General features: G+C 56.2%; 54 protein-coding genes and 2 pseudogenes (2 of these 56 only partly in view). 30 read left to right on the forward strand and 26 right to left on the reverse strand.

Annotated features, from left to right (window positions below; translation table 11 throughout):
* Positions 1–33, forward strand: the 3' portion of a protein-coding gene (locus AC6I8F_RS21455; RefSeq protein WP_498028854.1) for a hypothetical protein. The gene continues 99 nt to the left of window position 1, outside the view; only the last 33 of its 132 coding nucleotides appear in the window; the start codon falls outside the window, past its left edge; its stop codon occupies positions 31–33.
* A 31-nt stretch (positions 34–64) separates the two neighbouring features.
* On the opposite strand, the gene AC6I8F_RS21460 is transcribed toward AC6I8F_RS21455, so the two are convergent.
* Positions 65–946, reverse strand: a complete 882-nt coding sequence (locus AC6I8F_RS21460; protein ID WP_498028855.1) for a LysR family transcriptional regulator — start codon at positions 944–946, stop codon at positions 65–67.
* Positions 947–1,069: 123 nt separating this feature from the next.
* On the opposite strand from AC6I8F_RS21460, the gene AC6I8F_RS21465 reads away from it, so the two are divergent.
* Positions 1,070–1,924, forward strand: coding sequence for a Vmh family MBL fold metallo-hydrolase (locus tag AC6I8F_RS21465; RefSeq protein WP_058759080.1), 855 nt, complete (start codon positions 1,070–1,072; stop codon positions 1,922–1,924).
* A 48-nt stretch (positions 1,925–1,972) separates the two neighbouring features.
* Here the strand turns inward: AC6I8F_RS21465 and AC6I8F_RS21470 are convergent, their stop codons facing one another.
* Positions 1,973–2,953 carry an alpha/beta hydrolase gene (locus tag AC6I8F_RS21470; protein WP_369974302.1) on the reverse strand — a complete coding sequence of 327 codons (981 nt, stop codon included), beginning with the start codon at positions 2,951–2,953 and terminating at the stop codon, positions 1,973–1,975.
* 342 nt (positions 2,954–3,295) lie between these two features.
* On the opposite strand from AC6I8F_RS21470, the gene yddG reads away from it, so the two are divergent.
* Positions 3,296–4,210, forward strand: a complete 915-nt coding sequence (gene yddG / locus AC6I8F_RS21475; RefSeq protein ID WP_498028856.1) for an aromatic amino acid DMT transporter YddG — start codon at positions 3,296–3,298, stop codon at positions 4,208–4,210.
* A gap of 47 nt (positions 4,211–4,257) precedes the next feature.
* Here the strand turns inward: yddG and AC6I8F_RS21480 are convergent, their stop codons facing one another.
* Positions 4,258–5,226, reverse strand: a complete 969-nt coding sequence (locus AC6I8F_RS21480) for a GlxA family transcriptional regulator (RefSeq protein ID WP_498028857.1) — start codon at positions 5,224–5,226, stop codon at positions 4,258–4,260.
* Between the two features lie 112 nt (positions 5,227–5,338).
* Between AC6I8F_RS21480 and AC6I8F_RS21485 the strand changes: the two genes are divergently transcribed.
* Both AC6I8F_RS21485 and AC6I8F_RS21490 read left to right on the forward strand, forming a co-directional pair.
* Positions 5,339–5,980 (forward strand): HD domain-containing protein, encoded by a 642-nt coding sequence (locus tag AC6I8F_RS21485; RefSeq protein WP_088517339.1) that lies wholly within the window; start codon positions 5,339–5,341, stop codon positions 5,978–5,980.
* Between the two features lie 556 nt (positions 5,981–6,536).
* Positions 6,537–8,213 (forward strand): SNIPE associated domain-containing protein, encoded by a 1,677-nt coding sequence (locus AC6I8F_RS21490; RefSeq protein ID WP_104187470.1) that lies wholly within the window; start codon positions 6,537–6,539, stop codon positions 8,211–8,213.
* Positions 8,214–8,520: 307 nt separating this feature from the next.
* Here the strand turns inward: AC6I8F_RS21490 and AC6I8F_RS21495 are convergent, their stop codons facing one another.
* The 3 genes from AC6I8F_RS21495 to AC6I8F_RS21505 form a co-directional block, all read right to left on the reverse strand.
* Positions 8,521–9,588, reverse strand: coding sequence for a mechanosensitive ion channel family protein (locus AC6I8F_RS21495; protein WP_498028858.1), 1,068 nt, complete (start codon positions 9,586–9,588; stop codon positions 8,521–8,523).
* 417 nt (positions 9,589–10,005) lie between these two features.
* Positions 10,006–10,584 (reverse strand): YceI family protein, encoded by a 579-nt coding sequence (locus AC6I8F_RS21500; RefSeq protein ID WP_058759072.1) that lies wholly within the window; start codon positions 10,582–10,584, stop codon positions 10,006–10,008.
* A 281-nt stretch (positions 10,585–10,865) separates the two neighbouring features.
* A complete protein-coding gene (locus AC6I8F_RS21505) occupies positions 10,866–11,243 on the reverse strand; it encodes a winged helix-turn-helix transcriptional regulator (protein ID WP_104187472.1) in 378 nt (125 codons plus the stop codon).
* 101 nt (positions 11,244–11,344) lie between these two features.
* Between AC6I8F_RS21505 and AC6I8F_RS21510 the strand changes: the two genes are divergently transcribed.
* Positions 11,345–12,073 (forward strand): SDR family NAD(P)-dependent oxidoreductase, encoded by a 729-nt coding sequence (locus AC6I8F_RS21510; RefSeq protein WP_058775974.1) that lies wholly within the window; start codon positions 11,345–11,347, stop codon positions 12,071–12,073.
* Positions 12,074–12,131: 58 nt separating this feature from the next.
* On the opposite strand, the gene AC6I8F_RS21515 is transcribed toward AC6I8F_RS21510, so the two are convergent.
* Positions 12,132–12,911 carry a MipA/OmpV family protein gene (locus tag AC6I8F_RS21515; RefSeq protein ID WP_058775957.1) on the reverse strand — a complete coding sequence of 260 codons (780 nt, stop codon included), beginning with the start codon at positions 12,909–12,911 and terminating at the stop codon, positions 12,132–12,134.
* Between the two features lie 125 nt (positions 12,912–13,036).
* Here AC6I8F_RS21515 and AC6I8F_RS21520 point away from each other — a divergent pair, with 125 nt between their 5' ends.
* The 4 genes from AC6I8F_RS21520 to AC6I8F_RS21535 all read left to right on the forward strand — a co-directional run bounded on the left by AC6I8F_RS21520 (position 13,037) and on the right by AC6I8F_RS21535 (position 19,232).
* Complete coding sequence (locus tag AC6I8F_RS21520; RefSeq protein ID WP_152390941.1) at positions 13,037–13,732, forward strand: response regulator transcription factor; 696 nt, start codon at positions 13,037–13,039, stop codon at positions 13,730–13,732.
* Positions 13,729–14,901 (forward strand): sensor histidine kinase, encoded by a 1,173-nt coding sequence (locus AC6I8F_RS21525; protein WP_238562107.1) that lies wholly within the window; start codon positions 13,729–13,731, stop codon positions 14,899–14,901. Before AC6I8F_RS21520 ends, AC6I8F_RS21525 begins: the two co-directional genes overlap by 4 nt.
* A gap of 97 nt (positions 14,902–14,998) precedes the next feature.
* Positions 14,999–16,168, forward strand: a complete 1,170-nt coding sequence (locus AC6I8F_RS21530; protein WP_264251822.1) for an efflux RND transporter periplasmic adaptor subunit — start codon at positions 14,999–15,001, stop codon at positions 16,166–16,168.
* Positions 16,152–19,232: an efflux RND transporter permease subunit gene (locus AC6I8F_RS21535; RefSeq protein WP_498028859.1), complete on the forward strand. Its 3,081-nt coding sequence runs from the start codon at positions 16,152–16,154 to the stop codon at positions 19,230–19,232. The genes AC6I8F_RS21530 and AC6I8F_RS21535 overlap by 17 nt, the downstream gene beginning before the upstream one ends.
* Positions 19,233–19,363: 131 nt before the next feature.
* On the opposite strand, the gene AC6I8F_RS21540 is transcribed toward AC6I8F_RS21535, so the two are convergent.
* The 3 genes from AC6I8F_RS21540 to AC6I8F_RS21550 all read right to left on the reverse strand — a co-directional run bounded on the left by AC6I8F_RS21540 (position 19,364) and on the right by AC6I8F_RS21550 (position 23,229).
* Positions 19,364–20,560: a cupin domain-containing protein gene (locus tag AC6I8F_RS21540; RefSeq protein WP_238562356.1), complete on the reverse strand. Its 1,197-nt coding sequence runs from the start codon at positions 20,558–20,560 to the stop codon at positions 19,364–19,366.
* A 344-nt stretch (positions 20,561–20,904) separates the two neighbouring features.
* Positions 20,905–22,104 (reverse strand): FAD-dependent oxidoreductase, encoded by a 1,200-nt coding sequence (locus AC6I8F_RS21545; RefSeq protein WP_215481240.1) that lies wholly within the window; start codon positions 22,102–22,104, stop codon positions 20,905–20,907.
* 90 nt (positions 22,105–22,194) lie between these two features.
* Positions 22,195–23,229 (reverse strand): SDR family oxidoreductase, encoded by a 1,035-nt coding sequence (locus AC6I8F_RS21550; RefSeq protein ID WP_127834965.1) that lies wholly within the window; start codon positions 23,227–23,229, stop codon positions 22,195–22,197.
* A gap of 69 nt (positions 23,230–23,298) precedes the next feature.
* Here AC6I8F_RS21550 and AC6I8F_RS21555 point away from each other — a divergent pair, with 69 nt between their 5' ends.
* Positions 23,299–24,270 carry an AraC family transcriptional regulator gene (locus tag AC6I8F_RS21555; RefSeq protein WP_498028860.1) on the forward strand — a complete coding sequence of 324 codons (972 nt, stop codon included), beginning with the start codon at positions 23,299–23,301 and terminating at the stop codon, positions 24,268–24,270.
* A gap of 27 nt (positions 24,271–24,297) precedes the next feature.
* On the opposite strand, the gene mgrA is transcribed toward AC6I8F_RS21555, so the two are convergent.
* A complete protein-coding gene (gene mgrA / locus AC6I8F_RS21560; protein WP_058770277.1) occupies positions 24,298–25,332 on the reverse strand; it encodes an L-glyceraldehyde 3-phosphate reductase in 1,035 nt (344 codons plus the stop codon).
* A gap of 169 nt (positions 25,333–25,501) precedes the next feature.
* Between mgrA and AC6I8F_RS21565 the strand changes: the two genes are divergently transcribed.
* Together AC6I8F_RS21565 and AC6I8F_RS21570 are read left to right on the forward strand one after the other, a co-directional pair.
* Positions 25,502–26,401: a LysR family transcriptional regulator gene (locus AC6I8F_RS21565; protein ID WP_058770278.1), complete on the forward strand. Its 900-nt coding sequence runs from the start codon at positions 25,502–25,504 to the stop codon at positions 26,399–26,401.
* A 392-nt stretch (positions 26,402–26,793) separates the two neighbouring features.
* Positions 26,794–27,084, forward strand: a complete 291-nt coding sequence (locus AC6I8F_RS21570; RefSeq protein ID WP_021508990.1) for a hypothetical protein — start codon at positions 26,794–26,796, stop codon at positions 27,082–27,084.
* Positions 27,085–27,108: 24 nt separating this feature from the next.
* Here the strand turns inward: AC6I8F_RS21570 and AC6I8F_RS21575 are convergent, their stop codons facing one another.
* Together AC6I8F_RS21575 and AC6I8F_RS21580 are read right to left on the reverse strand one after the other, a co-directional pair.
* Positions 27,109–28,536, reverse strand: a complete 1,428-nt coding sequence (locus AC6I8F_RS21575) for an alpha,alpha-trehalose-phosphate synthase (UDP-forming) (RefSeq protein ID WP_421039559.1) — start codon at positions 28,534–28,536, stop codon at positions 27,109–27,111.
* Positions 28,537–28,709: 173 nt separating this feature from the next.
* Complete coding sequence (locus AC6I8F_RS21580) at positions 28,710–29,573, reverse strand: substrate-binding domain-containing protein (RefSeq protein ID WP_498028861.1); 864 nt, start codon at positions 29,571–29,573, stop codon at positions 28,710–28,712.
* A 234-nt stretch (positions 29,574–29,807) separates the two neighbouring features.
* On the opposite strand from AC6I8F_RS21580, the gene AC6I8F_RS21585 reads away from it, so the two are divergent.
* From AC6I8F_RS21585 to AC6I8F_RS21615, 7 genes and pseudogenes are all read left to right on the forward strand, one after another.
* The gene (locus AC6I8F_RS21585; protein WP_498028862.1) at positions 29,808–30,503 is read left to right on the forward strand and encodes a RipA family octameric membrane protein; all 696 of its coding nucleotides are present in this window, start codon (positions 29,808–29,810) and stop codon (positions 30,501–30,503) included.
* Positions 30,504–30,601: 98 nt separating this feature from the next.
* Positions 30,602–31,132, forward strand: a complete 531-nt coding sequence (gene blc, locus AC6I8F_RS21590) for an outer membrane lipoprotein Blc (protein ID WP_021508986.1) — start codon at positions 30,602–30,604, stop codon at positions 31,130–31,132.
* A gap of 232 nt (positions 31,133–31,364) precedes the next feature.
* Positions 31,365–31,661, forward strand: a complete 297-nt coding sequence (locus AC6I8F_RS21595; RefSeq protein WP_071813630.1) for a hypothetical protein — start codon at positions 31,365–31,367, stop codon at positions 31,659–31,661.
* Positions 31,662–32,142: 481 nt separating this feature from the next.
* Complete coding sequence (locus AC6I8F_RS21600) at positions 32,143–32,991, forward strand: hypothetical protein (protein ID WP_498028863.1); 849 nt, start codon at positions 32,143–32,145, stop codon at positions 32,989–32,991.
* A 542-nt stretch (positions 32,992–33,533) separates the two neighbouring features.
* Positions 33,534–33,734 (forward strand): hypothetical protein, encoded by a 201-nt coding sequence (locus tag AC6I8F_RS21605; protein ID WP_498028864.1) that lies wholly within the window; start codon positions 33,534–33,536, stop codon positions 33,732–33,734.
* Between the two features lie 616 nt (positions 33,735–34,350).
* A pseudogene (locus tag AC6I8F_RS21610) lies at positions 34,351–34,954 on the forward strand (tyrosine-type recombinase/integrase).
* A gap of 126 nt (positions 34,955–35,080) precedes the next feature.
* Positions 35,081–36,228, forward strand: a protein-coding gene (locus AC6I8F_RS21615; protein WP_117111563.1) for an IS3 family transposase whose coding sequence is annotated in 2 segments (ribosomal slippage) — positions 35,081–35,318 and positions 35,318–36,228 — 1,149 coding nt in all. Because the reading frame shifts where the segments join, the coding sequence is not laid out codon by codon here.
* A gap of 18 nt (positions 36,229–36,246) precedes the next feature.
* Here the strand turns inward: AC6I8F_RS21615 and AC6I8F_RS21620 are convergent.
* Both AC6I8F_RS21620 and AC6I8F_RS21625 read right to left on the reverse strand, forming a co-directional pair.
* Positions 36,247–36,438: pseudogene (locus tag AC6I8F_RS21620) on the reverse strand (GNAT family N-acetyltransferase); the annotation flags it as partial.
* Between the two features lie 161 nt (positions 36,439–36,599).
* Complete coding sequence (locus tag AC6I8F_RS21625) at positions 36,600–36,818, reverse strand: DUF7661 family protein (protein ID WP_058770285.1); 219 nt, start codon at positions 36,816–36,818, stop codon at positions 36,600–36,602.
* A gap of 331 nt (positions 36,819–37,149) precedes the next feature.
* Here AC6I8F_RS21625 and AC6I8F_RS21630 point away from each other — a divergent pair, with 331 nt between their 5' ends.
* From AC6I8F_RS21630 to AC6I8F_RS21645, 4 genes are all read left to right on the forward strand, one after another.
* Positions 37,150–38,862, forward strand: coding sequence for an ABC-F family ATP-binding cassette domain-containing protein (locus tag AC6I8F_RS21630; RefSeq protein WP_498028865.1), 1,713 nt, complete (start codon positions 37,150–37,152; stop codon positions 38,860–38,862).
* A gap of 143 nt (positions 38,863–39,005) precedes the next feature.
* Positions 39,006–40,181 carry an efflux RND transporter periplasmic adaptor subunit gene (locus AC6I8F_RS21635; RefSeq protein WP_498029022.1) on the forward strand — a complete coding sequence of 392 codons (1,176 nt, stop codon included), beginning with the start codon at positions 39,006–39,008 and terminating at the stop codon, positions 40,179–40,181.
* A complete protein-coding gene (locus AC6I8F_RS21640) occupies positions 40,178–42,115 on the forward strand; it encodes a MacB family efflux pump subunit (RefSeq protein WP_127834973.1) in 1,938 nt (645 codons plus the stop codon). The genes AC6I8F_RS21635 and AC6I8F_RS21640 overlap by 4 nt, the downstream gene beginning before the upstream one ends.
* Positions 42,116–42,291: 176 nt before the next feature.
* Positions 42,292–42,570, forward strand: coding sequence for a hypothetical protein (locus AC6I8F_RS21645; protein WP_021508976.1), 279 nt, complete (start codon positions 42,292–42,294; stop codon positions 42,568–42,570).
* Between the two features lie 352 nt (positions 42,571–42,922).
* Here AC6I8F_RS21645 and AC6I8F_RS21650 read toward each other — a convergent pair whose 3' ends face one another.
* The 5 genes from AC6I8F_RS21650 to AC6I8F_RS21670 form a co-directional block, all read right to left on the reverse strand.
* Positions 42,923–43,138, reverse strand: coding sequence for a YdgH/BhsA/McbA-like domain containing protein (locus AC6I8F_RS21650; RefSeq protein WP_021508975.1), 216 nt, complete (start codon positions 43,136–43,138; stop codon positions 42,923–42,925).
* A gap of 114 nt (positions 43,139–43,252) precedes the next feature.
* A complete protein-coding gene (locus AC6I8F_RS21655; protein ID WP_164861079.1) occupies positions 43,253–43,411 on the reverse strand; it encodes a hypothetical protein in 159 nt (52 codons plus the stop codon).
* Between the two features lie 141 nt (positions 43,412–43,552).
* Entirely contained in the window at positions 43,553–43,768 is a 216-nt protein-coding gene (locus AC6I8F_RS21660; RefSeq protein WP_058759052.1) for a YdgH/BhsA/McbA-like domain containing protein, read from the reverse strand.
* Between the two features lie 320 nt (positions 43,769–44,088).
* On the reverse strand, positions 44,089–44,640 hold the full coding sequence (locus AC6I8F_RS21665) for a C40 family peptidase (protein ID WP_021508972.1): 552 nt from the start codon (positions 44,638–44,640) through the stop codon (positions 44,089–44,091).
* A gap of 259 nt (positions 44,641–44,899) precedes the next feature.
* Positions 44,900–46,417 (reverse strand): MDR family MFS transporter, encoded by a 1,518-nt coding sequence (locus AC6I8F_RS21670; protein ID WP_498028866.1) that lies wholly within the window; start codon positions 46,415–46,417, stop codon positions 44,900–44,902.
* 78 nt (positions 46,418–46,495) lie between these two features.
* On the opposite strand from AC6I8F_RS21670, the gene AC6I8F_RS21675 reads away from it, so the two are divergent.
* Positions 46,496–47,158 carry a TetR/AcrR family transcriptional regulator gene (locus AC6I8F_RS21675; RefSeq protein WP_058781097.1) on the forward strand — a complete coding sequence of 221 codons (663 nt, stop codon included), beginning with the start codon at positions 46,496–46,498 and terminating at the stop codon, positions 47,156–47,158.
* A 1-nt stretch (position 47,159) separates the two neighbouring features.
* Here the strand turns inward: AC6I8F_RS21675 and AC6I8F_RS21680 are convergent, their stop codons facing one another.
* Positions 47,160–47,315, reverse strand: coding sequence for a hypothetical protein (locus AC6I8F_RS21680; protein ID WP_021508969.1), 156 nt, complete (start codon positions 47,313–47,315; stop codon positions 47,160–47,162).
* Between the two features lie 183 nt (positions 47,316–47,498).
* Here AC6I8F_RS21680 and AC6I8F_RS21685 point away from each other — a divergent pair, with 183 nt between their 5' ends.
* Genes AC6I8F_RS21685 through AC6I8F_RS21700 form a run of 4 tightly spaced genes read left to right on the forward strand, consistent with a single transcriptional unit; the run spans position 47,499 to position 50,500 of the window.
* Positions 47,499–48,065 (forward strand): peroxiredoxin, encoded by a 567-nt coding sequence (locus AC6I8F_RS21685; RefSeq protein WP_125310836.1) that lies wholly within the window; start codon positions 47,499–47,501, stop codon positions 48,063–48,065.
* Positions 48,066–48,079: 14 nt separating this feature from the next.
* Positions 48,080–49,309, forward strand: coding sequence for a protein-disulfide reductase DsbD family protein (locus tag AC6I8F_RS21690; RefSeq protein WP_104187502.1), 1,230 nt, complete (start codon positions 48,080–48,082; stop codon positions 49,307–49,309).
* A 17-nt stretch (positions 49,310–49,326) separates the two neighbouring features.
* Entirely contained in the window at positions 49,327–49,878 is a 552-nt protein-coding gene (locus AC6I8F_RS21695) for a sigma-70 family RNA polymerase sigma factor (RefSeq protein WP_215481225.1), read from the forward strand.
* A complete protein-coding gene (locus tag AC6I8F_RS21700; protein WP_498028867.1) occupies positions 49,871–50,500 on the forward strand; it encodes an NrsF family protein in 630 nt (209 codons plus the stop codon). The genes AC6I8F_RS21695 and AC6I8F_RS21700 overlap by 8 nt, the downstream gene beginning before the upstream one ends.
* A gap of 21 nt (positions 50,501–50,521) precedes the next feature.
* Here the strand turns inward: AC6I8F_RS21700 and AC6I8F_RS21705 are convergent, their stop codons facing one another.
* Positions 50,522–51,586, reverse strand: coding sequence for an SDR family oxidoreductase (locus tag AC6I8F_RS21705; RefSeq protein ID WP_336699178.1), 1,065 nt, complete (start codon positions 51,584–51,586; stop codon positions 50,522–50,524).
* 100 nt (positions 51,587–51,686) lie between these two features.
* Here AC6I8F_RS21705 and AC6I8F_RS21710 point away from each other — a divergent pair, with 100 nt between their 5' ends.
* Positions 51,687–52,589 carry a LysR family transcriptional regulator gene (locus tag AC6I8F_RS21710; protein ID WP_152390925.1) on the forward strand — a complete coding sequence of 301 codons (903 nt, stop codon included), beginning with the start codon at positions 51,687–51,689 and terminating at the stop codon, positions 52,587–52,589.
* A 7-nt stretch (positions 52,590–52,596) separates the two neighbouring features.
* On the opposite strand, the gene AC6I8F_RS21715 is transcribed toward AC6I8F_RS21710, so the two are convergent.
* The 4 genes in view from AC6I8F_RS21715 to AC6I8F_RS21730 are tightly spaced (at most 20 nt apart) and all read right to left on the reverse strand, a layout consistent with a single transcriptional unit that may run on beyond the window.
* Positions 52,597–53,247: a methionine ABC transporter permease gene (locus AC6I8F_RS21715; RefSeq protein ID WP_021508962.1), complete on the reverse strand. Its 651-nt coding sequence runs from the start codon at positions 53,245–53,247 to the stop codon at positions 52,597–52,599.
* Positions 53,231–54,328, reverse strand: a complete 1,098-nt coding sequence (locus AC6I8F_RS21720; protein ID WP_394517610.1) for a methionine ABC transporter ATP-binding protein — start codon at positions 54,326–54,328, stop codon at positions 53,231–53,233. The genes AC6I8F_RS21715 and AC6I8F_RS21720 overlap by 17 nt, the downstream gene beginning before the upstream one ends.
* Positions 54,329–54,330: 2 nt before the next feature.
* The gene (locus AC6I8F_RS21725; RefSeq protein ID WP_152390923.1) at positions 54,331–55,131 is read right to left on the reverse strand and encodes a MetQ/NlpA family ABC transporter substrate-binding protein; all 801 of its coding nucleotides are present in this window, start codon (positions 55,129–55,131) and stop codon (positions 54,331–54,333) included.
* 20 nt (positions 55,132–55,151) lie between these two features.
* Positions 55,152–55,977: the 3' portion of an LLM class flavin-dependent oxidoreductase gene (locus AC6I8F_RS21730; RefSeq protein ID WP_498028868.1), read on the reverse strand. It continues 536 nt past the right edge of the window; the window shows 826 of its 1,362 coding nt (coding positions 537–1,362); its start codon lies off the right edge, out of view; it ends in the stop codon at positions 55,152–55,154.

Genomic DNA, 55,977 nt, shown 5'->3' on the forward strand with positions numbered 1-55,977 from the left:
GAAACGGTGTTACGTAACACATACAGCGCGTGACAGGCACCAGTGACGTTGTCACAGTGATGATTCAGAGGTTTCGCAACTGCTGCATCACCGCATCCAGAAATACCCGTAATACCGCAGGCTGGCGTTCGCGCGACATATACAGGCCATAAATGCCTAAGGTGCGCGGTTGAAAACCGGGCAGTACGCAACGTAACTGACCGCTGGCCAGTGCAGCCTGCGCCTCCATTGCCGGCACCATGGCAACACCACAGCCGGCGATAGCGGCATCACATAACACGGATGAAATACCAGCGCTGAAATTGCCGCTCACCACCACGGAAACCGCCTCGCCTTGCGCATCGTGAAACTGCCAGCGCTGCCCGGCAAAGCGGCTGTAGTGCAGGCAATTATGTTGTGCCAGATCCGCTGGCGTCTGCGGTTCGCCCCGTTGCGTTAAATAGGCCGGCGCGGCGCAGACTACCGAGGCACATTCACCCAGCCTGCGGGCAATCGCGCCGGGCTCCGGATCGTCGGTAATGCGAATGGCCACGTTGATGCGCTCACCCACCAGGCTGACCGGCTGATTATTGATCTCCAGCTCAATACGTACCGCCGGGTAACGCGCGAGGAACGCCGGAATCATCGGTCCAAGAATGTGGGTGGCGGTTGAATGTGCACAGGCCACGCGCAACGTGCCCTGGGGTTTGCCCTCATCGCCCTGCTGTTCAATCTCGTCGGCCAGCCGGGCCAGCGCGCGTGTCTTATGCAAAATCTGTTCACCCGCAGGGGTAATGGTCAGCCGCCTAGAAGAACGGTGTAGCAGGCGAGCGCCCGCCCACTTCTCCATTTCATCAAGATAGCGACTGACCATCGGGCGCGAAATATCCAGCGCGCGCGCCGCCGCGCTCAGGCTTCCCAGTTCACAAATCCGGTTAAACACCCGCGCTGCCGTCACTCTGTCCATGCAGGCTCCATCTGATCGTTTTATGCAACTGATCATATCTGATTGCGGGAATTCTGCCAGCTGGCGATTTGCTTACAATAGCGTCTTTCAGTGACGGCACGTTGCCGTAAAAAGGAAGATGCCATGAAGATGAAATCACTCGCGCTGCTGGTCACCTTAGCCGCCGCGCCGGCTTTTGCCGCCCCGTTGCAGTTAGACGTGTATAACCCACAGGAACAGGGAATTTTTCCGGTCTCGTCGACGCTGGTCTCCGGTCCGCATGAAGCGATTCTGTTTGATGCGCAGTTCAGCCCCAAAGATGGCGAGAAGCTGGTAGAACTGATTAAAGCGCGCGGCAAGCAGCTGACCCACATCGTGATCACCTCAGGCGATCCGGATTTCTACTTCGGTCTTGAGCCGCTGGTGCAGGCTTTCCCGCAGGCCAAAATTGTCGCCTCGCCGCTGGTAGTGGAACATATCGAAGCGACCAAAGATGCCAAGCTGCAGTACTGGGGACCGCAGATGAACGGCGCTGCGCCGCACCAGCTGTATGTGCCGCAGATTACCCACCAGACGCGGTTTAGCGTCGATGGTGAGCGCATCGAACTGCGCCACGCGGCAGAAAAATCAGCCTACGTGTGGATTCCCTCCAGTAAGGCAATACTCGGTGGCACAGTGGTGGATTCCGGCATTCACGTCTGGACCGCGGACACCCAGACCGCAGCCAGCCGCGCAGAGTGGCGTCAGGTATTGCGAGAAATGCAGCAGTTGAAGCCGCAGGTGGTGATCCCCGGCCACTATCTGGGTGCGCGTCCGGCAGGCGATAAGGCGGTCACCTTTACGCTGGATTATCTGCAAAGTTTTGAGCGGGCGCTGCAACAGCACAAAGGCTCCGCGGCGGTGATTCAGGCGATGAAACAGGCGTGGCCAACCTTAGCAGATGTCAGCTCGCTGGAGCTGAGCGCGAAGGTGAATACCGGTGAGATGAAGTGGAAGTGACGCGAGGATAAATGAACGGGCCAGACGCCGCCGCGCCTGGCCTGAAGCTTACTGCAGATGGGTTTTCAGCTCTTCCGCCGCCTGGCGAATCGCAGTGCGGACTGCCGGCACCTCGCTCAGCGGATTGAGCAGGCCGTAGTCATGAATCAGACCGTTATAGCGCGTCACGGTGACATCCACTCCAGCAGCATCCAGTTTGCGACCAAAGGCTTCACCCTCATCACGCAGCACATCCAGTTCTGCCGTCTGAATCAGCGTCGGTGGTAAGCCCTGCAGCTGCTCTTTCGTGGCGCGCAGCGGCGAAGCGAGGATATTGTCGCGTTCGCTCTGTTTGGTGGTGTAGGCGTCCCAGAACCATTTCATCATGTTCCGTGACAGGAAATATCCGTTGGCAAACTGGTGATACGAAGCGGTATCAAAGCGCGCATCGGTTACCGGCCACAGCATGATGTCATAACGAATCGCTGGTGTTTGCTGCTGTTTAGCCTGCAGCGCGACCGCCGCCACCATGTTACCGCCGACGCTGTTACCAACCAGCGCCAGGCGCTTGCCATCGACACCAATTTCACTACCGTGTTCCGCCACCCAGCGTGTCGCCGCATAAGCCTGATTGATGGCCAGCGGATAATGCGCTTCGGGTGACGGCGTATAGTTCACAAACACGGCCGCAGCGCCAGATTCCACCACCAGATCGCGCACCAGACGTTCGTGGGTCGGGAAATCACCGAGGATCCAGCCGCCGCCGTGGAAGAACATAAATACCGGCAGCGTACCCTGTGCGCCCTGCGGTTTTACGATGTTCAGCTTAATGGGCTGGCCGTTTACCTGAATGGTTTTTTCAGTGACGTCGGCCGGCGGCAGCGTTACGCCCTTCTGCGCATCAATCAGCACCTGACGCGCTGCCTGCGGTGACAGTTGCTCAATCGGTTTGCCGCCGCTGCTGTTCAGCGCCTGTAAAAACTGCTGCACGTGACGTTCAGGTTGTGGTGCGTCAGCAAAGCTATTAACAGATGCAGTAGCCATCGCCATGGCAAGCAGAGAGTGTTGTAATTTCATGGTGTTACTCCTTTAATATTTTTTGCGATTATATCGCACGCTATTTAAATGATAATGACTCGATGGTCGTGTTCTGAACTGAGACTGAATTTATATAGTGCACTATTTAATAGCAAGTTATTTTTTAGCGAAGATTTACATCACTGCTCTATTACACTGATTTTAATCAGAATATTATTTCAACTTTTTGTCTGCCGACGGGTGCGCTTTCCGGCCAGTCACATCGGCAACCTGCAGATTCATCTTGTCTGCGTCCCCGCCAGCAGCCACACTGGCGAGCACGCCGCGATTTTTCACACATTGAGGTAACGGGTAATGCCGCAGAGTAAAGCTACCCTGACTGGTCTGCTGGCCATTCTGCTGTGGAGCACGATTGTAGGATTAATAAAAAGCGTCAGTGAAAGTTTTGGTCCGGTAACCGGTGCCGCGCTGATTTATAGCGCCAGCGCCCTGCTGTTGCTGTTCACCGTGGGTTTTCCTGAACTGCGCCAGTTTCCCCGCCGCTATTTGCTGATCGGCAGCCTGCTGTTTGTCTGCTATGAGCTCTGCCTGTCGCTGTCGCTGGGTTTTACTCATAGCGGCCATCAGGCGATTGAAGTCGGCATGGTTAATTACCTGTGGCCGGCGATGACCATCGTTTTAACGGTGATGGTTAACCGGCAAAAGACCAGCCCGTTGATTATTCCCGGCCTCCTGCTGGCCGTCGCCGGTATTTGTCGGGTACTGAGCGGCGATCGGGGATTTTCACTGGGCGAAATGATCGACAACGTGATGGATAATCCGCTCAGTTATGGTCTGGCATTTGGCGGTGCGATGATTTGGGCGGTTTATTGCGTGGTGACAAAAAATAGCGCTAAAGGCAGTAACGGCATCACGCTGTTTTTCATCTTAACTGCGCTGACGCTGTGGCTGAAATCGCTGCTATCACCGCAGCCACCCGTGGTGTTTTCGCTGCAGGCGTGCATCAGCCTGGCGCTGGCAGCGATGGCGATGGGGCTTGGCTATGCGGCGTGGAACGTCGGCATTTTGCACGGCAATGTCACGCTGTTAGCCGCAGCATCCTACTTTATCCCTATCATTTCATCGCTGATAGCCGCTTTTATCCTTAACTCCAGCCTGACCTTCTCCTTCTGGCAAGGCACGGCGATGGTTTGCCTCGGTTCGCTGCTCTGCTGGTGGTCAACGCGCGGGACTGCAACGCGTAAGCTGGAAAGCAATACGCTGGAATAACCGGCTGGATGGCGCAGCCGGACGAGGATACGGACAGTGGTGCAGACTCAGCGCGGCGGCGGGAACATTTTGCGATACAGCGACGGCGTCATGCCGGTCACTTTGACAAACGCGCGGCGCATCACATCGGCACTGTGATAACCGCAGGCCGCCGGGATCGCTTTGAGCGGCAGCTCACCGGCATCCAGCAAAGCCCGCGCGTGGCTGATGCGTGCCTGCTCCAGCCATGCGCCAGGCTGGATCTGCATCTCCTGCTGAAACAGACGCGCTAAATGCCGCGTACTGAGGTGCATGTGCGCCGCCAGGTCTTCCAGCCCGCGAATCTGTGCCAGATGCGCGATTGCCCAGCGCTGCATCTCCTGAAAGGCGCTGCGTCCGGCCAGGGACACCTGCTGTTTACGCACAAAATGTCCCTGTGTGACCGGGCGCTGGAAGAACATCACCAGGCTGGCGGCCACCTCCTGCGCCAGCTCGCGTCCGAGATCCTCTTCCACCAGCCGCAGCGCCAGATCCAGTCCCGACGTCACGCCCGCTGCCGTGCGTAATGCACCATCCGCCACATACAGCGCATCGGCTTCGACCTGTGCATCGGGTAGCAGTAATGCCAGCCGTTCCGCACACGCCCAGTGAGTAGTCACTTTCCTGCCGTTCAGCAAACCCGTTTGCGCCAGCAGCAGCGCCCCGGTACACACCGAGCCGTAACGCTGGCTGCGCTGACAGAGCGCGATAATCTGCTGGCGCTCACTGGCGGAAAGCTGCATCTGGCTGGCGTCAGGTGCTCCGGCGACCAGAAAGGTATCGGCGCGATGCTGTGTCGCCGCAGTTAGCGCAATGTCGGCTTCCAGCCGGACACCAGACGAGCAGCGGATGCTGGTGTGCTGCAGCGACATCACGCTGAGCTGATACACCTGACGATGCAGCAGCCGATTTGCCTCGGCAAACACATCCAGCGGCCCGGAAATATCCAGCAACTGGGCGCCGGGAACGGCCAAAAGGGTAATGTGATGGTGAGTCATTGTCTGGCTGTCCGCTTAAATCGCAATGTCAGAAATCATCGTTAAACAGAGATTCATGACATTGTCGCGCGGCTTTATGCTGAACGCAACTTCACTAAGCGGAGACATCACCATGAGTTTTACTATTAACGGCATTCGTATTCCGGACAGCAAAATGGCGCGCGATGCTACCGCGCTGGTACGTGACATCGAATCGGATCTGTTATTTCATCACTCCAGCCGCGTTTTTTACTGGGGCGCTTTGGCAGGTCAGCGACTGGGGGTCAAAGTGGATGCCGAGCTGCTTTACGTTGGCTGCATGTTTCATGATGTGGGTTTGACGCAACAGCATTGCAGTTGCGATAAGCGCTTTGAAGTCGATGGCGCCAATGCGGCGCGCGATTTTCTGCAACATTATGGGGTTGCCCAGGCGGATATTGATAAAGTGTGGACGGCGATTGCCCTGCACACGACGCCCGGCATTCCGCAATTTATGGCCGGGGAAATCGCCCTGGTGACGGCCGGCGTTGAGATGGATGTGCTGGGTATTGACTATGACCACTTCAGCGATGAGCAACGTGAAGCCGTGGTGCAGCAGCATCCCCGTCCGGCACAGTTTAAAGAAGAAATTATCCAGGCATTTTATGAAGGCATTCAACATAAACCGGCGACGACATTCGGCAACGTGAAAGCTGATGTCATCGCTGATAAGCAACCGGCATTTCGCCCGATGAATTTTTGCCGGATTATCCGTCAGTCGCGCTGGGCGGGTTAACATGGACAGCGGAGATAGCTCATCGCGAACGGGAGAAATGGCGACGGAAGCGTGCGCTGTGAATCCCGGCAACAAAATTAACTCATCGAACATTGTCAGCAGGAGAGAATTTTCGTTGCTACTATAGTGACGCAACACACAGCTCAAGCGTTGCGACGAGAATTTTTCCTGTAGTTTTTTGTTATGCCCGCTCTGCGGGCATTTTTTTCCGAAAAATGCACCATCGCGCTGCTGCCAAACCTCTTACGCCGCAGGTTTCAAACGGCTTGATTCCCCTGCTTCCAGCAATGCCTTTGCGGTCGTCCTTGTACGTTCAGTCAACAGAGGGTCATGCACGGACACGGTGTTAACCAAAGCAATCAATTCATAACAATTCGACCATGCTATAGGTATTTCTTCATTACAATTTCATTAGACTCATCCCCCGGTCGCCCAGAGGCAGGTTCAAACTTTCCACTGTAAATGATATTTTTGAATGTGCTTTTTCAGATATAGAAGTGATAACATAGTTAGGAAGCACAGCTGTTACAAATTGATAGAGTAAAAGGACTTTGAAATGGAATTATTTTTAGTAGTAGTACTCTTATTAGCACTTCTGGCTCCGGTTTTATCTGTCGTACTTTTCAAAAAAAGCAAAAAATACCGAGAGGAAATAGCTCTTTTAATCTCCGGCAAAAATACGCTTGGCGAAGAATTAGGTGAAACGCAGAAAAAATTAGCTCAGGCTGTACGTGACCACGCAGAACTTGAAGGAAAAGCCACTCCTTTGTGGCAGTATCAGGAATTACACGATGCAGTATTAGATGCGGAAAAAAAGATTAAAACCGCTGACGCTATTGCCAGAGAAAAGCTGGATGACGCGCAAAAACAAGCGGCAAGAGCGGTAAACGAAGCTCACGATCAGGCTGCATTAACAATAAGCAACGCCAATAGCGAAGCTGTCGCTATCACCCAGGATGCGCGTGATGCTCGCCTGAAAGCCAAAGAACGACTCGATAACGCGAATAGTAAAGCGGATGAGCTGATCTCCAACGCAAATGATAATGCGATGAAAATAATCGCGGATGCAGAGATACGTGCAATGGAAATAGCTGGCTCCGCATATGAAGCGAAAGAGTTTGCAGAGACCTATCAGGCTGTCGCCAGGTCAATGAAAAATAAAATTGAAGGGTACGGCGATGAATGGATAGTGCCAAACCGAAGCGTTTTGGACGAACTGGCAGAGAATTATGAATTTACGGATGCAGGAAAAGAACTGCAAAAAGCCAGAGAGTTAACTAAGTCTCTTATCAAAACGAACAAAGCGGCAAGCTGTGATTACGTCGAACCAAACAGAAGAAACACCGCCATCAAATTTGTACTGGATGCTTTCAATGGAAAAGTCGACAGTACCCTCTCAAAAATTAAACACAACAATTACGGCAAATTATCCCAGGAAATAAAAGATGCCTTTGAGCTTGTTAATTTTAACGGTTCAGCCTTTAGGTCAGCCAGGATCACTGATATCTGCTTGCAAGCCCGACTCAACGAGCTTAAATGGGGAGTAGCTGTAAATGAAATTATGCTTGAAGAAAGAGAAGAGCAAAGACGAATCAAAGAACAGTTGCGTGAAGAAGAAAAGGCGCGTCGCGAGTATGAAAAAGCGATAAAAGAAGCTGAAAAAGAAGAAAAAACAATTCAGCAGGCGATTGATAAAGCGACTAAAGAACTGATGCTCGCAGGCGAAGAACAACGTATAGCCCTCGAACAAAGACTGGCTGAGCTACAAATTAAATACGAAGAAGCTGAAGCCAAAAACCAACGAGCCATTTCGATGGCACAGCAAACACGTTCAGGTCATGTGTATGTGATCAGTAATATCGGCTCGTTTGGAGAAAACGTTTATAAAATTGGGATGACACGCAGACTCGAACCGCTCGACCGGGTTCGTGAACTTGGCGATGCCAGCGTCCCGTTTTCATTCGATGTACATGCAATGATCTACAGTGATGATGCTCCTTCGCTTGAAAACCACCTTCACAAAGTGTTTAACGATAAACAGGTAAACAAAGTTAACTCGCGCAAAGAGTTCTTTAATGTCGGTATTAAAGACATCAAATCCACGATTCAGGAAATGAGCATTGATGTGCATTGGACAATTTCTGCAGAAGCTAAAGAGTACAGAGAGTCTTTAGCCATCGAAAATGAACGCAACACAGCGTTAAAAGAAAGCGAAGAGTTGATCGTTGCATAACGTTTTGTAGCCATGATATGACCTGATGATGATACGTCAGGTCATTGTGAATGTAAGAATAAGTGGCGGATCTGGTGACATTCATTCGTAACGGCTGGGGCAATCAGGCACCTGCGGTAAGCGCGGATCAGGTGGCAAAACTGCGTAAAGATCTGCCAAAGGCAGCGGAGGCAGATAAGGAAAAGAGTTAGTAAAAACTGACGGAGAAAACGCCCTGTTCAGGGCCCCGATAAGGGCCCTGATAATGACGCCGGATAGCAATGGCAACCTGAGCAATTACCGTGCAATACCCCATCGCCAGCCTTAACTATGTTTTGTCGGCTTCGGTCAGGGTGGCTCTCACCTGCGGCAAACTCTGCGGGTAATTCTGCTGAATGAATTCAATCATTTTCTCGCGGACGTAGCAGCGTAAATCCCATGCCGTCGGTGAGTTCTGCGCGGTCATCAGTAAACGGATGGTCATGGTTTTTTCCGTGGTATCGGTCACCTGCAGTACCTGAGTTTCGTGATCCCAGAGCCGCGTCTCATTGAGGATTTTTTCAAAATGCTCACGCAACGGCGCCAGCGGCATCGAGTAATCAACATAGAGAAACACAGACCCCAATATTTGCGCATTATTTCGCGTCCAGTTCTGAAATGCATTCTCGGTAAAATAGGTGATGGGCAGCACCAGACGGCGTAAATCCCAGATGCGCACCACAACATAGGTCAGATTGATTTCCTCAATCCAGCCCCACTCCTTTTCGACCACCACCGCATCGTCAATTTTTATCGGTTGGGTGAAAGCAATCTGAATGCCGGCAAACAGATTCACCAGCGACTTTTGCAAAGCGAAACCAATAATAATACCGGCGACACCGGCACCCGCGAGGATGGTGGTGCCGAATTTACGTACACCGGGGAAGTTGAGCAGAATTAAACTCAGGCAAAACAGTACCAGGATGACGATAGCCACTTTTTTAACATAGATTAATTGCGTACGAATTTTACGCGCGCGCAGGTTGTTCGACAGGTTGATATCATAGCGAATAAATAACATATCCTGCGCTACGTTAATCAGGCGAATCAAAATGGAACAGAACGATAAGATGATAAAGATATTAAGCGTGGTGGCGATAAAGCTCAGTGAGCCAGGATCAAGATGCACATAATTCATCCCCATATTGATCAGCAGTAATGGAATGAATAAAAATAACGATCCCCGCAGATGCTTTTCCAGCGATTTAAACAGCTTGCGATCGCGGCTTTGCCAGTAGCGAATAAACCTGAGAAGAATAAAGCGGGCCAGAAAACCCAGCAGTAGCGAGAGTGTGACGAGCAATACAGCAGGTACCCATGTCGGCGCACCAGATAACTCACCTAGAAGTAATGGCATGATATTCCCTTCTGTTCAGCTAACAACCGTGGTTGTCAGATAAGTCACCAAAATCAGTAACCGTTATCGTGCCGGTTATCTGCTAAACCCATGATTTCGCACTTCAGTGGGTAAAAATATAGTTCACTGGCCGCTGTTAGCAGGGGAAAAACCCTTCAGGTCATCGGGTGCTCTGCTGGCGATCATCGCAAGGTTATGAATTGGTGGTTTTTTTCGGCTTTATTGCTAAAGGTCTGAAATTTCAGGCAGGTGATGAGGCAAAGCGTCAGAGGGTGCTGACGAGAAATGCGCTGACAGGCAGTGATGCTGCGTCCGGGGAAGAAGTACAGACAACCTGTTGCGCCAGCTCGCGCTGACCACGCGCATAGCGCAGCAGTTTGATGCAGAGAAAAAGCGCGCGATTAAGCGCGCAATGCCTTATTTGGCGTACGCCTCGGTAGAGAGCGTAATCGTCACTTCGTCGCCCACGGCCGGAACATATTTATCGATTTTAAAATCCGAGCGTTTGATGACGCCGGTGGCATCAAAACCGATCGCCTGCTTTTTAACCATAGGATGCATATCCTGCTTGTTCAGCGTGGCATGCAGCACAACCGGCTTAGTGATCCCTTTGATGGTTAAATTACCCTGCACATCATATTTATTATCGCCTTTACTTTCCACATGGGTGCTGTGGAAGGTGGCCTGAGGATATTTTTTAACGTCAAAATACTCATTACCCAAAAACTCTTTGGTCAGCGCTGGCACATGCGTGTCAATCGTTTTTAACGGCAGGGTCACATTAACCTGTGACTTTTCCGGGTTTTCTTTATCAAAAGCCAGCTGACCGGAAACATCAGAAATATCAGCAGTCGGATGAGAGAAACCAAAGTGATTCCATGCGATCACCACGGAAGTATGTTGCGGGTCAAGGTTATATTCCGTCGCTGCGGCATGTGACAGGGGAACATATAATGCCACCAGAGAAAGCAGCGCCGTTTTTTTCAAAAATTTCATGGAAACATCCTCAAATAATCAAGTGCTAATACTGTAGCGCAAACCTGCTAAGGTGTTATTGAAATCATTTGTTTTACCCATTCAAAATTTTTAACCGTTTTTTCCCGCAAGCAAATAATAACGCAGCGTGAAATTTACTGAAATGACGTAATTAAATTCCGGCGAGTCGAATTTAATAAGTTCATTTTTATGTGGACTAATTTAGCGGCGAGGAGAAGAACGGCAAACCATGTTGAGCATGCGATTAACAGACCGCCTGAATAGCCGGCGGCCGCCACGCTTTATTCTTCGCTGGCACGACGTTGATCATAGACAACCTGTGCCTTTTCAATCGCGTCGCCCTGCTCTCTGGCCCACTTCACCAGCGCAACAAACGGATCCTGCAACGTCTGGCCCAGCGGCGTAATGGCATATTCCACCGCCACCGGGGACGAGGCGATCACGCGGCGGCTGATCAGGCCGTTACGCTCCAGCCGGCGCAACGCCTCCGTCAGTGCCTTGTGGGTAATCGGATCAAGACGGCGCTTGATCGCGTTAAAGCGCGCGGGTTCAGTGCACAGCACGGTCAGAATTAATACCGACCACTTATTGGCGACCTGTTCCAGGATTGGACGGGTGCTGTTGACCTCTGCCAGCAGCGCCGCGATATCAGTCGGCATGGGGTTTCCTTATGTATATCTAATGTAGATAAGGTGCGTAATTGACACTAAATATACGAAATGTATCATCAGCCGTCTACCCCTCTCATTCTGGAGCAGCCATCATGAAACTCGAAGGAAAAGTCGCGCTGGTGACCGGCGGCGGCAGTGGTATCGGCCTCGCCATCGCGCGCCGTTTTGTGCAGGAAGGTGCCCACGTTTTCATCACCGGGCGACGCGAAGCGCTGCTGGCCGAAGCCGTCACGCTGACTGGCGGCCGCATTGAGGCGATAGCAGGCGACCTCACCAGCGCAGACGATGTTGCCCGTCTGTTTGACACCGTGCAGGCCCGCGCCGGACGTCTCGATATTCTGGTGAACTCCTCTGGCGTGGCTGAACCCGCCAGCCTCGAAGAGACCAGCGCAGAGCACTTTGACCGCACGTTCGGCCTCAACGTGCGTGCCATGGTATTCACCGTACAGCATGCGGTGAAGCACATGACGGAAGGCGGTGCCATCGTGCTGGTGGGCTCGATTGCGGGCAGCATGGCCAATCCTGGCTATGGCGCTTATTCGGCCAGCAAAGCCGCGGTGCGCGCCTATGCCCGCACCTGGAGCAGCGAACTGGCACCGCGCGGCATTCGCGTCAACACGCTCAGTCCTGGCCCGACGGACACGCCGATGTTTGACCAGGTCAGCGACGAGGTACGACAGACATTCAGCGCGCAGATACCGGCCAAACGCCTCGGCCATCCTGACGAAGTTGCGGCGGCCTCCCTGTTCCTCGCATCGGACGAAAGCGTTTATGTCACCGGCAGCGAACTGGTGATTGATGGCGGTATGTCCGCGTAATGGTTGTCGTGCTGCACAGCGCGCCGGCCGGGCGTTGTGCAGCCACCGAAAACGTTTCTCAAAAGGTGTAGCTAAAGCCGACCGTGCCGGTGACCTGATCGCGCCGGGACACGATCGGGCTGTCCGCGGCGCGATCGCCCAGCCAGCTGTAACCGGCGCTGACCAGCGTGCCCCAGTGGGCATCAAACTGGTGGCTCCAGGTGAGCGTAGTCGCAACACCATAAAAGCCGCCGCCGGCATCGTAGCGTGAAAACCGGCTGCGGCTGCTCTGGACATCGCTCACGCCATACCAGGTATTCATATAACGCGCATCGCCAAACAGCGCCGCCGTCTGCAGTGCAATGGTATCGCTGTCGCGCTGGAGAGGCACCAGCGTAACGGATGCCTGATAGTTCACGCCCTGATCATCGCTGAGCGGCAGCACCGCTTTGCCCTCTGCACTCAGCCACGGCGTAAGCTGCCAGCCCAGCGCCAGTGCAGTGTTCACCGTCGCATTGATGTTTCCCATACCTTGCAGCCGGCTGGCGCCGTCCCGCCACGTTGAATCTTTATCGCTTCGGCCGAGGCCGTAACCCAGCGTGTGTTCCAGATAAAACCCGCTGTCGCTCTGCAGGTCGTACCCGATGCCTTTCTGGGCATCAGCAAAAAATGCGCCATCTCTGGCCTGGAAAATCGGTACCGGCTGCACCCGTGTTTTATTCGATCCGCTGTAGCGTGGCGCGAATTGCGCCCCCGCGCCGAGCGTCAGGCTGGTCTGTGCGTCACCATCCGCCCTGGCGGCAGCGGAAATCATGAGTAGCAGATGGGTCATGTACATCAGCGTTTTTCTGGTTATCATCGTGTCACCTCTTTATCGGTCCGTTTACCGCCCCTTGCCCGGGCAGCCGCAGCGCGCAGCCGAAGTATCCCGGGGCTGTGTCAACAAACAGCCAGGGATTTATGAAGAAACTGTCAAGGTGAGTTATGCAGACCAAAAATATCCTGATTATTGAGGACGACGCTGACGCGGCTGAGGTGCTGGAGGCGTATCTGCTACGGGAAAATTATGCGGTGCGTGTTGCCGCGGATGGCCTGAGCGGACTTGAGCTGGCCCTGCGCTGGCAGCCCGATCTGATTTTGCTTGATGTAATGCTGCCCGGCCTGAACGGCACCGAGGTGCTGGCAAAACTCCGGCGCAGCAGCGAGGTGCCGGTGATTATGGTCACGGCCATGGGCGATACGCCCGATCGCATCGGTGCGCTGCGCTACGGCGCGGATGATTATGTGGTCAAGCCTTATCATCCCGGCGAAGTGGTGGCACGCGTGCAGGCAGTGCTGCGGCGCAGCGCGGTAAAAACGCCAACGGAGGAAGTGTTGCGCTGGCAGGGGCTGGAGGTGAACAGCGGCGCGATGACGGTTACCGTCACGCAGGCCTCGGGTAACGTGCTTTGCGTTGATACCACGCCAACCGAATTCACGCTGCTGGTCACGCTGATGCGCGCACCGGTGCGTGCGCTGAGCCGCCCGTTTTTGCTGGAGCAGTGTATGCCGGACAGCGACGCGCTGGAGCGGGTGATTGATACCCACGTGTATAACCTGCGCAAAAAGCTGGAGGCGGCCGGTATGGCGGGCGTGCTGCTCAACGTGCGCGGCGTAGGCTACCGGTTCCGCCAGCCATGACAGAAAAATCTCCACAAACGCTCTGGCGCTGGCTTTGTCTGCGCATTCTGACGCTGGCTATCGGTACCGTGGTACTGATTGCTTTGTGCATGTGGCTGCGCTTCACGGTGCAATACCTGTGGATCACGCACCATATGCCGCCGGCGGTTCTGCGTGAATTTCTCGCCCTGCGTGCGCATCCGGAACGCGATCCCGCGCGCTTTCACCAGATCATCGATAGCTGGTGGGGCATACGCTACTCCGATCCGTCCATTGCTTCCTCGGACTGGATCACCGTCGGCATCCTGGTGCTGGTGACCATTCCGTTTATTGCCTATTTCGGGCTGCGCCACGCGCGCCCGCTTTCTGCACAGTTCAGCCAGCTCAGACGAGCGGCAGACCAGGTGACCGCAGGCGATTTCGGTGCGCAGGCGGCGTTAACACCGGCAGCGCCCGCCGAACTGGCGCAGTTCGCGCACAACTTCAACGCGATGACGCGCCAGCTGGCGCGTTACGACAAAGAGCTGCGTACGTCGCATGTCGCCATGGCGCATGAGCTGCGGTCGCCGCTCAACGCCGCCATGGTGCGTCTGCAGGCGCTGCTTGATGGCGTGTTCAGCGCTGACTCACGTCAGCTCGCCCTGATCATGGCGCAGCTCAGTTGTCTGCACCGGCTGATCGATGAGCTGCATCTGCTGTCACTGGCGGATGCCGGCCAGCTCACGCTGGAGAAAGTCCGCTGCAACCCGGCCGATATCCTGCGCGAGCGCCTGCAGTGGATCAAACCGCAGCTGGATGAAGCGCGCATCAGCACCGGGGTAGCGCTGGCTGAGGAGACATTACTGCCGGTCGATCCGTTCCGACTCGGACAGGTTTTCACCATCCTGCTGGAAAACGCCCTGCGCTACGCCGGAAGCGGCAGCCAGCTGCAGCTGCGCACGCGCAACACCGTTGATCATTACGAAATCATCGTGCAGGACAACGGCCCGGGCGTTCCTGCGGCGTTTCTGGCGTTGATGTTTGAGCGCTTTGCGCGCGGTGAGGCGTCACGCGCCCGCCACTCGGGCGGCAGCGGGCTGGGCCTGTCGATTGCGCGGGCGATTTGCCAGGCGCACGGCGGCACGATTAATGCCACGCTGCCGGCAACGGGAGGCTTGCAGGTACAGATTTTGTTGCCGCGCAACGCCTGACGTTGTTGCCCTTCTTGACACGCTCTTGATGGAACATCGCCGGATTCTTGATAATCGCACGGTGTAATGGCGCAAATACCGATAAAGGAATTGCGCCATGACCGACGAGCTTCCCTGCCTGATCAAACAGGGTGTGCGCCACCTGCTTAACCCGCGCCACCTGGTTTCCCTGCTGCCGCTGCTGCCCTGTCTGCTGCTGACGGCCCTGCTGCTGACCGGCTGTGACCGCAAGCGTTCACCCACGCCGCCGCCACCGCGTCCGGTAAAGTTCATCACGGTTGGCCCGCCCACGCCCGCCGGGCAGCAAACCCTGACCGGCGAGATCCGCGCGCACGATGAAACCTCGCTCAGTTTCAGGCTGGAGGGGCGGATTCTGACGCGCAGCGCCGATGTCGGCAGCCGCTTCAGGCAGGGAGAGACGCTCGCCGTGCTTGACAGTCCCGGCGCGCTGAATCAGCTGGCGAGCGCACAGGCGGAGCTGAACAGCAGCCGCGCGGCCGAAAAGGTGGCCGCCCTCAATCTGCACCGCATGCGCCTGCTGATGCCGTCCGGGGCTATTGCCCGCGCTCAGCTCGATAGCGCCAGCGCCGACTGGCAGGCTGCGCTGGCGCGGCGGCAAAGCAGTGAAGCGGCATTGAAAAATGCGCAGGATAGCCTGCGCTGGACCCACCTTACCGCGCCTGAGGATGGCGTGGTGACGGGCGTCAGCGCCGCAGCCGGTCAGGTGGTCAGCGCCGGTCAGACGGTGTTTACCGTTGCGACCGGCACAGGCCGTGACGTGGTGTTTGACGTTGCCACACCTGAAACCCTCGATCGTCGGGCCAGTGCCCGCTTCCGCGTTGCGCTATTGCAGAATCCGTCCGTGATGGCCGAAGCGCACCTGCGTGACGTCAGTCCACAGGCCGACGCCCAGACACGCAGCTGGCGGGTGCGCATCACACTGGACAATCTTCCCGCGGAGATGGTGCTGGGTGCCAGCGTCGCCGTCACCCTGCCGCTGGCCGACACGACGGCGGATGCGGTGATGGCGATTCCGGCCACCGCGCTCACCCGCCAGGCAGGCCAGCCGGCGGTGTTTATTCTCGACCCGGTGAAAAACTGCGTTATCCGGCGCACGGTGGCGATTGCCGGCTACACGGCAGATGCGGTATGGATTCGCGCCGGCATCATGCCAGGAGATCGGGTGATCACGGCGGGCGTCAGAAGCCTGCGTGACGGTGAACGCGTTGCCGGCAGCCAGGAGGATCAGCATGAAACCGGCGTTTAATCTTTCTGCCTGGGCGCTGAAACAGCAGCAGCTGATGGCCTTTCTTATGTTGCTGATCGTGGCAGCAGGGATCGTCAGCTATGAAAAGCTCTCGCGCAACGAAGATCCGGCGTTCACCATCAAAACTGCGGTAGTGTCTGCGCAGTGGCCAGGTGCCGACATCAACGATACGGTCAGACTGGTCACCGATCCGCTGGAGAAAAAGCTGCAGGAAATTCCCTGGCTGGATTATGTGCAGAGTGAAACGCACGCTGGCCGCACGGTCATTTTCGTCAATCTGCGTGACGACACCCCGCCCGCACAGGTGGCCGGCATCTGGTACCAGGTGCGTAAAAAAATGCAGGATGTGACCCCGGCTTTGCCGCAGGGCGTGCAGGGCCCGGCGGTCAACGATGAGTTTGACGATACCTTTGGCACGATTTACGGCTTCACTGCTGACGGTTTTTCCCCGCGCGAGCTGCGGGACCGGGTGGACGATATTCGCCGCGATCTGATGAGTCTGCCGGATGTGGGTAAGATCCAGCTACTGGGCGAGCAGGAAGAGCAGCTGGTGGTGGCCTTTTCCCCGCGCCAGCTATCCGCCATGGGGCTGGATTTGCAGCAGGTAGCAGAGGCGCTGCGGGCGCAGAACATCGTCGAGCCGGCGGGCAGCGTACGCATCGCCACCGATAACATCGCCCTGCGCGTGAGCGGCGCGTTCAACAGCGAGGCGAGCCTGCGGGCGGTTACGCTGCGCGTTAACGATCGCTATGTTCCGCTGACGGCGATAGCCACCATCACGCGCCGGCCCGCCGAGCCGCCCGCTCCGCTTTTTCGCGTTAACGGCCAGCCGGCCATTGGACTGGCCGTGTCGATGGCCGCCACCGGCAACATGCTGGATTTTGGTCGCGCACTGCGGGCGCGTATGGAGAGCGAAGCCAGCCAGCTGCCGCACGGCATTGAGATGACGCGCATCGCCGATCAGTCAGCGGTGGTACAACAGGCGGTGAGCGGATTTGTCGATGTGCTGGGCGAGGCAGTGATCATCGTGCTGGCAGTTTCGTTTGTCTCGCTGGGACTGCGCGCCGGACTGGTGGTCGCGGCGGCGATCCCGCTGGTGCTCGCCATGACGTTTATCGGCATGCATCTGGCCGGTATCGGCCTGCAGCGCATCTCGCTGGGCGCACTGATCGTGGCGCTGGGCCTGCTGGTGGACGATGCAATGATCACGGTGGAAACCATGGTGGCGCGGCTGGAGGCCGGCGATTCCCGCACCGGCGCAGCGACCTGGGCGTTCAGTACCACCGCCTTCCCGATGCTGACCGGTACGCTGGTGATGATTGCCGGTTTTATTCCGGTCGGCTTTGCCGCATCCAGCGCGGGCGAATATTGCTATACCCTGTTTGCGGTGGTGCTGATGGCGCTCATCAGCTCATGGCTGGTGGCGGTGCTGTTTTCACCGCTGACCGGCAGCTGGCTGTTGCCGGCCACGCTAAAGCAGCACCGCGCCGGAAACGGGCGCCTCAGCCAGTGCTATCGCCGCCTGCTGAGCAGCGTGCTGCGCCACCGCATGCTGACACTGGCGATGGCGTTGCTGGCGCTGTTGCTGGCCGGCGTCGGCACCACGTATATGCAGGGCGAGTTTTTCCCGGCCTCCGATCGGCCGGAGCTGCTGGTGAGCCTGGCGCTACCTGCCAGCGCGTCGCAGCAGGCCACCCTGCGTCAGGTGCAACGCCTTGAGCAGATTGTCTCCGCCAGCCGGGATGTTGACCACTATTCGTCTTACGTCGGCACCGGTGCGATACGCTTCTACCTGCCCATGGATGTGCTGCTGGACGATGAAAACAGCGCTCAGCTGGTGGTGGTGGCCAAAAGCCTGGCCGCCCGTGAACGACTGCAGCGCTCGCTGGATGCGGTGCTTGCCCGGGATTTCAGCGACATCACCACGCGCGTCGCGCCGCTCGAGCTCGGTCCGCCGGTAGGCTGGCCGATTCGTTATCGCATCAGCGGTCCGGATTATCGCCAGGTGCAGCAGCTGGCAGAGCGGCTGGCCGCCGCGCTCGGCAGCTCAGCGCTGACGCGTGACGTCAATCAAACCGCCGGTGAGCCCGAACGCGTTATCACCTTGCAGGTGAATCAGACGGCAGCGCGCGCAGCCGGCCTCTCTTCTGACCTGATTGCTCAGTATCTGCATACGCTCTGGTCAGGAACGCTGATCACCACGGTACGCGATCGCAACCGGCTGATTGATGTGGTGCTACAGGGCAACGCTGCAGCGCGCCATGATCTGAGCAGCCTGTCCGGACTGCTGCTAACCGCGCCGTCGGGCGCAAAAATTCCGCTGACGCAGGTCGCAACACCGCAGTGGGGGCTGGAGGATCCCGTTATCTGGCGACGCCAGCGCCTGCCGTTTATCACCGTCCAGACCGATACGGCGCCGGGTTTGCGCGCGGAAGCCGTCTCCGCCGCCCTCACGCCGCTGATTGCCAACTTCAGGGCCAGCTTGCCGGCCGGTTACCGCCTGAGCGAGGACGGGGCGGTAGCAGAGTCTGACAAGGGCAACCAGTCGGTGATCGCTATCCTGCCGGTCACGCTGCTCTGCATGCTGGTATTGCTGATGTTACAACTGCGGCGGATTTCCCGCCTGCTGCTGGCCCTGCTGATGGCGCCCTTTGGTCTGCCGGGCATTGTGCTGGCCATGCTGCCGACCGGCACACCGATGGGCTTTGTGGCGCTGCTGGGTGTTATTGCTCTGGCTGGCATGATCATCCGCAACGCGGTGATCCTGATCAGCGAGGCGGATAACAACGTTGATGCAGGTATGCCGCCGGACGCTGCCATTGCGGCTGCGGCAGAACACCGCGCACGGCCGATCGTGCTCACCGCCAGCGCAGCGATTCTCGGTATGATCCCCATCTCGCGTCAGGTTTTCTGGGGACCGATGGCGCTGGCGATTATCGGTGGGCTGTTAGTGGCGACGCTGGTGACGCTCACGGTTTTACCCGCAGCGATGAGTCTGGTGATGCAGGCAGCAGCCCGTCGGGACAAACTGAAATCGCTGCGCTGGCGGCCGTTCAGAAAATAACCGCCAGCTGGTCAGCCCAGCTGGCACGGGGCAACGAAAGGTTTATCCACAGGGTTCCGGGCGGGATATGCACGCCAGATGTGGACAGTATCAGGAAAGAACGCGCAGCACCGGCTGCGCGTGGTCACGGGCTATTTCACTACCGGATGCTTCTCCTTCTGTAGCGCCTTCATGAAGGTGTCGCTGAGATGCAGATGCTGACGCACCAGCGCCGGTGGCGTGCTGGCCAGCCACTGGTTAAGCGAAATATCCGCGTAATAATCGCTTTTAAACAGTTCCAGAAAGCGCAGCGGCTCGTCACCCGTGTTTTCGATATAGTGCCCCATGGCAAAGGGCACATAGCCGACATCACCGGCGCGGAAGTCAAACGTACGCGCCTGACCCGACGAGGCAAACACGCCCATCCGCCCCTGACCTTCCAGATAGTATTGCCATTCATCGTTATTGGGATGCCAGTGCAGTTCGCGCATTGCGCCGGGAGCCAGTTCCACCAGCGCGGCGGCGATAGTTTTCGATACCGTAAAATTACTGGAATCAGTAATGCGTACCGTGCCGCCCGGCAGCGTCAACGGCTTCTGCGCCAGCATTTTATGCGAGAAGACCTGCTTCGATTTCACCCCGCCGCTCACCGCCGAGGCCGCCGCGCCGTCCGGTGCCTGTCCGGCAAAGATGTACTCTTCTTCCGGCGAGGGCAGCGTGTTAAACACCTCAGCCGGCACGCCAAAGTTTTTTGCCAGCACTTCGGGCGGGATATGTTTGAACCAGTCGCTGAGCAGAAAGGTACTGTCTTCATCGAAATTACCGTTGTCGAAGGCCAGCAGGAATTCGCAGCCGTCCGGCCCAAGGCCCTGGATTGAGTGCGGCACGCCCGGCGGGAAATACCATAAATCGCCCACGCCAACGTCATCGACAAACCAGCCACCTGCGGTATCCAGCGCGGTGATGCGCGCATTGCCGTACAGCATGTAGGCCCACTCGCCCTCTTTGTGCCAGTGCAGTTCGCGGATGCCCCCCTTATCCAGCCGCATATCGACGCCAGCAATGGTGGTGGAAATACCCAGTTCGCGCTGCGTCACCTGGCGCGTCCAGCCGCCGCTGCCCTTACGCACGTGCGCATCGCTGAACGAGAAGCGCAGGTTGGGCAACGTGCCGCTGTCGGTTGCTGGTGGATCGACCAGATCCGGATTCAGTGCTTCGCGCACCGGATCGTGCGGTCCAGGATCGCGCGGATGGTTGGGATCATTCGCCGGATAAGTCGCCACCTTGCCGTCGTGGGCATGGACCTTGCCGGCCGCCAGCGCCACGGTGCCGCCAGCCGCGAAGGCCATAAAGCTTCTGCGAGATAAGTTTTCCAGTTTCATACCTGCTGTCTTCCTCAGTTTCTTATGGTTTGTGTCACGCCCCTTAACCATAATCAAACTGTGGCTTTCGCCAACCTTGTGTCACCGCTGAAATCAATAGAAAACCTTTATCATCGCGTAATCCCGCTCTTCACCCGCCTCACGCCATTTGCGCTTCGTTGAGATCGCGTTGACGTTCAGGTTATATCAGCCGACAAATAAGGCACAAAGTGATTAAATCTCGCCTCCGATTAAGCAATTTTTTTAATGATAGCTCGCCTTAAAAGTTAATTTAATGTTACAAAAGCATCGCAATTGCAATAATTACCCGGCTACGTTTTTTCTCCGGCGAGACGTGGCCGTTCCGGGCGGAAACCCATGCCAATCAATCGGCCAAACAGATGGCGTAAAAACGGATAGCGGCTGATGAGCTGCGGAACCTTACTGGGCGTGGTACGCGGGCGCTTGCCGCTGCTCATTTTGATCTGCAGGAATTGCGTCGCCACCGTCGGAAACTGCCGCCGCCGCTGCACGTTCTCCAAATCGCGCAGCGTGAGCGTGCCGTTTTGCAACGGCCGCGTCAGATAATTGGCGCTGGCCACCGCGTCCTGAATCGCCAGGTTCACGCCCACGCCGCCAATCGGTGACATCGCATGTGCGGCATCGCCAATGCACAGCACGCCGGGCTTCATCCATTTGTCCAGCCGATCGATACGGATGGACAACAGACTCAGCTGCTGCCAATCCTGCAGCTGCGCCATGCGCGCCACGCTGAACGGCGCAACCTCTGCCATGCGGTTTTTCAGCGCGTCGAGCCCGGCCTGCTTCAGCGCCTCGAATTCGCCTTTCTGAATGGTGAATCCACACTGCCAGTATTCGCCGCGGTCAATGACGATGAAGTTTTGCTTCGGCCCCTTGTGGCCCATCCCCAGCTCGGGGTCGTCCGGCTGTTTATCCAGCCGGAACCACACCACATCGCGTGGAGCACCGAAGCTTTTACCCACCAGCCCGGCTTTCTGCCGCACCGCCGAGCGACGGCCATCAGCGCCTATCACCAGCGGCGCGTGAATTTCGTGACCTTGTAACGTTTTCACGCCTGCGATTACGCCATCCTGATGAAGAAAATCGTCAAAACCGGTGGATTGCAGTAGCGTGAAACCGGGATAGTGCGCCGCCTGGGCGGCGAGGAAAGTGAGGAAGTCCCACTGCGGCATGAAGGCAATAAAACGGCAGCGCAACGGCAGACGGGAGAAATCGGCCATGGTGATCTCCTGCCCGCCCACTTCCGCCTGTAACTTCTCCGCGCGCTGATGCGGCAGCGCCAGCAGCGCGTCGAGCAGACCCAGCTGGTGCATGATCTCCAGGGTTGAGGGATGAATGGTGTCGCCGCGAAAATCGCGCAGAAAATCGGCGTGCTTCTCAATCACGACCGCGCGCAGGCCGGCGCGCGTCAGTAAATAGGCCAGCATTAAGCCGGCCGGACCGCCGCCGACGATACAGCAGTCGGCGTTTATCACCTGTGGAGACGGCATGATATCCTCATCAATCGCTATATATGATAATTGTTATCATTTATATAGCATCTGCGCGTCACCAAGGTGATGATAAATGCCGCAGTCAGACTAGTGGTTTGCTACCAGCCCCAGCGCAATCAGGCTGCGCGCGGTGGCAAGAATGGCCTCCTGCGGACTGCGCGGGTGCCAGTTCAGCAGCCAGCCAGCTTTAGCGGCGCTGACGTTCATATCAACGCCCAGCAGTTTTACCATTCCCGTCATCAGCGGATTTTGCGCTGCCGCCGCCCGCACCATGGCGTCACTCATTGGCTGCAGCGAAACCTTCTCTGCTTCTGCTGCCAGATGGGTTTTGAGCGTGCGCGCCACCTCAATAAGCGGCAGGCTGTGCCCCGAACTGGCGAGGAAGCGCTGCCCCTGCGCGGCGGCGTGGGTCATCGCCAGCACGTGCAGACTGGCCACGTCACGCACGTCAACAAAACATGAGTTGATGTCAGGACAGCCTGGCTGCCCCTCCAGTAGCTCCTTCACAATGCGAATCGAATGTGAATAGTCGGCACCCAGCACCGGCCCCAGCACCGACACGGGGTTCACCGTGGCCAGTTCCAGACCGTTACCCTGCTCAGCGATAAACTGCCAGGCGGCGCGTTCCGCCAGGGTTTTCGATTTCTGATACGGCCACACATCGCCGCTGACATCGCTCCAGTCGCGCTCGGTAAAGGGGCGCGGATAGTCCGCTGGATGTCCGATACCGACCGCGCCGAACGCCGAGGTCAGCACCACACGTTTAACGCCTGCATCGCGCGCGGCGCGCAATACGCGCAGATTTCCTTCAATCGCCGGATTCACCCAGTCAGCTTCGCTTACCTGGCTGCCGGTTGGGGTGGGTGAAGCGCCATGCAGCACGAAGCGACAGCCTGCCACCGCGTCTTCCCAGCCCGCGTCTGCCGTTAAATCGGCAACGACAAATTGCAGCGCCTCGCCTGCGGTCACCCCGGCCTGCAACAGATGCGCCCTGACTTCAGCTTCACGTTCGGCATCACGTAAGGTGGTTCGCACCTGATAGCCCTGCTGCAGCAGCGCAATAATGCAGTACTGGGCGATAAACCCGCTGCCGCCGGTAACCAGAACCTTTTCATTACTCATTTTACTTCCTCATCACAAGCATCGTTCATTCGACGCGCTCTACGTTAAGCGGCGGAGGGCGGATTTTGAATGCTTGTAAATGCACTTTACTTGCGTGATAGTACAGAAATGAGCCTTGATCCCTTTTCCGACATTCTGCGATTCGTTCGCGCTGAATCATTGCTGACCGGCGGTTTTACCGCAGGCGGACGCTGGGCGCTGCGTTTCCCTGCGCCCGATAAAATTAAATTCTTCGCCATTATCAAAGGCAGTTGCTGGGTCATACTGGAGGGCGAACCTGAACCATTCCACTTTGCCACCGGTGACGTCGGCTTGCTGAGCGCTAAACGCGCCTTCGTGCTGGCCAGCCATCCGGACGAGCCGCCGGTTGACGCCATGAGCGTGTTTTATGGCGCAGGAAAAGGCCATGCGCCGATTGGCAGCGGTGATGATTTTGTCCATATCGGTGGCCATGTACTGCTTGATCCTGCCAGTGGTCGTTTACTGACCCACGTATTACCTCCCTGGATTCAGGTGCCGGCAGCGTCACCGCAGGCGGCGTCATTCCGCTGGGTGCTGGATCAACTGGTGCAGGAAGGCCAGCATGTCCAGCCGGGATCGCAGCTGGCAACGGCCCAGCTGGCACAACTGCTGTTCATCCAGATTCTGCGGGCGCATTTGCAAACCAGCAGCGCACTGCCCGCCAGCTGGCTGCGGGCGCTGAGCGATGCGCGGTTGGCACCGGCGTTACAGCGGCTGCATGGCGAACCGGCACGCAACTGGCACCTGGACGAACTGGCGCGTACCTGTGCCATGTCGCGCACCCGTTTTGCCCAGTATTTTCGCCAGGTGGTGGGCATTACGCCGATAGCCTATCTGACGGCGTGGCGCATGCGGCTGGCAGAGCGTGCGTTGCAGGAGGAAAATGAGGCGGTGGCCGTGGTAGCGCAGACGCTGGGTTACGCCTCAGAGAGCGCCTTCAGCCATGCTTTTAAGCGTGAAACGGGTCAGTCACCCAATGCATTTCGCCGCGCCGTGCGGTTACAGCAGGCGCAGCGATAAAGCGCGCCGCGTTGCGCGGCGCCGGCATTATTTAAGTTGAGAAGATACGCGCCACATATCCACCCCGCCTTCGGTGGCGTAGCGATCAATGTCCGCCAGCTCCTGTGCCGTGAAGGTCAGGTTGTCCAGCGCGCGCAGGGAATCGCTTAACTGATCAACCGTGCGGGCACCAATCAGCGCAGAAGTGACCCGCTCATCACGCAGCGCCCAGGCGATCGCCATCTGCGCCAGCGTCTGACCGCGCGCTTCAGCAATCGCGTTAAGCGCACGAATTTTTGCCAGGTTCTCTTCGCTGAGCATGGCAGAAAGACGCGGATCGCTGCCGCCGGCGCGCGCGCCCTGCGGTACGCCGTTGAGATATTTATTGGTTAGCATGCCCTGTGCCAGCGGTGAAAAAGCAATGCAACCGCTGCCGAGCTCCGCCAGCGTATCGAGCAGCCCGTGCTCAATAGTGCGGTTTAGCATTGAGTAATTGGGCTGATGAATAAACAGCGGCACTTTCTCATCGGCCAGAATCGCAGCGGCCTGACGCGTCAGCTCTGGCGAATGGGAAGAGATGCCGACATACAGCGCCTTACCCTGACGATGCAGCTGTACCAGCGCGCCCATGGTTTCTTCCAGCGGTGTATTCGGATCGACGCGATGGCTGTAGAAGATATCGACATAATCCAGCCCCATGCGGCGCAGGCTGTTATCACAGCTGGCAATCAGATGCTTACGGGTGCCGGTCGGGCCACCATACGGACCCGGCCACATATCCCAGCCGGCTTTGCTGGAGATAATCAGTTCATCACGATATGGGGCAAAATCCTGCGCCAGCCAGCGGCCAAAGTTCTCTTCAGCCGATCCCGCTGGCGGACCGTAGTTATTAGCCAGGTCGAAATGGGTAATGCCGTTATCAAACGCGTGGCGCAGGATCGCTCTGCCGGTCTCAAACACGTCAACGCCGCCAAAATTCTGCCATAGCCCCAGCGAGATCAGCGGCAGCACCAGGCCACTTTTGCCGGTTTTACGGTACTGCATGTTGGTCTGATAACGCGCTGGCGATGCAACATAACTCATAACAGATTCCTCTCATTAAATGCCGCCGTACAGGTGCACAGAAGACATTGTTCTGCCTTCCTGCAAAACCGTGCGGCGAACAGGCGATTGCCGGACAAATTTTTACCGCGTATCGTTAATCTGTAAAATTCATTATTGTGATTAAATTCATCTTTTATGGAGATAACTGATGGAATTGCGCCAGATGCGGCACTTCATCGCCGTGGCGGAACATGAAAATTTCACCCGCGCCGCACAGAGTATGCATATTGTGCAATCGGCCTTGTCCACCTCGATCAAACAGCTGGAGGAGGAACTGGGCACGCCGCTTTTTATCCGCTCCACTCGCCAGGTGCGTCTGACCATGGCCGGGAAAGTGTTTCTCGATTACGCCAGAACCATCGGTGCCTTTGTCGAAAAAGCGTCGCAGGAAGTGGCGGCGATCGTGGCGCTTAAGACCGGAACCCTGTCGATTGGCACGGTGCAAAGCGTGCCGCCGTTTATCGATCTGCCGCAATTACTGGAAACCTTTATTCGTCGCTTTCCGGATTTTGACGTCAAGCTGTGTCAGGGATCATCGGCGAAGCTCAACGCAAAAGTGCACAATCAGCAGATCGATCTGGCGATTATGCCGGTGGAGGAAGTCTCCGACCGGTTGTCGTCGCGCATCATCGCCTGCGATGAAATCGTGGTAGCGTTCGCCGCCGATTATGCCGGGTTCACCGCGATGCAGCCGGACGTCACCATGGCACAACTGGCGCAGCAGTCGTTTATCGATTTCGAAGCCGGCCAGGGCACGCGCAAGGTGAATGACAACAGTTTTGCCCTGCAGGGACTGAGCCGCAAAGTGACGTTTGAAGTGAGCGATCTGGAAACTTTGCTGAGTCTGGTTGAGCGCAATATGGGCATTGCCCTGCTGCCCGAACAGGTAGTGAAAGCGCGCAGCACGACGCTGCATTATTGCCGCATCAGCGACGTTGATGTGTGCTGGGAACTGGCTGTGGCCTGGCTCAGCGATCGTCCCGGCAGTATGAACGTCTACGACCGGCCAGTGCAGGAGTTTATGGATATTCTGGGCAGCAGCGATTAGCGCCGGGGCGGGTAACGGTGCAGGATGACGGCGGCAGCGCTTGTTATGTGTTAACGAATCGACTGCCAGGCATGATACGGTCGCCATCAATGGCGACCCTACCGGGAAATTGCACCCTCAATGTAGGGTGCGCATTAATGCGCACCGCTATTAATATCTGATTCAAGCCACTGTTTGTCAGGGATTATGTGGCTAAAAACCCGTGCCACTCGCACTCCCGCCTGTACAGAAGCGCTTTTGTTGTATAAGTTTAAGGGTGCTGTCGGGGAAACATTTCGCTCAGCAGGTCACACATTTCCGACAGAGGAAGAGCGACACTATCAGTCGTTGATTAGGCTTTGGTTTACCTGCACCAGGCAATGCTAAACGCAACGCGGATACTGAGAGCTTTTATGTATAGAAGTGAAGATGAAAAACTGGCCGACATTGTCATGGGCGATGCCGTGCTGCAATTGTTAAAACAAGCCGGACCGGTAACCACTCTCGCGCTGCTGGAAAAACTGCGCGCGATGGCGGCCTCAGAAACCGATCCGGCACGCCAGCGCGCGTTTCGCTATGCGATTGCTGAAGTGCAGAACAGCAAAAGTGCGCCACAGGGCGAAGCGGTGGCGTTAAAAGGTAGCGATAACGTGACCCATATTTTTCGCAACCGTGATAATACGGGCAAAAACACCCGACATTAGCCCCGCTCTGCCCCAGTCTGCTTATCAATAACGTAACCGCCCGCTTATGCCTGCGCCCGACAGGTGACGGCTACACAGCTGCACACTCTCCGGCTGCGGCTCATCCATTAACAGGGCCAGGAAACTGTCGGCCCACCAGTGACAATCATAGCGGTGCAGATTATTCAGCAAGCGCGCATGACGGTTCTGACGGTCGCTGAGCGGCAGCCGCAACGCCGTATGGATGGCATCCGCCATTGCATCAGGATCGTAAGGATTAACGATCAGCGCGCCATCCATCTGTTCGGCCGCACCCGCGAACTGTGACAGAATCAGCACGCCGGGATTTGCGGGATCCTGCAGCGCAGCATACATTTTCGCCATCAGGCTCATGCCCGCCATCAGTGGCGTCACCAGTGCCACCCGCGCCGCGCGATACAGCCCGGCCAGTTCCTCACGGCGATAATCGTGGTTGAGATAGCTGACCGGATACCAGTTGAGCATACCGTGCACGCCATTAACCTCACCGCACAGATTTTCCAGATTGTGGCTGATCGCCTGCTGCCGGTGCGGGTGTCCGCTGGCAGCAGAAGCCAGCTGCAATAACATCATGTTGCCCGCATAGTCGGGGTGATGGCGCAGCAGCACTTCCAGCGCGCTGATGCGATACGGCAGACCTGCGCTGTCGTCGAGATGACCGCCGCTCAGCACCGTGTTGGCCGGCAAATGTTCGCGGCTCTGCTGCTCCATGTACTGGCAGCTGTTACTCTCAAGTAACGCCTGAACCTCAGCCAGATCGATCCCGACCGGAAACACGCCAGTGGTGATAATGTGACCGTGCACGCGCAGACGGTTCCTGCCTAAGCGTTCAGCGCGAAACTCGCTCTCCAGCCACAGCAGAAAGTTATTCATATCCTGCGCGGTCTGGAAGCCAATCAGGTCACAGCACAGCAGCGATTCTGCCAGGCTGCGCCAGTCAGGGATCGCTTCGAACAGCTGACCGGACGGAAACGGCTGATGTAAAAACAAACCGATGCGGTTAGTTAAGCCGGTATCACGCAGCATTTTCACCGTTGGGATGAAGTGATAATCCTGCAGCCAGATCACATCGTCCGGCATGGCATATTCAGCGATGGCGTGAGCATAAGCCGCATTCAGCTGGCGATAGGCCTGGAAGCTGGCGCTGGTGAAACGTGCCAGGTCCGGACGCTGGTGAAACACCGGCCACAACCCCTGATGTACGTAGCCGTGATAGCCCTCTTCGTATTCTGCGCGCGTCAGCGCAAACTGCAACCTGTCGTATTCATTACCCTGCTGAAAGCTAAGCGTGCGCGCCGCTTCCTGCGCAGCGACGGTACGTTGTCCATCCCAGCAGACCCAGAGGCCACCGCGTCGCGCCATCAGGCGATCGTAAATGGCTGCCAGCGTGGAAGACTGATGCTGATTATGTGTGACCAGAATAGTGCCGGGCATGATATTTCCCTTTAAGGTTAAGGCGCGCCACAGTGCCGCCTGCTGCGCTGATTTAACCGCCGGCAATATAAAAAAGGCGTAAAGAAAACCTGTGCGGATATAAAAATCCGGCAAAGATCAGCGCCAGTGTGTGGAAATCAGCCCGGCGCCCAGGGGGGAAAGGCTTGCAGCGATCAGTGACGGATGGCGCAGCCGCACTGCGACATTTCGCCAGGCACATATTTGCCGTGATGCGAATGGCGCACCTGCAACTCACCCTGCTGCCAGGCGCGGCTGTGGTCCGTACGCTGATCCAGCAGCCGGTTCAGGGCTTCCGTCACCAGTAAATCACGGCGCGGTGCCCAGCTGCTCAGGTGCCATGTGGAGCCGCGCGCCTCGTCAGCATCATCAAAGCCCACCACGGCGATATGCGCGCCCTGACCGAAGTCGCGCACGGCCTGCAGTGCGCCAAAAGCCAGCTCGTCGTATTCGCATATCAATGCATTGATGCGTTCTGCCGCACGGGTTTTCTTCAGATAAGCCATCATCGCCTGATAAGCCTGCTCACGGTAAAGGGCGCCGGCGTGCAGTGCTGCGTGCAGCGTCTTGTCCTCCGCCTGCAGGCTGGCAATAAACCCCTGCACCTGGCGCGGCGGCGTGTCACTTGCCTGCACCAGCATAGCGCCCAAACGCTGGTGCCCCTGCGATAGCAGCAGTGCGCCAAGCTGCTGCCCGGCGTGATACGCATCGGCAATCACCACATCAGCGCCCGCGCTGTCGCTCGGGCACAGATGCACCGTGCGCAGCGATGGCAGCAGGTGCGCGGCGATTTCCTGCGCATCCTGACACGGCGAGCTCAGGAACAGCAGTCCACCCAGCGGCAGCGACGCCGCGTTACGCAGCGCGGCCTGAAAATCCTCGCGCGTGGCGGCGCACAGCAGCACCGGCAGCCGATCACGCGCACTGAGCTGACGCGTGACTTCTTTGAGCATGTGCATACTGTGCGGATGGCTGACATCATCGCTGACGATGCCGATGAGCGGCGAATGGACGGACATAACTGACCTCTCCTGCTACGTAGGGTACGGGAATAATCTTGACGTATTAGTATGAAATTCCACGTTACCCGAATAATCAGATATCGCCAATTGGTGGATGCGAAGGATTGCTACTCTCCCCCATCAGCCGGTGCGTGTTGATGGCGGCCAAATGCGCAGCCGCTGCACCGGACGCCCGGTGAGCTTCGTTTTACGTTACACTGACGCCACGAATATTTTGCTAGCGGAAAACTTATGCGCATCACCCTCGATCAGGCCGATCAGCCTTTTATTCACCGCTTACTGGGCGAGGAGATCGCCAGTATTGATTCCACGTCTGACGAACAACTGCGCCTGCGACAGGCGTTGCAGGATGCGCGGTTACAGAGAAATCATGAAGCAGAGCTCGACTGGAAACGCAACGCGCTCTATCTGCTGCTGTTTGTGTTCCTGTATGGCGCACTGGGCTGCTCGCTAACGCTGGATTTGAGCGCGGTCGCACAAGCGTCGAGCCATAAAAGCATTGCCTATGCGCTGGAAGCGGTACCGGTCCTGATCGCCTTTTCTGGTCTGTTCCTTTCGCTGCTGTTTCTGTTCGCCGCGCGCGGCAGCGCACGCCGCCTGCACAACTGGGATCACACTATCGTGCTGCTGGAAAAATACAGCGGCTGCAACCTGAGTCTGCAGATTAATGAAATGGGGGCGCGTACCACGCATTACTCGCAGTCGGCGATTACCGTGGCGCTGGCGATGTTTATCTGCCTCACCTGGGTGGTGATGTACAACTACTTCACCTTCACCACCAGCGGCGTGATTGGCAGTGTGATCTCACTGTTTATCACCACCATGACCTACGTGATTCTGGATATTCAGCTGCTGAAATCCGGCAAATCGATCGCTATCGATGAGCCGCTGATTCCGCCAGAAGATGAGGTTGAGAAACGCCGTTAATCGACAGACCGGCAGCGGCGTAAGGTATTGCGCCGCGCCGGTTTCGCTATCCTTATCTATACTTCAGACAGGATTTTGAGAGATATAAAGGAGTTGCGATGAAAATCTGGCCGTTAGTCGCCATCACGGCACTGTCTGTTACCCTGGTCGCCTGTAAATCCCCGACGCCACCTAAAGGCGTGCAGCCCATCACCCACTTCAATGCCGATCGCTATCTTGGCACCTGGTATGAAATTGCCCGACTCGATCACCGTTTCGAACGCGGTAAAGATCATGTTACCGCCACCTACGGCAAACGCAGCGACGGCGGTATCAGCGTGCTGAATCGCGGTTACGATCCGGAGAAAAAAGCGTGGAGCGAGAGCGAAGGCAAAGCTTACTTCACCGGTAAACCTGACGTCGCCGCGCTGAAGGTCTCGTTCTTCGGACCTTTTTACGGTGGTTATAACGTGATCGCGCTGGATGAAGATTATCAGTATGCACTGGTCGCCGGGCCGAACCGGGGGTATCTGTGGATTCTGTCGCGTCAGCCCACCATTCCGGCTGAAGTCAAACAGCGCTATCTCGCCTATGCCCAGCGACTGGGCTTCGCAACCGATCAACTGATTTGGGTGAACCAGTCACGATAAGAGGGTGCAGCGCCAGTGACGCCCGCGCGGGCGTCAGTGATTACCCTGGCAGTAATCAGAGTAAGGCCAGCAGCAGGCACTGCGTAAATTGACGGCCTTAGTTTCTTATTGAAAAACGGGTGTTGATGATCTGTTAAGTCAGCAGAGATAAAACGGATGGTAGTGTATCTCTTCGTGAGTATTACCCGCCGCGGCAGCCTGAGCTGCCCGTTACGAATCGAGAGGCTAACCAATGAGTAAGTATTTTCTGGCCTGCTTTTTGGCACTGTTCGCATGCTCTGTCAGCGCTGGACAGGGAGGAGCCGGAGGTCAGGGAGGAAATGGCGGCTATGCGGGAGAATCCGGCGCTGACGGTGGAAACGGTTCAGATGGGGGTAATACTGATGGCTCTGCCGGCAGGCCGGGATGTCCCGGCGGCACCGATCCTGATGCGGACGGAAAATTTTATCTTCCCGGTACCACCCAGGAGTGCAATCCAGGCAAGCATGATTCGATGAAGGTACATCAGCCGACGGTAACCGGTGCTTAATTCGCTAGCCTGTTGCCAGGTTAAGTGCATGTTCGGGCCAGGGTGTCAGTTACTTCCCCGTCATGTACGGTTTAAGTCACTCTCTAAGCGTCAGCAGCAGGCTGGCGCCGCCAAAGGCCAGTAGCAAACCTATTCTCTAATGCGCCGCCGCCGGTAAGTATGCTCAACCAGAGCGTTTCGATTCATGGCAAACAATCCACTGGCTGCATACTGCCTGTTAGTGTCAAATGCCACTGGACAGCTGGAATTGCTGTGAACGTCCGCTTTGTGCCAAAAGCGGACATTACTAACATCGCTGTGTATTAATAAACGGGGATAAGGTCAAAGCCCTTTCGAATGATAGTTGCATGTGGCGATAAATGTTCAAAAAGCGATCTTCAGCAATAAGTGAGCAAAGGTGCTTCTTGAGTTCTTTTCATAAATGTACGAGTATTCAATCAGTGATATTTAATCACTATATAAAATAAAGGTGCATTAAAAAATGAAAGCATATCTGGATACAAATATACTAAGGCAGCTAAATAAAATCCCTAAAAAAAATAACATTGAACTTGTATGTTCACAGCTTGGCATCATGGAACTGATTGCAGGGATGACCTCAGAAAAAGAGTACAATATACGAAAAGCCTCTCTAATCAACATTTTAAGTCGTGATGTAAAAATCATATGGGAATCCGTAGGTACTTTACAGGCTAAGGCATTTGGAATTAGTTTAAATGATTATGACGTACCAGCCACAAAGATGTTAATGGAAGAAATTATTAGAACAGATACGCTATCTGAAGCAAAGAATATTAAAATCGATCTCGGTGGGGAAGTGTATTCTATTGAGACGCTAACTAATTATGACAATATGCTAGTAGAGGATTCCATATCAGTTTTAAAAGAAACAATGTCAACAGAAAAGGAGGATAGAGACTCGCTTCGAGTCAACCCTTACACAGAAGCAGAAATTAGAGTGCTTATGGATATGAATATAATAGGATTTCTCAATGAGTTTGGAATAAGAAAGTTCAGACCAGGAACAGAATCAGATCCAGAACGCAATTTCACTCCTGAGTATCTAAAATCCATCAATACATACTATCATAGTAAAATATTAGATGATTATTTAAAGTGCTTAACTGTTTATATTTTAGATGCAATGAAAACAGGTAATCAACCCGGTAAGAATGATAGTCACGACATCTGTCATATTGCGTACTGCCATCATGTCGATTTATTTATTTCGAATGACAGGGTTTATCAACGTTTCCCAAAGGATTTATTAAAGGTGAAAATTTTAAACTTCGATGAATTCATGAAAGAACAGCCTTTTTGTGAAGACTAAGGAAATGTTAACAGAGAGTTACCTTGTTAAGTTCTGTGGCCATCGCTGAATCTCCCTACGTGTTAGCATTAGGCAGGCCGCACTTAGAACACGCAAGTCACGCATTTTATGTCTCAGGAAAAGTAAAGCCTGCTCTCAGGGGTTATAAGGGTTTACGTAAACCACTTCATTGCTGAAAGCCTGGGTGACTTGAGGGAAATGTCAGATATAGAAGGATTTATACGACAGTATCATATTCGTCGGACGTTCGGCCCCTTTTTTAGGCGTCATTTGGCGCCTTTATGCCACAGAAGCGGTATTTACGAGGTGGCTGCATTGTTACTGCTTAAATTCTAGGGCTGACGATAATTCAGGCTCTGAATGTCGACCTTGTAAAAAAATGGGACATTTATAACTTATGAAATGAGGTAATTGATCAAGGTTAAATTTAAGCTGATCACAGCAAAAACCCTTCCTAAAGTAATTCATATACAGGCCGATAATAAAAATTGTGAACGGTAATCTTGGATTTTGATTGTTTAACTTCAATCAAGGAGGGATTAATGCCATCTAGTGCATTAGGGAAATTTGAAGGTGTAATGATGCGTGATATAGATAGAATTATTCAAAGACATTCAAGCATACAAAATGGCATCCCCGGAAATATGGGGTTGGGACATTTAACAAGAGCTGGGATTTTATTGCTTTGTGCCGCATGGGAATTATACATTGAGGAAGTTATGATCGAATCGGTTAAACACTAGATTAATAGATGCGTTTCACCGGATGATTTGCCTGATATTGTAAAAAACAATATCAGATTATGTAAAAAATTCTAAACATCAACTTAAACCTTTAACTATGGCTGGTGACGGTTGGAAGGTTATTTATATTGAGATTGTCCGGGAATGGTTTACTGGACTGAACACCCCAAAAGCAATAATATAAATGAAGGTTTTCACAAGATTTTAGGCATTCAGAATTTAGCTTCAAGTTGGACGCTCGGAGTAAAAGCAATAAATGACTTCGTAACTGCACGAGGAGATGTCGCGCATCGGGGGGCGGACGCCGGGAACATTCGCATGAACGTATTAAGCGGAACCTATAAAGTACAAGTTTGCAAATGCGCAATTGAAACTGATAACGCTTTAACAACATTCTTACGCTCAGCCTTTAGTCCTAATATACATCCATGGAATCAACGAAGCGTCTAGTTTATAGATTATAGATTATAGATTATAGATTATAGATTATAGATTATAGATTATATAAGCGATATGGTAGTTTTGTTATTACAGTTTAAAAGTGAGTGAGCCATGTCCGCTTTTCGCTCATATGGGACAACCATAATCACATCTACTAACCCTAAGGAGATTGAGCATGACAACATCCCCCTGGAAAAAGGGCCGTATTATTGGCCAGAAACGGCCTCTTCAGATCTCTCATATCTGGGGAATCCTTATCAGATTTGAGCTGGAAGGAAAATTACGCGATTTAGCTCTGTTTAACATGGCTCTGGACAGTAAACTTCGGGGCTGTGATCAGGTTAAGCTAAAACTTTCTGATGTGGCCTATGGGCACTCTGTTTCGGGCAGAGCGACAGTGCTGCAGCAAAAAACGGGAAGCCCCGCTCAGTTTGAACTGACTAAGGGAACCAGAGAGGCTGTGGCAGCGTGGATCAAAATGGCTCATCAACGTAGTAGCGACTATCTGTTCCAGTCCCGCATCGGTTCTTCACTACATATCTCAACCAGGCAATATAACCGTATTTTTCATGGATGGATTGATAAGCTGGGTCTCGACGAGACTCTGTACAGTACGCATTCTGTGCGAAGAACCAAGCCATATCTGATCTATAAAAAAAACGAAGAATCTTCGAGTGATCCAGCTACTGTTAGGTCACAAAAACCTCGAAAGTACAGTCCGTTATCTCGGTATTGAAGTGGATGATGCTCTGGAGATAGCTGAGTCTTTTGAAGTTTAATTCGTGAGGGCTGCAACAGCAGCAGCCCTGTGCCAAAAGTGGACGTTACGAATGTTGGTAGGGTGAATCGCCACGGCTTTAACAGACACCTCGGAGTCATTTAAGATGGCTTAAAGAGAGGTGCCCATGAGCGGTAAGCGTTATCCCGAAGAGTTTAAAATCGAAGCAGTCAAACAGGTTGTTGATCGCGGTCATTCTGTTTCCAGCGTTGCAACACGTCTCGATATCACCACCCACAGTCTTTACGCCTGGATAAAGAAGTACGGCCCGGACTCATCCACTAATAAAGAACAGTCAGATGCTCAGGCCGAGATCCGCCGACTCCAGAAAGAGCTGAAGCGGGTTACCGACGAGAGAGACATACTAAAAAAAGCCGCGGCGTACTTCGCAAAACTGTCCGACTGAGGTACGCCTTTATCCGCGACAACCGCCGTTGCTGGCCTGTTCGTTTGCTCTGTCGGGTTCTGGACGTCCATCCGAGTGGATTTTATGTCTGGCTTCAGCAGCCACATTCACAGCGTCACCAGGCAGACCAGATGCTGACCGGGCAGATCAAACAGTTCTGGCTTGCGTCTGGCTGCGTCTATGGTTATCGCAAGATCCATCTGGACCTGCGGGATAGCGGGCAGCAGTGCGGAGTGAACCGGGTCTGGCGGCTGATGAAGCGTGCCGGTATAAAAGCTCAGGTTGGGTACCGTAGCCCACGGGCACGTAAAGGCGAAGCCAGCATCGTGGTACCGAACAGGCTCCAGCGGCAGTTCAATCCGGACTCACCAGATGAGCGTTGGGTGACGGACATAACCTACATCCGAACTCACGAAGGCTGGCTGTATCTGGCCGTGGTGGTTGACCTGTTCTCCCGGAAAGTTGTCGGCTGGTCAATGCAACCCCGCATGACAAAAGAGATTGTCCTGAACGCATTATTAATGGCGGTGTGGAGGCGTAATCCTCAAAAACAGGTACTGGTTCATTCTGATCAGGGCAGTCAATACACGAGCCATGAGTGGCAATCGTTCCTGAAATCACACGGTCTGGAAGGCAGCATGAGTCGTCGCGGTAACTGTCACGACAACGCGGTTGCGGAAAGCTTTTTCCAGCTACTGAAACGCGAACGGATTAAGAAAAAGATCTACGGAACACGGGAAGAAGCCCGCAGTGATATTTTTGATTACATCGAAATGTTTTATAACAGTAAGCGTCGGCATGGCTCGAGCGATCAGATGCCACCAACTGAATACGAAAACAAATATTATCAACGGCTCGAAAGTGTCTAGATTATCCGTGGCGATTCACTTTGCTAAAGCCCACAAAGCTTTATCATCACCCATGGCTTCAGCGGTGAAATTGCTTTTGCCATTATCACCTGTAATAGCGGCAATTTCCGCTGATAGCAATTCGATTAGGTAATGAAATTCTGAATAAAATGGATCAGATTTCACAACTTTTATCATGGTTATACCCTGCAGGATGAATGTGACCAACATAAAACATCCTGCTAAGGAAAGCATCAGCCCAAACGGGGGATGGGACAACCCTAATTACTAGCTATCTTGAGGATGATATGTCTGCTCCTCGCTCATAACGGACATGGACTTGTGCACCGTCCGCTTTATGCCAAAGGCAAACATCTCAACACAATCAGGTTTTATTCGATGCGTTTCACATCGGGATGATGCTCAGTTGCAGCTTCATGAAAGATATCACCCAGCCAGCCTGCAATTTCGTCTTCTGGCATATCATCTGGAATAGCGATATCAAACATTCGCGAAAATTTTCTTTCTGTCACGTCGGCGCGAAATACCTGCCAGCCATCCTCCTTGCGCAGAACGCCAATGTGGCGGCCAAAAACGTCATAAATCAACATATTCACTCTCCTGTGATATCAATCAGGCTCTGGCGCCATACTATACCAACGCCGATACAAATCGCTGGAAAAAGCCGCACACCGCCACTATTATCGGCTGACTTATTCACCTGCTGATAACTAAGGAGGATCTCTATGCCGTCGTGTGAACTGTTTGTTTACTCACACTTCTATGGTGACTGGACCCGCTCAGGTTTTACCGCACTCGTGCTGCGATAATCCGCCTGAGCGAAGTTCTGACAATTTAATCCCTTCTCTCCGGCTTACCGGGTTGTCGTCAGCGAAATTCTGACGTCAGGCTTTTTTGCGCCTGCAACTTGAGAGTAAGTAGATGAGCACACTCCTTTCCGCACATGCCGTCGGCTTCGACAATGCCTTTGGCCCGCTTTTCCATTCCCTGGATTTCAGCCTGAAAAAAGGCGACCGCATCGGTCTGATTGGCGACAACGGCAGCGGTAAAAGTACCCTGCTGAAAATTCTCAGCGGTGAACTGGCCGCCAGTCACGGCAGCGTCACGCCAGCGAGCCACTGTCTGCTGGCGCGCATCGAACAACACCTGCCGGAAACGTTATTCGGGGCCTCATTGCTGGATGGCGTGATCGACCGGCTGCCCGCAGCACAGCGCAACAGCGAGCGCTGGCGTGCTGAGGCGCTGCTGCATACGCTGGGTTTCAGCACAGCGCAGCAGTCACAAACCGCGGCGACGCTGAGCGGCGGACAGCATATGCGGCTGTTGCTGGCGCGCGCGCTGATTCTGCAGCCCGATTTACTGTTGCTGGACGAACCGGGTAACCATCTCGACCTGCCGACCCTACTGTGGCTGGAGAATTTTCTGATCGGCTGGCAGGGCAGCTTTGTGCTGGTGTCCCACGACAGCGCGCTGCTGGACCGCGTCACCAACTGCAGCGCAATCCTGCGCGATCGCACGCTGCATGTTTTCCGTCTGCCCTGCACGGCCGCCCGCGAGGCGCTGGCGCAGCAGGATGAAGCCGATGCGCAGCGCCACCAGGCACAGCAGCAGGAGATCGCCCGGGTTGAGAGCAGCGCAAAACGGCTGGCGATCTGGGGTCGGACCTATGACAACGAAGGTCTGGCGCGTAAAGCAAAACAGATGGAGAAGCGCATCGACTGGCTGAAAGCCGCGCAGACCACGCTCAGCGCCGGCAGTCCGTGGCAGCTGCAGTTACAGGGCGAAGCGCTGCAGGCGGATCGCGTGCTGGCGCTGCCGCCGATGTCGATTCAGCCTGCTGCCGGGGCGCCGCCCCTTTTTTCCCTGCCGGCGCTGCAGGTGAAAAGTGGTGATCGCATCGCGATTGTCGGCCACAACGGCTGCGGCAAGTCCTCATTGCTGCGCCAGCTGTGGCACAGCTGGCAGCAAGGCGACAGCCCGCTGTTTCATCCGCGCGCCCGCGTTGGCTACTACGACCAGAGCCTGCAACAGTTGCGTGACGACCAGACATTAAGCGCGGCGCTGCACGGTTTCGCTGCGCTGAGCGATGAGCAGTGCAAAATGGCGCTGATTAGCGCAGGCTTTCCCTGGCTGCGCCACCAGCAGAAGGTTGCCTCCCTCAGCGGTGGTGAGCGCTCGCGCCTGCTGTTTGTCGGCCTGACGCTGGCACGCTACTCGCTGCTGCTGCTGGATGAACCGACCAACCATCTGGATATGACAGGCAAAGAGGAGCTGGCGCAGGCGCTGCAGCAGTTCGCCGGCGCGGTGCTGCTGGTGTCTCATGACCGCAGCCTGATCGCCAGCAGCTGCAATCGCTTCTGGCTGATTGAACAGCAGCAGCTGAGCGAGTGGCACGACTGGCCGCAGGTGACCGCCCGGCTGGCCACCGCCCATGTGCCAGTCGATTACCCGCTTGCCGCTGCCGCCGTCGATGACCGCCCGGGCGATGAAGATGCGCTGTTGCAGACGCTGCTGGTGCTGGAAGAAAAGCTGCAGCAGGACGAAGCGCGTAAGGCAAAGCATCAGAAACCGGCGCAACAGCAGCAGTGGCGCAGGGAGATTGCGCAGCTGAAGCAACAGCTGAATCTGCTCTGAACGGATTGACTGACGGGGTATCGCAAACCCATAAACTGCGCCAGGGATGGCGCACTCCCCTGCGGCTGACAAAATTCCGCAGAATTTTTCTCCAGTTTGTCCCGCTTAGTGATTATTATTCTCGCTAAATTTAAGGGACGATGATGCACACAATGACGAAAAAATGGCTGTTTGCCGCGCTAACTGCGCTGGTGATGATTCTGGTTCTCTGGACGTATTCGGCGTCACGCAGTAAACCCAATCCGCTGATGACCGCCGCGGTGCGTCAGGGCGACATCGAAAACGTGATTGCCGCTACCGGCAAAATGGACGCGATTGAGCGCGTTAACGTCGGTGCGCAGGTCTCCGGTCAGGTGAAAAAGCTGTATATCAAAGCTGGCGACAACGTGCGCAAGGGCCAGCTGATCGCGGAGATCGATGATCAGCCGCAGCGCAGCGATCTGCGTAATGCGCAGGCGGCGCTGAGCGTGGCGCAGGCGGATTTACAGACCCGTCAGGCTACGCTGGTACGCCAGCAGGCACAGTTTCAGCGCCTGCAGCAGATGGTTAAAACCAATGCCGTTTCCCGCCAGGATTTTGATACCGCCGCCGAAGCGTGGCGCATCGCCCAGGCAGAGTTGACGGCGCAGCAGGCGCGGGTGATTCAGGCGCAGATCGAAGTGGATAAAAAGCAACTCGATCTCGGCTACACGCGCATCATGGCACCCATTGACGGCACGGTAGTGGCGATCGTCACGAAGCAGGGCCAGACCGTAAACGCCGTACAGAGCGCCCCGACCATCGCCAAACTGGCGCAGCTCGGCACCATGACCATCAAAGTGCAAATCTCCGAGGCGGACATTACCAATATTCAGCCCGGCCAGCAGGCGTGGTTTACCACCTTCGCCAACCCGGATAAACGTTATAACGCCACGCTGCGCAGCATCGAACTGGCTCCTGAGTCGGTGATGAAAGATGATGCGCTGATGGGTAACAGTGAAAGCAATACCGCGAGCAGCACAAACGCGGCGGTGTATTACAACGCCCTGCTTGATGTGCCGAACCCGGATAATGCGCTGCGCATCTCCATGACGGCGCAGGTTAATCTGCTGCGTGACCAGGCAAAAAACGCGCTGCTGGTGCCGGTACAGGCCACGAAAAAGGCCAGCGATGGTCGTACTTACGTCGAAATCGCGGATCAAAATAATCAGCCTGAGAAGCGCTACATCACCACCGGCATCAGCGACAGCGTTGACATTCAGGTGCTGAGCGGGCTGCGCTTAGGGGAAAAAGTGATCCTTGCCACGCAGCAGCCGGGCGCGGACAAGGTGGTGATGTGAATATCATCGAACTGCACAACATTCAGCGCAGCTACGTCAATGGTTCCCAATCCCTGCAGGTGCTGAAAAACATTAATCTGCAGATTGCCAGCGGCGAAATGGTGGCGATCATCGGGCCCTCGGGCTCAGGCAAATCCACGCTGCTGAACATTCTTGGCTGCCTTGATGCGCCGGACAGCGGTAATTACCTGATTGGCGGTAAAAATACCGCCACGCTCTCGCCCGATGCGCTGGCGCAAGTGCGGCGCGAGCACATCGGCTTTATCTTTCAGCGCTATCACCTGATGCCAGATCTCAGCGCGCTGAGCAACGTTGAAATACCGGCGATTTACGCCAATTTATCCGGCACCGCACGCCGTCAGCGCGCCGCACAGCTGCTGGCACGGCTCGGATTACAGGGGCGCGAACAGCATAAGCCGGGCGAGCTGTCAGGCGGCCAGCAGCAGCGTGTCAGTATTGCGCGTGCACTGATCAACGGTGCCGAAATTATCCTCGCCGATGAGCCCACCGGCGCGCTCGATTCGCACTCCGGTGAAGAAGTGCTGCGCATCCTCAGCGAACTGAACCGCGAAGGTCACACGGTGATTATCGTTACCCACGATATGAAAGTGGCGCAGCACGCGGAACGCATCATTGAAATTCAGGACGGCGAGATTTTTGCCGACAGCGGCAGCGCTGCCACGGCCGCAAAAACGCGCTTTACGCCAGCGCCACGCAAGCGGCAAAGCAGATTCCGCGGTCTGCTTGACCGGCTGCGCGAATCATTACGCATGGCGCTGAATGCCATGAACGCCCACCGCCTGCGCACCGCACTGACTATGACCGGCATCATCTTTGGCATTGCCGCCGTCGTCACCGTGGTGGCGCTGGGCCAGGGCGCGCGGGAAAAAACGCTGGAGAGCATTTCCGGACTGGGTACCAATGTGGTTTCTATCTATGCCGGGGGCGATTATGTCGAGGATGATGCGCATCCGGTACAAACCCTGGTGATGGCCGATGCCGATGTGATTGCGCGCCAGCAGTTTGTCGCCGCCGTCAGTCCGGAGATCATCGCCACACAGCCCATTCGCTACCTGGCCAACGCCTCCAAAACTTCAGTTTCCGGCGTAGGCGTCGACTATTTTCGCATTCAGGGCATTAAGCTGGTGGAAGGCAGCAACTTCAGCGATGAGCGGCACGCGCGCCAGGAAGTCATTATTGATATCAACACACGCAATAAATTATTTGGCGAACAGGGCCCGAGCCCGATTGGCAAAATGATTGTGCTGGGATCGGTGCCGGTGCGGGTTATTGGCGTGGCCAACAATGAAGATGGGCTTTCGCCCAACCGTCTCAGCGTCTGGCTGCCGTGGAGCACGGTGATGTATCGCATCAGCGGTCAGACCGCGCTCACCAGCATAAGCATCAAACTTAAAGATGATGTGGTGAGCGGTGCGGCGGTGGAATCGCTCACCCAGCTGCTGACGGCGCGCCACGGCACCAAAGATTTCCTGATGTTCAACCGGGACAAGTATCGTAAAGCGATAGAAGGTGCGGCGGCCACGCTGACGCTGCTGATTTTACTGGTGGCTTCGATTGCGCTCATGATCGGCAGTATTGGCGTAATGAACATCATGCTGGTGTCGGTGACCGAACGCACCCACGAGATTGGTGTGCGCATGGCGGTGGGTGCGCGACGCGGCGACATTATGCAGCAATTTATGATTGAGGCCGTGCTGGTGTGCCTGGTGGGCGGATCGCTCGGCGTGGCGCTGTCTCTGGTGATAGGTCCGGTCATTTCACTACTGGCTGGCGGCGTGCTGACCGCCATTTACTCGTGGCAATCGGCTGGCGCAGCGTTTGCCTGCTCAACCATTATCGGCATGATATTTGGTTATCTGCCCGCGCGCAAAGCCGCACGAATGGATCCGGTCGCCGCGCTCGCCAGCGAATAAAATCAGCAACCGGACCGGCACGTTATTCATGCTGGTCCGGTCATTTCAGGTCTAATCCGAAAGTCATTAAATCAATTAGCCCCGCAGGTCATCATCGGCGTAGACTGAACGCGTCTCTAATTTAGACACATCACCGATTATCTATTCGATGGCTATCACTCGCCCGAGAGTAAGTTATGTTAGAACCGCACTATTTTTATTTATGTCACGATCCGGACGCCGGCTGGGTATTGCATAAAAAAGGCTGTTACGTACTGGAATTTGAAGAAGAAAAGCGCTTTATCGGCTCTTTGTATACCGTGCATCAGGCGCTGACGGTAGCGCGTATCCACCATCCGCAAATAGCCTGTTGCCGCGACTGCCTGCTGGACAAAGGCCGGTCGAAAAGAACGCCGGTTAATAAAGAGAAAAATCTGATTCCCTCTCGCCATTTTGACGACGACCAGAAAAAATAACGGTGCAGATTACGCAAACGTAATGTGTTTTGAAATGGTGAAATAAACTCACCCGCTTCGCGTTTATTTAGCCGCAACCGGATTCATTTCTGACAAAATAACCGACGGGTAAGTCGGGAAATCCACTCAGCGTTTATCGCCTGACGGTTTGATATTAAAGCAGTTATCCACAACTGACGTGCAAAGAGGCTGGCTTATCCTGTGGATAAACGCCTGGGCTCCGCCTGTTGCGCCCGCTGAGCAGGATTGGTCAAATTTCGAACGCCAGCCTGCTGCTTTTGATAGCTTTCAGCCGGGCCGGAAACAGCAAAGCCGCCCGAAGGCGGCCTTAACGCAGTGAACCAGTCTGAACTTAGTTATACAGTTCAGCCGTCATGTGCACGCGGTTGTTGGTGTTGGCTTCAGTAATTTTATACTGAGCGCCCTGCTGTTGCGCCTGCGCGGCGATTTTAGCTTCTGCACCGTCCAGCGTAGAGGAAGTCACGGTTACGCTCTGGGCAAAGCTGGCAGCTGACATCAGTGAAAGAGCGGCAACAGCGGCGATTGACATAGCTTTAATGGTTTTCATGGTCTTATTCCTTAATGGTTGTGGCTGAAGGCTGTGTGCCTTCGATGGAACTAATAATAACTCAGGTTACTATACTGCAATTGATAATTAGAGCGGTTATCGTGATCGTGCTAATTATTTCTGATTGCCTGGTTGCGCCAGCTCAGCGCGCACCGTCGCGATAAATTGCGGCCAGTGGGCAAAACGAATCACCGGAACGTGAGCATGGCGTTGCGTGCGTAATGCATCTGCAAAAGCCAGCGCCTGCCGGTTGATATCCACGTTGTTCAGCATATTGCGTTCTCCTGCCAGACAGTCTGCGCTGCAAATTCAGCAATATCGCCAGAATGCTTGATACGCTGCGAGCCTGACTGCACGACAAAAAAGGCCGCCCGTCAGACGACCCGTTCTGGCACATCCCTGTGCAACCATCCGTTATTTGTAGAGTTCAGCGGTCATATGCACCAGGTTGTTGGTGCTGGCTTCCAGAATTTTATATTGCGCCCCCTGCTGCTGAGCCTGAGCGGCAATTTTCGCTTCGGCACCATCCAGTGTGGTGGAGGTGGCTGAAACGGTTTGCGCGAAGCTGGCAGCAGACATCAGGGAAAGCGCGGCGGCGGCGGCAATGGTCAGTGTTTTGATAGTTTTCATGGTCATATTCCTTAGCGTTTGATGAGAAGGCGCTGCGCCTTCGATGGAGATAATAATAACCATGTTTACTATTACAAAATTGATAATTAGTGCGAATACTATGATCGCACTAATTGTTAATGCGTGATATTTAAATTATTTACTTATAATCAATAGGTTGATTGGATTTCAATACCCATAAAGCGGCACAGAGCGTTAAAGCAGCCATCATGTTGGATGCGAATTGCCACTGAAACAGGAGACGTATGGTTGACGGCAGGATGGGTCTGAGCACGGGCGCGAAAACGTCGCGCCGCGATTTTGTGGAAGGAAGTCTGACCTCAAACTTTATTTTTATAATTGAAACTGATCTGCGAATTTTGCTCGCGCGGAAGTCGTCTGGCTTCTAAATATACCGATTTCCAGTACGGATTATTCAGTGACGAGCGCATCACGCCCTGGCTGACTGAGGCATGCAGGAACTGGCGATCGGTATCGTAAAAGCCGACATGCAGCTCATGCTTAATGCGGAAGAACACTAAGTCGCCAGGCTGTAAATGCGCCTGATCGACCGGCTTACCCATGGCGATCAATTCACGCGTTGTGACGCGATCCATGGGAATATTGAAACGATCTTTTAAGGTGCGCCAGACAAATCCGGAACAGTCAACGCCGGATAATTGCGTTCCGCCCCACTGATATTTGGTGCCTTCCCACGAATGCATTTGATCGTGCAAAGCGGCTATTACCGGAATTAAATCGGGCTGTTTACCACCGTCCTGCGAGGTATCAACACTTTCCTGCTCCGGTGCTGGCGAGGAGTGAGACGAGCAGCCAGCCAGGGTTAATAACATCAGGCAGGCAATCAGGTTGCGGGCCGCAGTAGCAATCATAGGGTGACGTTTCACAGTGGATAACAGGGATAGCAGATTTATACCGTAAAGAAGTTGCAGAAATAAAGCGTCTCCGCCCGAATTCTCGCTGTCTTCACTATTTTTACCTAAGTTTACAGAAAGGTAACGCTATGTATTTAGGATAAAAATCTATATCTTTTGCTGCTTTGCGCCGACAGCGCATATTTATCCGGCAAATTGCGTTTAAATTTTATTCCGCAGCCTGACCGACGGACCTGCTGCGAAATAACCGGAAAGCTTAATTGCGCACGTTATCGCGCAGCGGCGACTCCGGCAGCAGCAGCGAAAGTATAAACGCCAGCAGCATAACGCCGGCGGCCATCTGAAATGCGGCATGCACTGCATCGCTGAACACCAGCAAATAAGCCTGACGCAGCGCTGCAGGCAAATGGTTCACGGCGACCGGATCCAGCGAAGGCGGCAGCACATTACCCTGCTCTATCAGTCGGGTCGCTCCGGATTTCAGCACGTGACTGAACACAGCGCCAAACAGCGCAACGCCGATCGAACCGCCCACCGAGCGAAACAGCGTAACCGATGAGGTCGCTACGCCGATGCGATCGGGCGTCACCGCATTTTGCACCGCCAGCACCAGCACCTGCATAGTCATGCCCATTCCCATGCCGAGCACGCTGGAGAACACATAAATGTGCCAGAGCGGCGCATCCAGCGTCAGCGTGGTCATCAGCGCCATCCCGGTTGTGGCCAGTAGCGTCCCGGCGATGGGGAACAAACGGTATTTCCCGCTGCGGCTAATCATGCGACCACTAATGATCGAGGTGACCAGCAGCCCGCCCATCAGCGGTAACAGCTGTAGTCCGGCCTCGGTGGGCGTGGCGTTTTTTACCACCTGCAGATAAAGCGGCAAAAACGTCACGCTGCCAAACAGCGCCATGCCGATAATAAACGCCATCAGACTGGCGAGGGAAAAACTGCGATTGCGGAACAGATCGAGTGGAATGATCGGTTCCCATGCGCGTCGCTCCTCATAAATAAACCCCAACACGCCAACCAGCCCCATGGCCAGAATGCACCATAGCTGGGGATCTGACCATTCGCGCAGCGTGCCGCCTTCACTGGTAAACAGCGTCACGCCCACCAGCGCCAGGCTGAGAAACACCGCACCCGGATAATCGATTTCATGGGGTTTGCGTCGGCTATCCGCTTTAAACACCGCATTAATGATCAGCAGAGCCAGCAGGCCGAGCGGCAGATTAATGTAGAAAATCCAGCGCCAGGACATGTGCTGCACGATAAAACCGCCCAGCAGCGGCCCAATCACCGTCGCCAGACCAAACACGCCGCCAAACAGGCCCTGGTACCGGCCGCGATCGGCGGGCGGAATGACATCCGCGACCGCCGCCATGCTCACCACCATCAATCCGCCGCCGCCCAGTCCCTGCAGCGCGCGGGTAAAAATCAGCTGCGGCATGTTTTGCGCCAGCCCGCACAGCGCCGAGCCCAGCAAAAACAGCACCACCGAGATTTGCAGCACCGTTCGGCGGCCAAACAGATCGCCAAATTTGCCGTACAGCGGCACAACCAGGGTTGAGGCCAGCATGTAAGCAGTGACGATCCACGACAGGCGATCCAGCCCGCCCAGTTCGCCGACGATAGTCGGCAGCGCGGTCGAGACGATGGTCTGATCAAGCGCGGACAGCAGCATCACCAGCATCAGCGCGCCCATCAGCAGGCGAATGGAAGGCGGGCGGGTTGCCCCGCTGTCGCGCTGCGATGTGATAGATTGAGGTTTCATAACGACACCGTTTGAAATTAATTAAATGCACAATTAATATGAACCAAAGTCTGACACGAAACCCGTGAGTACGTAAAGATGACCGCACAAAAAGTGATGGAGAGCGAGACAACGCCTTCTGATAAACCCCGCCGGCCGGGCCGTCCACGCGGCGGCGCAATCAATGCCCAGCAGCGCGAGCATCTGCTCGACATTACGCTCACGCTGTATGCGCAAAACGGCATCGCGGAAACCTCGCTCAACGCCATAGCCCGTAAAGCCGGCGTCAGCCCTGCCATGCTGAATTACTATTTTCAGTCGCGCGAGTCACTGCTGGATACCGTGGTCGCGGAACGTTTTGTGCCGTTACGGCAACGGCTGGAAGCGCATTTTGTCGAAGAGAGTAATGACCCTGTCGCTGCGATCAGCGGATTTATTAAAGAGTTTGCGGATATCGTGCTGAGTCATGACTGGTTCGCACCGCTGTGGCTGCAGGAAGTCGCCAGTGGTCAGGGGCTGGGCGGCACGCTGAAACAGCGTCACGGTCATGCCGGACGCGAACGGATTCGCGCGTTGCTGATTCAGTGGCAGCAGCAGGGATTACTGAATAACCAGCTGAATGTCGATGTGCTGATGACCTCAATTCTCAGCATGGTACTGGTGCCCTTTACCCGCTTTGCCCACGAGCCGGGCTTTGATACCGAAATGATTCTGCAGCACACCCTGAGCATGGTGTGCCACGGTATACAGCCGCGCAACTGAGTCAGGCGTCGTCGCCGTGGGTCAGCGTCTCTAACTGCTGCCAGAAATCTTCCGGCACCGGCTGCACCCGGGGAGGCGGCTCGGCAATGTGCTGTTCAAGGGAGGCCAGCAGCTGCTGGGTTTCACTGTTCTGTTTATCGCAAGACGTTGAAGACATATCTAAAACCTAAAAAAACATCAGGCGATTATTGTAAGGATTTCACGCAAAGAATAAATAAACGAGACGGGAAAAAGGGATCTGCCCTGCTTTTTTTTGCCCTTCGCGCAACTTTTTACCGACTGCGGCGAACTGTCTGACTGAACACCCCTAACCGGACCTCTTTCACCGCAGGAGCAGATCATGACAACTATCAGGCATCTCATCGCTACTCTCACCCTCGGCACCACGCTGAGCCTCGCCGCCTTCGCTGCTGGCGCGGCGCTGCCCGTCGGGGCCAAAGCACCTGACTTTGAACTTCAGGGCGCGCTGGCCGGTAAGCCGCTCACTTTCTCGCTGCAGCAGGCGCTGCAAAAAGGGCCGGTGGTGCTCTACTTCTTCCCGGCGGCCTTCAGCGCGGGTTGTACCATCGAGGCGCACGACTTCGCCGAAGCCACGGATGATTTCAAAAAAATGGGCGCCACGGTGATTGGCGTCACTGCCGGTAACACCGAGCAGATCAGCGATTTTTCTAAGCTGGAGTGCCGTGACAAATTCGCCGTGGCTGCCGATCCGGGCGCCAAAGTGGCCGCCGAATATAAAACGCTGATGCAGATAAAAGGCAAAACGCTGTCTGACCGCACCTCTTATGTGATTGCCCCCAACGGCAATATTCTGCTGAGCTATACCGACAGAAACCCGGATACCCACATCGAAAAAGCGCTGGCGGCGGTGAAAGAGTATGACGCTGCGCATCCGCAAGCGCAGTAAGTGAGAGGCCAGCCATGTTAACCGCGATGCTGGCCGCCTTTTTGGGCGGCATCATCCTCAACCTCATGCCGTGCGTCTTTCCGGTGATTTCGCTGAAAGCGCTTGGCCTGCTGCGCCATCAAAGCCAGGCTGCCAGCGCGCGCCGTGAAGGCCTCGGATTCCTGCTCGGCGTGCTGGTGACCATGATGGCGCTGGCTGGCATTCTGCTGGCCGCACGCGCGGGTGGCGCCGCGGTCGGCTGGGGCTTTCAGCTGCAGTCACCGCTGGTGATCGCCCTGCTGTCGCTGGTGATGCTGGCTGCCGCGCTTAACCTGCTTGGCGTCTTTGAGGTGGGGCTGACGGTGCAGCGCGTCGGGGCCATCGACATCCAGCGCGGCGCTTTTTTGCGTTCCGCGCTGACCGGGGCACTGGCGATCATCGTTGCCACACCCTGCGCCGCGCCCTTTATGGCCAGCGCCATCGGCTACGCGCTGGTGCAGCCCCCTGCGGTTGCGCTGGTTATTTTCTTTGCGCTGGCGCTCGGCTTTGCCGCGCCCTTTACCCTGCTGTCGCTGTTCCCACCGCTGGCGCGATTTTTACCGCGCCCTGGCGTCTGGATGGATATCCTTAAGCGCGGGCTGGCCTTTCCCATGCTCGGTGCCTGGGCCTGGCTGGTGTGGATTCTGGCCCAGCAGGCGGGCAGCAGCGCGCTGGCTGTTGTGCTGGCCGCCTCGGTGGTGCTGGCGTTTGCCGGCTGGCTGTATGGCATGGCGCAGCAGCGCCGCTTTGCCGGAAAAGGGCACAAAGCGCTGTTCAGCGTCACGGCGATATTGCTGATTGCGGTGATCGCGCCGCTGCCGGGGCTGATCAAGCCAGGCGCGGCGCTGCAAGGCGATATACAGGCGCAGGTCAGCAAACAGACGTGGACGCCGCAGGCGGTGGCCGCTCAGCGCGGGCATGGCAAAGCAATTTTTGTCGATTTTACCGCATCATGGTGCATCACCTGTCAGGTGAACGAGAAGACCTCGCTGTCGACCCAGGCGGTGAAAACCGCACTGGCGAAAACCGGTACGCTGTACATGGTGGCAGACTCGACTAAATTTAACCCGGACGTTGATGACGTGATGAGTGAGTTTGGTCAGGGCGGTTTACCAATGTACCTGGTGTATCCGGCTGATGGCGGACCACCGAAAGTACTGCCGCAGGTGCTGACACCCGGCATCGTAGTGGATGCGTTAAACCAGGCGGCAGCGAAGAAGACGTAACGGCAACAAGGCAGCGTATGCACACAGGCGATAGCGCACGTGAAAACTGGCCCGGACTGATGGAACGCGCGCAGGCCGGGGATCAGTGTGCCTATACCCGGCTGCTGCGGGCGCTGGTGCCGGTGATACGCGCACAGGTGCGGCGCAGGCTGAGCGATGAAGCCTTAACGGAAGATGTGATTCAGGATGTGCTGCTCACGCTGCATCGCGTACGCCATACCTACGATCCCGCTTACCCTTTTCTGCCCTGGCTGACGGCGATAGTCTCGGCGCGCGCGATTGATGCCCTGCGCCGCCGCGGCCGCCAGCAGCACTGTACGCTTGACGACGCTCAGGCCGCCGATCCCGCCAGCACGGCAGAACAGCAGCAGCTGGACACCCGGCAGGAGCTGGCGGGCTATCTCAGCCAGCTGCCGCTGCGTCAGCGTGAAATCGTTGAGCATGTTCATTTGCATGAGATGAGCCTGAACGAGGCGGCGGCACACCATAATCTGAGCGTGTCGGCGGTGAAATCGCTGCTGCACCGCGCGCTCATCAATCTGCGCCGCTTTGGAGCAAACCATGACTGATCATCATTTGCTGATTGAAAAACTGGGGCGCGATCTGCGCCCGGTGAAACGCCCGCCGGCGACCGGAAAACGCGTGCTGGGCTGGCTGGCGCTGGCGCTACCGGCCGGCATCGCGGCCAGTTTGCTGGTGCCGCGCACCCTGACCGACTGGTCGCAGGCCGGCGCAATACAGGCCGCACTGCAACTGATGCTGGCCTTTATCCTCGGGCTGCTGGCGATGCGCAGCGCCTTTGAACTCAGCATTGCAGGGCGGCGCGGCATTAGCGCAAAGCTGCTGTTGCCGCCGGGCCTGCTGTGGCTGGGATTGAGCGCCAGCAGTCTGCTGCAGACGGCCGCGCCGCTGCAGCAGCACGACACGCTGCCGTGCTTTGTTTTCCTGCTGGTGGTGAGTCTGCCGATGCTGCTGCTGACCATCCTCAGTCTGCGCCGGACGCGAACACTCTATCCGGCCCGCAGTCTGGCCATGGCGGGCCTGGGCGTCGCCTGCATGGCGGTAAGCCTGCTGGCGTTCTGTCATCCGGTGCATCTGCATGCGCTGGATTTGCTGCAGCACCTGGCGGCCATCGTGAGCATCATCGTGCTGACCGTATTGCTTGGCCGGCGCTGGGTGCAGATCGCCTGACGACGCCGGCCAGTAACGCTATCAGGGAATGATGCGCTCCGCCCGCAGCCGGTCGAACAGCTGGGTGAAGGAATCCAGCGTGGCGCGATAGCCGGTAAAGCCGGCTTTACGGCTCTTGCTCATATCGGTAAACGCCTCCATCGGCCGGCCCAAATCCGCATCGGTGTGCCACCACGACGCCAGTTTATCGATGTCCGCTTCACGCAGCTGATAGCGCGCAGCGATCTCACGCCAGGCCGCAGCGGCTTCCTGCATGCGTCCTTCCAGCGGCATCATCTGCACCGGATAGTCTGCAGCTTCAATACCGAAATAGTCTGCCAGACGCGGCCACAGCCAGTTCCAGCGGAACACATCGCCGTTCACCGCGTTGAAATCCTGATTGGCAGCCCCTTCAGCACGGGTCGCCCACAGCAGCTGTTCCGCCAGTAAACCGGCTTCGGTAACATCGGCCAGACCGTTCCACTGCTGCGGCGAGCCGGGAAAGATGAACGGCCAGCCTTTTTCACGGCACAGCGTGGCGTAAACGGCCAGCGTCTGCCCCATGTTCATGGCGTTACCCAATGCATAACCGATGATGGTGTGCGGACGGTGCACGCTCCAGCTGTAGCCATATTGCTCTGCGCCGGCAAACACTTCGTCTTCCTGCGCATAGTAAAAGTTATCGACCGGCTGACGGCCCTGCTCTTCGCGGAACGGCGTCACCGGCACCGCACCTTTGCCATATGCTTCGAACGGACCAAGATAGTGCTTCAGCCCGGTCACCAGTGCCACATGCGCGCCGTTCAGCCGCTCGCCGAGCGCGGCAATGACGTTATGCACCATGCCGCCGTTAACGCGAATGTTCTCTTTTTCATTCGCCTGGCGTGACCAGACGCTAAAGAACAGCGCATCCGGTTTTTCCTGCGCCAGCGCATTGCGCACCGCTTCTGCATCGGTCAGATCGGCCGTCAGACTGCGGCAGCCTTCCGGAATGGCACCGCGTCCGCGCGACAAACCGGTTACCTGCCAGCCCTCGCTTTGCAGCCTTTCCGCCAGCGCACGACCGATAACCCCGCTGATCCCCACGATTAACGCCTGTTTTTGCATGTCGAATCTCCTCTGTTGCAGTTATCCTTAGCGTAATAGAGAATTAAATTCTTAGCCGTGGCATTAATTCACATCATTCCTGAACTGGATTCATTAATACATGCACGATCAGCGTCTGAAAGACATCGTTCCTTTTGTCGCCAGTGTCGAATGCGGCAGTTTTGCCGCTGCCGCTGAGCGCCTGCACCTGACCGGTTCCGCCATCAGTAAAAGCGTGACGCGGCTGGAAGCGCGGCTCGGCTCACGCCTGCTGGAGCGCACCACCCGCAGCCTGACGCTCACCGACGCCGGCAGCGCCTATTACCAGACCTGCCTGCGCATTATGGAGGAGCTGGCGGAAGCCGAAGCAGTGCTGGCGGCGCAGCGCACCATTCCTTCCGGGCGATTGCGGCTGGCGGTGCCCAATACCTATGGCCGCCTCGGCGTCATGCCGCTGCTGATTCCGTTCTGTCAGCAGCATCCGGATGTGGAACTCAGCCTGACCTTCTCGGATCGCTTTATTGATCTGTTTGATGAGGGCATTGATGTCGCGGTGCGCATCGGCGGTTCGCCGGATCTGCCCGCCTCGCTCGGCTGCCGGGCGATGGGCCGCGAGCGTATGGTGTTTTGCGCCGCGCCGGACTATCTGGCGCGCGCAGGCAGACCAACCAGCGAGAGCGAGTTGCTACAGCATCGGGCGATTCTGTACGAGCGCGTTGACGGCAGCACCAAGCCGTGGCTGTTCACCACGGAGGATGGACATCCGCACTGGCGTCAGGTGCCGTCTCGCATGGCGCTGGGCGACGTGGATGCACAAATGCAGGCGCTGTGCGCTGGCCTCGGGGTGGCGCAGATGCCGTCATGGCTGGTGCGTGACGCGCTGGCGAGCGGCGCGCTGGAAGTGATTGTGCCGCAGCAGCAGCCGGACGGTCTGCCGCTGTCGGTGATTTGGCCGCGGCGCAAACAGCTGCTGCCGAAGGTCGACGCGTTGCTGGCGGCGCTTGACGGCCTGCAGATCAGGTAAAACGCCTTTAGCGATGGTTCAGCCGGCGCGACAGCCGGTCGCCACACAGCTGCAGCAGCGTGACCAGTGCCACCAGCACCACGATCACCGTGAGCATGACCTGCATATCGAAACGCTGGTAGCCGTAACGATAAGCCAGATCGCCCAGCCCGCCGGCGCCAATCGCACCGGCCATCGCCGAGGCATTAATCATCGTCACCAGCGTAATGGTAAAACCGCTAACGATGCCAGGCCGCGCTTCCGGCAGCAGCACGTGCCAGACAATATGCCAGCGCTGAAAGCCCATCGCCTGCGCCGCTTCCGTCAGCCCTTTATCCACTTCACGCAGGCTCACCTCCGCGATGCGGGCAAAAAACGGCGTCGCCGCCAGCGTCAGCGGCACCACGGCCGCCCAGACGCCGTAGGTGGTGCCGACAATCCAGCGGGTAAACGGGATCAGCGCCACCATCAGAATCAAAAATGGAATCGAGCGGAACAGGTTCACCAGCCAGCCCAGCAGCCGGTTGAGCAGCGGATTGGGGAACAGATCGCCGCGCCCGGTCACCACCAGAATCACCGCCATCGGTAAACCGATCAGCAGTGCCAGCAACGACGACACGCCGACCATCAGCAGCGTATCCAGCAACCCCTGCCATAAACGATCAATAGCCAGTGACATAACCTGCAACCTCCAGTTGGTCCGCCAGCGGATGAAGCGCGGTAAGGGCTGCCGGCGCGTCGTGCCGGGCATCCAGCAGCAGCAACAGCTGGCCGGTGGGTTTGCGATCGACCCATTCAACCGCGCTATACAGTAGCGTCAGCTCGCCGCTGACCTGTGCGCTGATCGCCGCCAGATCCGGCTGCGCGCCCTGCCCGCTGTAGCGCAGCCGCAGCAGCAAACGCGAGTCCACGTCCTGACGTTGCGGCGTCAGCAGCGGCTGGATGGCCTCCGGCAGCGCGCCGAATTGCGGATTAAGCAACTGCCGCGTCGTCTCATGCTGCGGATCGCTGTACACCTGCCACACCGGACCGCGCTCAATGATTTCACCCTGATCGATCACCGCCACCTGGTGACACAGGTCGTGCACCACGTCCATCTCATGGGTGATCAGCACAATAGTGATATGACGCTGCTGATTGATTTTTTTCAGCAGCGCGAGAATGGCGCGCGTGGTTTCCGGATCCAGCGCCGAGGTTGCCTCGTCGCACAGCAGCAGTTCCGGATCGTGCACCAGCGCGCGCGCAATGCCGACGCGCTGCTTCTGCCCGCCGGAGAGTTGCGCCGGCCAGGCATGCTGGCGCGCTTCCAGCCCAACCAGCGCCAGCAGCTCATCCACTTTTTGCCGCCGTTGCGCCGCCGGTATGCCAGCCACCTTCATCGGCAGCTCAATGTTTTGCCGCACCGTTTTAGCGGACAGTAAATTGAAGTGCTGGAAAATCATGCCGGTGCGGCGCCGCCACTGCACCAGCTGGCTGGCACTCAGTGAACTGAGATCAATACCGTCAATCACCACCGCACCCTGCGTCGGATTTTCCAGCCGGTTCAGACAGCGGATCAGCGTCGATTTGCCCGCACCGCTGCGGCCAATGATGCCAAAAATCTCGCCGCGTTTAACCTGCAGGTCGATGTGCTTCAGCGCATCCTGCGACTGGCCGTCATAGCGTTTGCTCAGCCCGCGGATCTGCACATGCGCACGGCCCGCCACCGGTGTCGTGGTGTGCAGCGCCGCCTGCTCGCCAGGAAGAGTCAGGCTGACCATGATTACTGGCTCCAGCCCGGCTGATACAGCTTGCCGTAGAACTCATCCAGCTTCGCGCGCACCACCGGCGAGTGCTGATAGATATCAACAAACTTTTTGAGACGCGGATCGTCCTGATGTCCGTCGCGAATCACGAACTGAATCACATATTCCGGATGCTCAAGGCCATCAAATAACAGGGCCTTATTGGGGTCGATGCTCTTAGACAAACGCAGATAGTGCGGATATCCCTGCGCCAGGTCGACCTCATCCAGCGAGCGCGACAACTGCACTGCTTCCACTTCGATGATTTTCAGGTGTTTGGGATTGCTGGCGATATCATCCACGGTGGATTTCAGCCCGCTGCCCGGTTTTAACGTAATCAGCTGCGCTTTTTGCAACAGCAGCAATCCGCGCGCACCGTTAATCGGGTCATTGGCAATCGCCACCGTGCCGCCGTCCGGAATCTGATCGATTGCCGTGTGCTTCTTCGAATAGAGTCCGATGTTATTGATGATGGCGGGCGCATACGGCACCAGATGGAAACCGCCCTCGCGGTTGGCATTGTCAAGAAACGGCTTGTGCTGGAACAGGTTGACGTCAATGTCGCCATTTTCCACACTCACGTTCGGCGCAGTCCAGTCGGTGAACTCCACCAGCTCCACCTGCAGTCCCTGCTTTTTCGCTTCAGCCACGGCGGTTTCCAGCGGCGGCGCGAAGGCCGCCGTGGTACCGACTTTGAGGGCGCCGCTGTAGTCACCGGCGGCAAACGCGCTGGCGGTTAATATTGCGGCGCTCAGCGCCACTAATGAGGCAAATTTCATCCTGACTCCCTGAGGTTAATTTAACGAACATCAGCCACAGGCCGCCAGCGCGCGGCCGGGTGGCGCGCGGGCAGACGATCCTGCTGCTGAAAAATTTTTTGCCGGAGCGATCCCGGCTGATAGGCGGTTTTAAAGCGGCCGCGCTGCTGAAGTTCCGGCACCACAAGCTCAATAAAATCGCGGTAGCTTTGCGGATTCAGGATGCGCGTCAGATTGAAGCCGTCGATGTCACCTTCATCAATCCAGCGGATCAACTGGTCGGCGACCTGGGACGGGTTGCCGACAATCACCGGGTAGCGGCTGCCAAACGCGTGCTGCTCCAGCAGCTGGCGACGCGTCCAGCCGTTATAGGCTTTGCTCACCGATTCAATGGCGCGCGTGTCGCCGCTGTGAATCGGTTCATCGAGGCCAAACGCGGCGAGATCGACGCCAATTGAGCTGGAGAAGTGCGCAATGCCGGCTTCGGCACTGGCGTATTCCAGATAGCTGCGGTGCTTCTCCTGCGCTTCGCGTTCGCTGGCGGCGACGATTACGCTGACGCCCATAAAGATGCGTAAGTCGTCCGCCTGACGACCCGCCGCCACCGCCGCGTGGCGCAGACGCTGCGCCTGCTCGCGCAGCGCCGCCGGCGAGCTGGCATTCACGAAACTGCACTCGGCGTGCCGCGCAGCAAACGCCACGCCGCGTGCGGATGAGCCTGCCTGGAACAGCAGCGGCGTGCGCTGCGGCGAGGGGCTGCTCAGGTGATAGCCCTGCACCTGATAAAATTCACCCTGATGATTGATCGCGTGAATCTTCTGCGCGTCGGCATACAGCCGGCGCTGTTTGTCGGCCAGCAACGCATCG

It is taken from the genome of gamma proteobacterium symbiont of Axiagastus rosmarus (assembly GCF_059730925.1).

Coding starts and splice junctions, on each gene's coding strand:
- AC6I8F_RS21460 (WP_498028855.1), bottom strand. CDS start 946: ATGGACAGAGTGACGGCAGCGCGGGTGTTTAACCGGATTTGTGAACTG.
- AC6I8F_RS21465 (WP_058759080.1), top strand. CDS start 1,070: ATGAAGATGAAATCACTCGCGCTGCTGGTCACCTTAGCCGCCGCGCCG.
- AC6I8F_RS21470 (WP_369974302.1), bottom strand. CDS start 2,953: ATGGCGATGGCTACTGCATCTGTTAATAGCTTTGCTGACGCACCACAA.
- yddG (WP_498028856.1), top strand. CDS start 3,296: ATGCCGCAGAGTAAAGCTACCCTGACTGGTCTGCTGGCCATTCTGCTG.
- AC6I8F_RS21480 (WP_498028857.1), bottom strand. CDS start 5,226: ATGACTCACCATCACATTACCCTTTTGGCCGTTCCCGGCGCCCAGTTG.
- AC6I8F_RS21485 (WP_088517339.1), top strand. CDS start 5,339: ATGAGTTTTACTATTAACGGCATTCGTATTCCGGACAGCAAAATGGCG.
- AC6I8F_RS21490 (WP_104187470.1), top strand. CDS start 6,537: ATGGAATTATTTTTAGTAGTAGTACTCTTATTAGCACTTCTGGCTCCG.
- AC6I8F_RS21495 (WP_498028858.1), bottom strand. CDS start 9,588: ATGCCATTACTTCTAGGTGAGTTATCTGGTGCGCCGACATGGGTACCT.
- AC6I8F_RS21500 (WP_058759072.1), bottom strand. CDS start 10,584: ATGAAATTTTTGAAAAAAACGGCGCTGCTTTCTCTGGTGGCATTATAT.
- AC6I8F_RS21505 (WP_104187472.1), bottom strand. CDS start 11,243: ATGCCGACTGATATCGCGGCGCTGCTGGCAGAGGTCAACAGCACCCGT.
- AC6I8F_RS21515 (WP_058775957.1), bottom strand. CDS start 12,911: ATGATAACCAGAAAAACGCTGATGTACATGACCCATCTGCTACTCATG.
- AC6I8F_RS21520 (WP_152390941.1), top strand. CDS start 13,037: ATGCAGACCAAAAATATCCTGATTATTGAGGACGACGCTGACGCGGCT.
- AC6I8F_RS21525 (WP_238562107.1), top strand. CDS start 13,729: ATGACAGAAAAATCTCCACAAACGCTCTGGCGCTGGCTTTGTCTGCGC.
- AC6I8F_RS21530 (WP_264251822.1), top strand. CDS start 14,999: ATGACCGACGAGCTTCCCTGCCTGATCAAACAGGGTGTGCGCCACCTG.
- AC6I8F_RS21535 (WP_498028859.1), top strand. CDS start 16,152: ATGAAACCGGCGTTTAATCTTTCTGCCTGGGCGCTGAAACAGCAGCAG.
- AC6I8F_RS21540 (WP_238562356.1), bottom strand. CDS start 20,560: ATGGCCTTCGCGGCTGGCGGCACCGTGGCGCTGGCGGCCGGCAAGGTC.
- AC6I8F_RS21545 (WP_215481240.1), bottom strand. CDS start 22,104: ATGCCGTCTCCACAGGTGATAAACGCCGACTGCTGTATCGTCGGCGGC.
- AC6I8F_RS21550 (WP_127834965.1), bottom strand. CDS start 23,229: ATGAGTAATGAAAAGGTTCTGGTTACCGGCGGCAGCGGGTTTATCGCC.
- AC6I8F_RS21555 (WP_498028860.1), top strand. CDS start 23,299: ATGCTTGTAAATGCACTTTACTTGCGTGATAGTACAGAAATGAGCCTT.
- mgrA (WP_058770277.1), bottom strand. CDS start 25,332: ATGAGTTATGTTGCATCGCCAGCGCGTTATCAGACCAACATGCAGTAC.
- AC6I8F_RS21565 (WP_058770278.1), top strand. CDS start 25,502: ATGGAATTGCGCCAGATGCGGCACTTCATCGCCGTGGCGGAACATGAA.
- AC6I8F_RS21570 (WP_021508990.1), top strand. CDS start 26,794: ATGTATAGAAGTGAAGATGAAAAACTGGCCGACATTGTCATGGGCGAT.
- AC6I8F_RS21575 (WP_421039559.1), bottom strand. CDS start 28,536: ATGCCCGGCACTATTCTGGTCACACATAATCAGCATCAGTCTTCCACG.
- AC6I8F_RS21580 (WP_498028861.1), bottom strand. CDS start 29,573: ATGTCCGTCCATTCGCCGCTCATCGGCATCGTCAGCGATGATGTCAGC.
- AC6I8F_RS21585 (WP_498028862.1), top strand. CDS start 29,808: ATGCGCATCACCCTCGATCAGGCCGATCAGCCTTTTATTCACCGCTTA.
- blc (WP_021508986.1), top strand. CDS start 30,602: ATGAAAATCTGGCCGTTAGTCGCCATCACGGCACTGTCTGTTACCCTG.
- AC6I8F_RS21595 (WP_071813630.1), top strand. CDS start 31,365: ATGAGTAAGTATTTTCTGGCCTGCTTTTTGGCACTGTTCGCATGCTCT.
- AC6I8F_RS21600 (WP_498028863.1), top strand. CDS start 32,143: ATGAAAGCATATCTGGATACAAATATACTAAGGCAGCTAAATAAAATC.
- AC6I8F_RS21605 (WP_498028864.1), top strand. CDS start 33,534: ATGCCATCTAGTGCATTAGGGAAATTTGAAGGTGTAATGATGCGTGAT.
- AC6I8F_RS21625 (WP_058770285.1), bottom strand. CDS start 36,818: ATGTTGATTTATGACGTTTTTGGCCGCCACATTGGCGTTCTGCGCAAG.
- AC6I8F_RS21630 (WP_498028865.1), top strand. CDS start 37,150: ATGAGCACACTCCTTTCCGCACATGCCGTCGGCTTCGACAATGCCTTT.
- AC6I8F_RS21635 (WP_498029022.1), top strand. CDS start 39,006: ATGCACACAATGACGAAAAAATGGCTGTTTGCCGCGCTAACTGCGCTG.
- AC6I8F_RS21645 (WP_021508976.1), top strand. CDS start 42,292: ATGTTAGAACCGCACTATTTTTATTTATGTCACGATCCGGACGCCGGC.
- AC6I8F_RS21650 (WP_021508975.1), bottom strand. CDS start 43,138: ATGAAAACCATTAAAGCTATGTCAATCGCCGCTGTTGCCGCTCTTTCA.
- AC6I8F_RS21655 (WP_164861079.1), bottom strand. CDS start 43,411: ATGCTGAACAACGTGGATATCAACCGGCAGGCGCTGGCTTTTGCAGAT.
- AC6I8F_RS21660 (WP_058759052.1), bottom strand. CDS start 43,768: ATGAAAACTATCAAAACACTGACCATTGCCGCCGCCGCCGCGCTTTCC.
- AC6I8F_RS21665 (WP_021508972.1), bottom strand. CDS start 44,640: ATGATTGCTACTGCGGCCCGCAACCTGATTGCCTGCCTGATGTTATTA.
- AC6I8F_RS21670 (WP_498028866.1), bottom strand. CDS start 46,417: ATGAAACCTCAATCTATCACATCGCAGCGCGACAGCGGGGCAACCCGC.
- AC6I8F_RS21675 (WP_058781097.1), top strand. CDS start 46,496: ATGACCGCACAAAAAGTGATGGAGAGCGAGACAACGCCTTCTGATAAA.
- AC6I8F_RS21680 (WP_021508969.1), bottom strand. CDS start 47,315: ATGTCTTCAACGTCTTGCGATAAACAGAACAGTGAAACCCAGCAGCTG.
- AC6I8F_RS21685 (WP_125310836.1), top strand. CDS start 47,499: ATGACAACTATCAGGCATCTCATCGCTACTCTCACCCTCGGCACCACG.
- AC6I8F_RS21690 (WP_104187502.1), top strand. CDS start 48,080: ATGTTAACCGCGATGCTGGCCGCCTTTTTGGGCGGCATCATCCTCAAC.
- AC6I8F_RS21695 (WP_215481225.1), top strand. CDS start 49,327: ATGCACACAGGCGATAGCGCACGTGAAAACTGGCCCGGACTGATGGAA.
- AC6I8F_RS21700 (WP_498028867.1), top strand. CDS start 49,871: ATGACTGATCATCATTTGCTGATTGAAAAACTGGGGCGCGATCTGCGC.
- AC6I8F_RS21705 (WP_336699178.1), bottom strand. CDS start 51,586: ATGCAAAAACAGGCGTTAATCGTGGGGATCAGCGGGGTTATCGGTCGT.
- AC6I8F_RS21710 (WP_152390925.1), top strand. CDS start 51,687: ATGCACGATCAGCGTCTGAAAGACATCGTTCCTTTTGTCGCCAGTGTC.
- AC6I8F_RS21715 (WP_021508962.1), bottom strand. CDS start 53,247: ATGTCACTGGCTATTGATCGTTTATGGCAGGGGTTGCTGGATACGCTG.
- AC6I8F_RS21720 (WP_394517610.1), bottom strand. CDS start 54,328: ATGGTCAGCCTGACTCTTCCTGGCGAGCAGGCGGCGCTGCACACCACG.
- AC6I8F_RS21725 (WP_152390923.1), bottom strand. CDS start 55,131: ATGAAATTTGCCTCATTAGTGGCGCTGAGCGCCGCAATATTAACCGCC.